The organism is Arthrobacter sp. cf158, from assembly GCF_900106835.1.
Taxonomy (GTDB): domain Bacteria; phylum Actinomycetota; class Actinomycetes; order Actinomycetales; family Micrococcaceae; genus Arthrobacter.
The window spans coordinates 380863-437365 of the sequence record NZ_FNNR01000004.1 but is presented as its reverse complement, the minus strand read 5'-3'; the positions used below and the strand labels follow the sequence as shown (position 1 = coordinate 437365).

General features: G+C 63.8%; 51 protein-coding genes and 1 riboswitch (2 of these 52 running past the window's edge). Of the genes, 26 read left to right on the top strand and 25 right to left on the bottom strand.

Annotated features, from left to right (window positions below; all coding sequences use genetic code 11):
- Together BLW08_RS10895 and BLW08_RS10890 are read left to right on the top strand one after the other, a co-directional pair.
- Nucleotides 1-898 carry the 3' portion of an alcohol dehydrogenase catalytic domain-containing protein gene (locus BLW08_RS10895; protein WP_090823381.1) on the top strand. 152 nt of this gene lie to the left of the window's left edge, so only the last 898 of its 1050 coding nucleotides appear in the window; its start codon lies beyond the left edge, outside the window; its stop codon occupies nucleotides 896-898.
- Complete coding sequence (locus BLW08_RS10890) at nucleotides 895-2523, top strand: FAD-binding protein (RefSeq protein WP_091325036.1); 1629 nt, start codon at nucleotides 895-897, stop codon at nucleotides 2521-2523. The genes BLW08_RS10895 and BLW08_RS10890 overlap by 4 nt, the downstream gene beginning before the upstream one ends.
- 344 nt (nucleotides 2524-2867) lie before the next feature.
- Here the strand turns inward: BLW08_RS10890 and BLW08_RS10885 are convergent, their stop codons facing one another.
- On the bottom strand, nucleotides 2868-3599 hold the full coding sequence (locus BLW08_RS10885; RefSeq protein ID WP_091325035.1) for a glutamine amidotransferase: 732 nt from the start codon (nucleotides 3597-3599) through the stop codon (nucleotides 2868-2870).
- 173 nt (nucleotides 3600-3772) lie between these two features.
- On the opposite strand from BLW08_RS10885, the gene BLW08_RS10880 reads away from it, so the two are divergent.
- Entirely contained in the window at nucleotides 3773-5002 is a 1230-nt protein-coding gene (locus BLW08_RS10880; RefSeq protein ID WP_091325084.1) for an MFS transporter, read from the top strand.
- A 175-nt stretch (nucleotides 5003-5177) separates the two neighbouring features.
- Nucleotides 5178-6518, top strand: coding sequence for an ammonium transporter (locus BLW08_RS10875; protein ID WP_091325034.1), 1341 nt, complete (start codon nucleotides 5178-5180; stop codon nucleotides 6516-6518).
- A gap of 166 nt (nucleotides 6519-6684) precedes the next feature.
- Here the strand turns inward: BLW08_RS10875 and BLW08_RS10870 are convergent, their stop codons facing one another.
- Together BLW08_RS10870 and BLW08_RS10865 are read right to left on the bottom strand one after the other, a co-directional pair.
- The gene (locus tag BLW08_RS10870; protein ID WP_091325033.1) at nucleotides 6685-7281 is read right to left on the bottom strand and encodes a DnaJ family domain-containing protein; all 597 of its coding nucleotides are present in this window, start codon (nucleotides 7279-7281) and stop codon (nucleotides 6685-6687) included.
- A 336-nt stretch (nucleotides 7282-7617) separates the two neighbouring features.
- Nucleotides 7618-9915 (bottom strand): SulP family inorganic anion transporter, encoded by a 2298-nt coding sequence (locus BLW08_RS10865; protein WP_090823370.1) that lies wholly within the window; start codon nucleotides 9913-9915, stop codon nucleotides 7618-7620.
- A 212-nt stretch (nucleotides 9916-10127) separates the two neighbouring features.
- On the opposite strand from BLW08_RS10865, the gene BLW08_RS10860 reads away from it, so the two are divergent.
- From BLW08_RS10860 to BLW08_RS10845, 4 genes are all read left to right on the top strand, one after another.
- Nucleotides 10128-11189 (top strand): glutathione S-transferase family protein, encoded by a 1062-nt coding sequence (locus BLW08_RS10860; protein WP_090823367.1) that lies wholly within the window; start codon nucleotides 10128-10130, stop codon nucleotides 11187-11189.
- Nucleotides 11190-11373: 184 nt separating this feature from the next.
- Entirely contained in the window at nucleotides 11374-12510 is a 1137-nt protein-coding gene (locus tag BLW08_RS10855; RefSeq protein WP_091325032.1) for an acyl-CoA/acyl-ACP dehydrogenase, read from the top strand.
- The gene (locus BLW08_RS10850; RefSeq protein WP_091325031.1) at nucleotides 12504-13862 is read left to right on the top strand and encodes a bifunctional PIG-L family deacetylase/class I SAM-dependent methyltransferase; all 1359 of its coding nucleotides are present in this window, start codon (nucleotides 12504-12506) and stop codon (nucleotides 13860-13862) included. The genes BLW08_RS10855 and BLW08_RS10850 overlap by 7 nt, the downstream gene beginning before the upstream one ends.
- A 2-nt stretch (nucleotides 13863-13864) precedes the next feature.
- Nucleotides 13865-14605, top strand: coding sequence for a glycosyltransferase family 2 protein (locus tag BLW08_RS10845; RefSeq protein ID WP_090823510.1), 741 nt, complete (start codon nucleotides 13865-13867; stop codon nucleotides 14603-14605).
- On the opposite strand, the gene BLW08_RS10840 is transcribed toward BLW08_RS10845, so the two are convergent.
- From BLW08_RS10840 to BLW08_RS10830, 3 genes are all read right to left on the bottom strand, one after another.
- Nucleotides 14602-15180: an adenylate kinase gene (locus BLW08_RS10840; RefSeq protein WP_091325030.1), complete on the bottom strand. Its 579-nt coding sequence runs from the start codon at nucleotides 15178-15180 to the stop codon at nucleotides 14602-14604. The two genes, BLW08_RS10845 and BLW08_RS10840, sit on opposite strands and share 4 nt — an antisense overlap.
- A 102-nt stretch (nucleotides 15181-15282) precedes the next feature.
- Nucleotides 15283-15780, bottom strand: coding sequence for an SRPBCC family protein (locus tag BLW08_RS10835; RefSeq protein WP_091325029.1), 498 nt, complete (start codon nucleotides 15778-15780; stop codon nucleotides 15283-15285).
- Nucleotides 15777-16142 carry an ArsR/SmtB family transcription factor gene (locus BLW08_RS10830; RefSeq protein ID WP_090823357.1) on the bottom strand — a complete coding sequence of 122 codons (366 nt, stop codon included), beginning with the start codon at nucleotides 16140-16142 and terminating at the stop codon, nucleotides 15777-15779. The genes BLW08_RS10835 and BLW08_RS10830 overlap by 4 nt, the downstream gene beginning before the upstream one ends.
- A gap of 147 nt (nucleotides 16143-16289) precedes the next feature.
- On the opposite strand from BLW08_RS10830, the gene BLW08_RS10825 reads away from it, so the two are divergent.
- On the top strand, nucleotides 16290-18947 hold the full coding sequence (locus BLW08_RS10825; RefSeq protein WP_091325083.1) for an exo-rhamnogalacturonan lyase family protein: 2658 nt from the start codon (nucleotides 16290-16292) through the stop codon (nucleotides 18945-18947).
- A 21-nt stretch (nucleotides 18948-18968) separates the two neighbouring features.
- Here BLW08_RS10825 and BLW08_RS10820 read toward each other — a convergent pair whose 3' ends face one another.
- Nucleotides 18969-19847, bottom strand: coding sequence for a MurR/RpiR family transcriptional regulator (locus tag BLW08_RS10820; RefSeq protein ID WP_091325028.1), 879 nt, complete (start codon nucleotides 19845-19847; stop codon nucleotides 18969-18971).
- A gap of 108 nt (nucleotides 19848-19955) precedes the next feature.
- Here BLW08_RS10820 and BLW08_RS10815 point away from each other — a divergent pair, with 108 nt between their 5' ends.
- Genes BLW08_RS10815 through BLW08_RS10805 form a run of 3 tightly spaced genes read left to right on the top strand, consistent with a single transcriptional unit; the run spans nucleotide 19956 to nucleotide 23099 of the window.
- Nucleotides 19956-21350 carry an MFS transporter gene (locus tag BLW08_RS10815; protein ID WP_091325027.1) on the top strand — a complete coding sequence of 465 codons (1395 nt, stop codon included), beginning with the start codon at nucleotides 19956-19958 and terminating at the stop codon, nucleotides 21348-21350.
- Between the two features lie 11 nt (nucleotides 21351-21361).
- Nucleotides 21362-21856 (top strand): GAF domain-containing protein, encoded by a 495-nt coding sequence (locus BLW08_RS10810; RefSeq protein ID WP_254779822.1) that lies wholly within the window; start codon nucleotides 21362-21364, stop codon nucleotides 21854-21856.
- Between the two features lies 1 nt (nucleotide 21857).
- The gene (locus BLW08_RS10805) at nucleotides 21858-23099 is read left to right on the top strand and encodes a metal-dependent hydrolase family protein (RefSeq protein ID WP_091325025.1); all 1242 of its coding nucleotides are present in this window, start codon (nucleotides 21858-21860) and stop codon (nucleotides 23097-23099) included.
- 124 nt (nucleotides 23100-23223) lie between these two features.
- Here BLW08_RS10805 and BLW08_RS10800 read toward each other — a convergent pair whose 3' ends face one another.
- From BLW08_RS10800 to BLW08_RS10775, 6 genes are all read right to left on the bottom strand, one after another.
- Complete coding sequence (locus BLW08_RS10800) at nucleotides 23224-24891, bottom strand: dipeptide ABC transporter ATP-binding protein (RefSeq protein WP_091325023.1); 1668 nt, start codon at nucleotides 24889-24891, stop codon at nucleotides 23224-23226.
- Entirely contained in the window at nucleotides 24888-25841 is a 954-nt protein-coding gene (locus BLW08_RS10795) for an ABC transporter permease (RefSeq protein WP_091325021.1), read from the bottom strand. The genes BLW08_RS10800 and BLW08_RS10795 overlap by 4 nt, the downstream gene beginning before the upstream one ends.
- 10 nt (nucleotides 25842-25851) lie before the next feature.
- Nucleotides 25852-26799 carry an ABC transporter permease gene (locus tag BLW08_RS10790; protein ID WP_091325020.1) on the bottom strand — a complete coding sequence of 316 codons (948 nt, stop codon included), beginning with the start codon at nucleotides 26797-26799 and terminating at the stop codon, nucleotides 25852-25854.
- Nucleotides 26800-26806: 7 nt separating this feature from the next.
- Nucleotides 26807-28444, bottom strand: a complete 1638-nt coding sequence (locus tag BLW08_RS10785) for an ABC transporter substrate-binding protein (RefSeq protein ID WP_091325019.1) — start codon at nucleotides 28442-28444, stop codon at nucleotides 26807-26809.
- Entirely contained in the window at nucleotides 28441-29856 is a 1416-nt protein-coding gene (locus tag BLW08_RS10780; protein WP_091325018.1) for an NtaA/DmoA family FMN-dependent monooxygenase, read from the bottom strand. Before BLW08_RS10780 ends, BLW08_RS10785 begins: the two co-directional genes overlap by 4 nt.
- 64 nt (nucleotides 29857-29920) lie before the next feature.
- Nucleotides 29921-31018, bottom strand: coding sequence for an LLM class flavin-dependent oxidoreductase (locus BLW08_RS10775; RefSeq protein WP_091325016.1), 1098 nt, complete (start codon nucleotides 31016-31018; stop codon nucleotides 29921-29923).
- Between the two features lie 36 nt (nucleotides 31019-31054).
- A riboswitch (SAM riboswitch) is annotated at nucleotides 31055-31164 on the bottom strand.
- A 222-nt stretch (nucleotides 31165-31386) separates the two neighbouring features.
- Between BLW08_RS10775 and BLW08_RS10770 the strand changes: the two genes are divergently transcribed.
- Both BLW08_RS10770 and BLW08_RS10765 read left to right on the top strand, forming a co-directional pair.
- On the top strand, nucleotides 31387-32526 hold the full coding sequence (locus BLW08_RS10770; protein ID WP_091325014.1) for an LLM class flavin-dependent oxidoreductase: 1140 nt from the start codon (nucleotides 31387-31389) through the stop codon (nucleotides 32524-32526).
- A gap of 41 nt (nucleotides 32527-32567) precedes the next feature.
- Complete coding sequence (locus BLW08_RS10765) at nucleotides 32568-33035, top strand: rhodanese-like domain-containing protein (RefSeq protein WP_091325013.1); 468 nt, start codon at nucleotides 32568-32570, stop codon at nucleotides 33033-33035.
- Here the strand turns inward: BLW08_RS10765 and BLW08_RS10760 are convergent.
- Nucleotides 32999-34534 carry an MFS transporter gene (locus BLW08_RS10760; protein WP_091325012.1) on the bottom strand — a complete coding sequence of 512 codons (1536 nt, stop codon included), beginning with the start codon at nucleotides 34532-34534 and terminating at the stop codon, nucleotides 32999-33001. The two genes, BLW08_RS10765 and BLW08_RS10760, sit on opposite strands and share 37 nt — an antisense overlap.
- Nucleotides 34535-34727: 193 nt before the next feature.
- Between BLW08_RS10760 and BLW08_RS10755 the strand changes: the two genes are divergently transcribed.
- Nucleotides 34728-36122 (top strand): PLP-dependent cysteine synthase family protein, encoded by a 1395-nt coding sequence (locus BLW08_RS10755; protein WP_091325011.1) that lies wholly within the window; start codon nucleotides 34728-34730, stop codon nucleotides 36120-36122.
- Nucleotides 36123-36339: 217 nt separating this feature from the next.
- Here BLW08_RS10755 and BLW08_RS10750 read toward each other — a convergent pair whose 3' ends face one another.
- From BLW08_RS10750 to BLW08_RS10740, 3 genes are read right to left on the bottom strand one after another with little or no spacing between them, the layout of a single operon-like run.
- Nucleotides 36340-37500: an LLM class flavin-dependent oxidoreductase gene (locus BLW08_RS10750; RefSeq protein ID WP_091325009.1), complete on the bottom strand. Its 1161-nt coding sequence runs from the start codon at nucleotides 37498-37500 to the stop codon at nucleotides 36340-36342.
- 17 nt (nucleotides 37501-37517) lie between these two features.
- Entirely contained in the window at nucleotides 37518-38177 is a 660-nt protein-coding gene (locus BLW08_RS10745; RefSeq protein ID WP_011776065.1) for a methionine ABC transporter permease, read from the bottom strand.
- 2 nt (nucleotides 38178-38179) lie between these two features.
- Nucleotides 38180-39283 carry a methionine ABC transporter ATP-binding protein gene (locus BLW08_RS10740; protein WP_091325007.1) on the bottom strand — a complete coding sequence of 368 codons (1104 nt, stop codon included), beginning with the start codon at nucleotides 39281-39283 and terminating at the stop codon, nucleotides 38180-38182.
- Nucleotides 39284-39504: 221 nt separating this feature from the next.
- On the opposite strand from BLW08_RS10740, the gene BLW08_RS10735 reads away from it, so the two are divergent.
- The 3 genes from BLW08_RS10735 (at nucleotide 39505) to BLW08_RS10725 (ending at nucleotide 42358) form a co-directional block, all read left to right on the top strand.
- On the top strand, nucleotides 39505-40389 hold the full coding sequence (locus BLW08_RS10735) for a MetQ/NlpA family ABC transporter substrate-binding protein (RefSeq protein WP_091325005.1): 885 nt from the start codon (nucleotides 39505-39507) through the stop codon (nucleotides 40387-40389).
- Between the two features lie 80 nt (nucleotides 40390-40469).
- The gene (locus tag BLW08_RS10730) at nucleotides 40470-41819 is read left to right on the top strand and encodes an LLM class flavin-dependent oxidoreductase (protein ID WP_091325003.1); all 1350 of its coding nucleotides are present in this window, start codon (nucleotides 40470-40472) and stop codon (nucleotides 41817-41819) included.
- On the top strand, nucleotides 41816-42358 hold the full coding sequence (locus BLW08_RS10725; protein WP_091325002.1) for a GNAT family N-acetyltransferase: 543 nt from the start codon (nucleotides 41816-41818) through the stop codon (nucleotides 42356-42358). Before BLW08_RS10730 ends, BLW08_RS10725 begins: the two co-directional genes overlap by 4 nt.
- Here the strand turns inward: BLW08_RS10725 and BLW08_RS10720 are convergent.
- Nucleotides 42328-43221, bottom strand: a complete 894-nt coding sequence (locus BLW08_RS10720; RefSeq protein ID WP_091324992.1) for a helix-turn-helix transcriptional regulator — start codon at nucleotides 43219-43221, stop codon at nucleotides 42328-42330. The genes BLW08_RS10725 and BLW08_RS10720 overlap by 31 nt on opposite strands.
- A 123-nt stretch (nucleotides 43222-43344) precedes the next feature.
- Between BLW08_RS10720 and BLW08_RS10715 the strand changes: the two genes are divergently transcribed.
- The 4 genes from BLW08_RS10715 to BLW08_RS10700 all read left to right on the top strand — a co-directional run bounded on the left by BLW08_RS10715 (nucleotide 43345) and on the right by BLW08_RS10700 (nucleotide 46087).
- Entirely contained in the window at nucleotides 43345-44175 is an 831-nt protein-coding gene (locus tag BLW08_RS10715) for an oxidoreductase (RefSeq protein WP_091324991.1), read from the top strand.
- Between the two features lie 180 nt (nucleotides 44176-44355).
- Entirely contained in the window at nucleotides 44356-44526 is a 171-nt protein-coding gene (locus tag BLW08_RS10710; protein ID WP_018778796.1) for a hypothetical protein, read from the top strand.
- Between the two features lie 243 nt (nucleotides 44527-44769).
- Nucleotides 44770-45900, top strand: coding sequence for a glycosyltransferase family 2 protein (locus tag BLW08_RS10705; protein ID WP_090823306.1), 1131 nt, complete (start codon nucleotides 44770-44772; stop codon nucleotides 45898-45900).
- A gap of 7 nt (nucleotides 45901-45907) precedes the next feature.
- The gene (locus tag BLW08_RS10700; RefSeq protein WP_090823304.1) at nucleotides 45908-46087 is read left to right on the top strand and encodes a hypothetical protein; all 180 of its coding nucleotides are present in this window, start codon (nucleotides 45908-45910) and stop codon (nucleotides 46085-46087) included.
- A gap of 127 nt (nucleotides 46088-46214) precedes the next feature.
- Here BLW08_RS10700 and BLW08_RS10695 read toward each other — a convergent pair whose 3' ends face one another.
- A complete protein-coding gene (locus BLW08_RS10695; protein WP_254779821.1) occupies nucleotides 46215-47492 on the bottom strand; it encodes a hypothetical protein in 1278 nt (425 codons plus the stop codon).
- A 334-nt stretch (nucleotides 47493-47826) separates the two neighbouring features.
- Here BLW08_RS10695 and BLW08_RS10690 point away from each other — a divergent pair, with 334 nt between their 5' ends.
- Entirely contained in the window at nucleotides 47827-48306 is a 480-nt protein-coding gene (locus BLW08_RS10690; protein WP_091324989.1) for an NUDIX hydrolase, read from the top strand.
- On the opposite strand, the gene BLW08_RS10685 is transcribed toward BLW08_RS10690, so the two are convergent.
- Nucleotides 48301-49080 carry an SDR family NAD(P)-dependent oxidoreductase gene (locus BLW08_RS10685; protein WP_090823300.1) on the bottom strand — a complete coding sequence of 260 codons (780 nt, stop codon included), beginning with the start codon at nucleotides 49078-49080 and terminating at the stop codon, nucleotides 48301-48303. The genes BLW08_RS10690 and BLW08_RS10685 overlap by 6 nt on opposite strands.
- A gap of 80 nt (nucleotides 49081-49160) precedes the next feature.
- Here BLW08_RS10685 and BLW08_RS10680 point away from each other — a divergent pair, with 80 nt between their 5' ends.
- Entirely contained in the window at nucleotides 49161-49760 is a 600-nt protein-coding gene (locus BLW08_RS10680) for a TetR family transcriptional regulator (protein WP_090823298.1), read from the top strand.
- On the opposite strand, the gene BLW08_RS10675 is transcribed toward BLW08_RS10680, so the two are convergent.
- Genes BLW08_RS10675 through BLW08_RS10665 form a run of 3 tightly spaced genes read right to left on the bottom strand, consistent with a single transcriptional unit; the run spans nucleotide 49757 to nucleotide 51216 of the window.
- Nucleotides 49757-50536 (bottom strand): alpha/beta fold hydrolase, encoded by a 780-nt coding sequence (locus tag BLW08_RS10675; RefSeq protein WP_091324987.1) that lies wholly within the window; start codon nucleotides 50534-50536, stop codon nucleotides 49757-49759. The two genes, BLW08_RS10680 and BLW08_RS10675, sit on opposite strands and share 4 nt — an antisense overlap.
- Nucleotides 50537-50590: 54 nt before the next feature.
- A complete protein-coding gene (locus BLW08_RS10670; RefSeq protein ID WP_090823294.1) occupies nucleotides 50591-50782 on the bottom strand; it encodes a helix-turn-helix transcriptional regulator in 192 nt (63 codons plus the stop codon).
- Complete coding sequence (locus BLW08_RS10665; RefSeq protein WP_091324985.1) at nucleotides 50779-51216, bottom strand: hypothetical protein; 438 nt, start codon at nucleotides 51214-51216, stop codon at nucleotides 50779-50781. Before BLW08_RS10665 ends, BLW08_RS10670 begins: the two co-directional genes overlap by 4 nt.
- A gap of 64 nt (nucleotides 51217-51280) precedes the next feature.
- On the opposite strand from BLW08_RS10665, the gene BLW08_RS10660 reads away from it, so the two are divergent.
- Nucleotides 51281-51853, top strand: a complete 573-nt coding sequence (locus BLW08_RS10660) for an MOSC domain-containing protein (protein WP_091324983.1) — start codon at nucleotides 51281-51283, stop codon at nucleotides 51851-51853.
- 115 nt (nucleotides 51854-51968) lie between these two features.
- Here the strand turns inward: BLW08_RS10660 and BLW08_RS10655 are convergent, their stop codons facing one another.
- Both BLW08_RS10655 and BLW08_RS10650 read right to left on the bottom strand, forming a co-directional pair.
- Entirely contained in the window at nucleotides 51969-53939 is a 1971-nt protein-coding gene (locus BLW08_RS10655) for an ABC transporter ATP-binding protein (RefSeq protein ID WP_091324981.1), read from the bottom strand.
- On the bottom strand, nucleotides 53936-55669 hold the full coding sequence (locus tag BLW08_RS10650; RefSeq protein ID WP_091324979.1) for an ABC transporter ATP-binding protein: 1734 nt from the start codon (nucleotides 55667-55669) through the stop codon (nucleotides 53936-53938). The genes BLW08_RS10655 and BLW08_RS10650 overlap by 4 nt, the downstream gene beginning before the upstream one ends.
- Nucleotides 55670-55817: 148 nt before the next feature.
- Between BLW08_RS10650 and BLW08_RS10645 the strand changes: the two genes are divergently transcribed.
- Nucleotides 55818-56503: the 5' portion of an alpha/beta fold hydrolase gene (locus BLW08_RS10645; protein ID WP_091325082.1), read on the top strand. 151 nt of this gene lie beyond the right edge of the window; only the first 686 of its 837 coding nucleotides appear in the window; it begins with the start codon at nucleotides 55818-55820; the stop codon falls past the right edge of the window.

Below are 56503 nucleotides of genomic sequence, written 5' to 3'. Positions count from 1 at the left end.
TTTGCCGCTCATCCAAGGGCATGAATTTTCCGGCATCGTGGAGGCACTCGCACCAGAGGATGCCCATCATTTCAGCGTCGGTTCCCGGGTGTCAGTCAATCCCATCATCTTTTGCGGCAAGTGCCGCCCGTGCCTGACGGGCCGCTATAACGTCTGCCAAAACGTGGGTTGCCTGGGATGCTACTCGGACGGGGCACTCACTGAACTGATCAGCGTCCCCCTGGACAAGCTCTGCCCGGTGCCGGACGAGCTTCCGCTGGACATCGCTGCCATGGGAGAACCCGCGTCCATCGCCATGCAGGCAGTCAACCGCGGACGGCCCCAGGCCGGGGAAACCGCGCTGGTGCTGGGCAGCGGTCCCATCGGTTTGTTAGCCACGCTGTATCTGGCAGAACTCGGAGTCACCGTGGTCTGCGCCGATACCGAGCAGCACCGCTTGGACCTCGCCGTCGAATTCGGCGCCACTGAGACCCTGCTGGTCACCCCTGGCACAGACTTCCCGGACACACATCAAGGACCTCGGTTGGCTGCACTCACCGATGGCTACGGGCCCCAGCTGGTCATCGAGGCCACAGGCGTTCCGTCCTCGTTGGAGAATGCCATCAGGCTGGTGGCCAGTGCGGGAAGGATCGTCCAAGTAGGCATTTCGCCCAGGCAGGCGAACGTTTCCATGAAGGACATCCCTTACAAGGAACTGGACATCATGGGCAGCCGCATGAGCCTGAACCTCATCCCGGACGGCCTCGCATTGCTGGCGCGCCACCCCGGGCAGGCCCGTGCCCTCATGACCCACCGTTTCGCCTTCGCGGATCTTCAGCAGGCCTTCCGTCTGATGCAAGGACGCACGGAGAAAATCGGCAAGATCCTCATCGGGATGCCGGCAGGAACCACCGCATGAGCACCCCTATCCTCACCGCACCCGAGCAACTCAACGCGAGCTACGACGTCGTGATCATGGGCAGTGGCGCAGCAGGGCTGGTTGCTGCCGTCCGCGCAGCTGATGCCGGACTCAGCGCCTTGGTTGTTGAGAAGGCGGCCCTGCTGGGTGGCACGACGGCGGCCGGCGGTGGCGTCATGTGGGCACCAAACAACCACCTCGCCCAGGCTGCGGGGTACCAGGACAGCCATGCCGACGCCGTCGCTTACCTCTCGGAGGCGGCCGGGCACGTGATGACCGCCGGGGAGATCGAATGGTACGTGTCCACAGCGCCGCGGGCCGTGGAGTTCCTCAACGTGAACACCAAGGTGTCCATGATTCCCATCGCGCGGCCGGACTACCACATGGAATGGAAGGGGGCCGCGAACGGTGGCAGGGGTCTGGACAATAGCGCGTTCGATCCGCGTGCATACCCCGGCCTCTCTGAGCTGATCCGGCCATCGTCCTATTTCCCGCTGCTCACCATGACCGAGCGCGATGAACTCAACGGTCGCGCTGCCGACCCATCGTTGCTGGAACGCCGGGCCTCCACAGGTATCCGGACCATGGGTGGTGCACTCGTCGGGAGCCTCCTCGCGAGCGCTGTGGACCGTGGCGTTCACATCGTTGCGGCCAGTCCTGTGGAGGAATTGTGGCGCACGGATGCTGGATGGCAGGTGACCCTCGGCGGAACCGCGGCCGGAGCGCACGTGGCCGCGACCGCCGTCGTGATTGCCTCCGGCGGCTTCGAATGGAACCCGCGGCTCCGCAAAGCTTTCCTCCCCCACCCTGTGACGCCCATCAGTGCACCGTCCAACGAAGGCGACGGCCTGGAACTCGGACTCACAGCCGGCGCGGCTGTGGAGGACATGTCCGCAGTGTGGGGTGTCCCCGTTATTTCGACGGCGGCCCATCAGTACGACGAGCGGCGGTCGGGCCGTATGGGGAACGTGGAGATGACGCTTCCTGGGTCCATCACAGTGAACAGCGACGGGCGCCGTTTTGTGAACGAGGCCCTCAACTATCACGATGCCAGCAGGGTCTTCGCGTCCATCAATCCACACACCGGCAGGCAGCAGAACAATCCTGCGTGGTTGGTGTTCGACGCGAAGTACCTCGGCAAGTACCCGGTGGCCGGTTCGACGCCGGGCTTGGCATCCGAGTGGATGGTGTCCGCGCCCACGTTGGAGCTGTTGGCCCAGGAAGTGGGCATCAATCCGGCCGGACTCGCTGGCACGGTTGCCCGGTTCAACGCCGACGCCGCAGTGGGCGTGGACACCGAGTTCGGCAGGGGTGCCACTCCGCAGGACTGCTTCTTGGGCGATGCCGGGAACACCCCCAACCCCTGCCTGGCGCCCCTGAGGGCGGCACCGTTCTACGCCGTTCCCATCCATGCCGGGGTGCTGGGCACGTCCGGCGGGCTGGCTACGGACTTCGACGGGCGCGTGCTGGACCATCGGCAACAGGTGATTCCGGGACTCTATGCGGCGGGCAACGTTTCAGCCGGGGTCTTCCGCAACAACTATCCCGGCGGCGGCGCAACCCTGGGCTCGGCGATCACGCGGGCTTTCGCGGTGGGCGAGGACCTGGCGGCCCGGCTCACGTAGCCGCTCTTCGGGGCACGAACGCCCGACGGCGACTTCCGCCGTCGGGCGTTCGCGTTGCCAGGCCCACTCTGCGTGCTACTTCGAACGCCGGGGGCGCAAAGCAGGCCCCACAACAAACCCACCCCACAATGCCAGGCCCACTCCGCGCCCCATTTCAAGCACCAGGCCCGCACACCAGGCCCCACAACAAACCCACCCCACAATGCCCGGCCCACTCCGCGCCCTAATTCAAGCGCCAGGCGCGCACACCAGGCCCCACAACAAACCCACCCCCACAATGCCCGGCCCACTCCGCGCCCTATTTCAAGCGCCAGGCGCGCAAAGCGGGCCCCACAACGAGGGGGCTAGCGGGCGTAGCGTTCCGTGAAGTTCCTGAGCACACGCATGGGCTCAGTCACTGATGATTGACGGGCGGTCTCGATGAGGTCGTCAGCTGTGTGCGGAGGGAAATAGCCGGCGTTCTTATAGATGTTGATGCGCGTGATGAGACCGTCGGCATCCAGTTCGGGGTGGAACTGTGTTGCGTACAGGTTCTCCTTGATCCGGAACATGTGAACCGGGCATGCCGCCGAACTCGCCAACAGCACCGCGTTCGGGGGCAATTGGCTGCATGCCTCTTTGTGTCCGACGAAGGCCTCGAACGTGGGCGGGACGCCCTGCAGCAACGGGTCGCGCTGCCCGTCCGAGGTCAACATGATGTCGGTTGCCCCCACGGGCTCACCAAAACGGCGGTCAATGACCGCTCCCTGATGCACGCCCAAGGTCCCGACGCCGTAGCAGGCGCCCAGGAACGGGAAGTCCTGAGCCACGATCCGGTCCAGCAGCCCTGAGAGTTCCGCCTCAACGCGGATCTGGTCTGCGCTCTTTTCCTCCACAGGATCGCTGGAGGTGTAGGGGCTGCCGCCGACGATCACGCCGGAGTAGTCGGACAGCTCAAGGGGCGGCAGACGCTCGGATTCCAGCCGCAAACGGACCAGCTCCTCCGGTTTCAGGCCGCAGTACCGGAGGTAGGCCTGATACTCGTCATCGGCTGCGGCGTCTTCGGCGCGGGTGGCCAGCAAGAGGAAGGGCTTCACAGGCCCAGTCTGCGCGAGGAATGGCTGGCGTACAAAGTGTGTTGCTAGCGGGAGGGGGTTTCTGGCAGAGACTCCCTCCCGCCGCCGTGGCCACTTAGCGTTGTATGAACCCCCCTTAAAACAGCACCCCAGCATGACCCATCCCTGAGGAGCAATCTTTGAAGCCGGACCCTTTGGTCGTCGGAACACCATCACCCGAGGCGACGCCTGCCCAAACGCAGCAACCGAAGAAGATCCCGTGGGGCGGGCTTCTTGTCCTGGCCGCCGCTGGCTTCACCGCCGTGACCACCGAGCTCCTACCCTCGGGGCTGCTCCCACAAATCAGCCGTGACCTCGGAGTTGAAGAGTCGGCGGTGGGTTCGCTGACGGCGGTCTACGCGGCCATCATCGTCTTCACCGCCCTGCCGTTGTCCCGCTTCCTGGCCGGACGGGTTCCCCGGAAGACGCTCCTGATCGCGACGGTGCTCGCCTTTGCCCTCAGTAACGTCCTGCTTGCCCTGAGCCCCACGTTGGGCTGGGCGATTGGGGCAAGGCTCCTTGGCGGAATTGCTCACGGCATGTTGTGGTCCAGCATGGCACCCTATGTGGCACACATTGTTCCCGCGCACTCCGTGGGCAAAGCCATGGCTGTGGTGTTCAGCGGCAACAGCATCGCGCTGGCCGTGGGAGCGCCCATTGGTACGTTGATGGGCTCCCTCATGACCTGGCGTGCATCGTTCCTGGTCCTTGCCGGTGTGGGTGCGCTGCTGGCTGTGTTGGCTTTCTGGCTGCTGCCCGGAGCGCACGACCATGCCAGCCAGAAGACTCCATCCCTGCGCGCAGCCATGAAGCTGCCTGGAGTGATCGCTGTGGCCATTGCCTGGCCGCTGTTGCTGCTGCTGGCCCACTTCACGCTGTTCACCTACGTAGCGCCGTTCCTGCTCGCGTCCGGGTTGCCGGAATCCGCCACCAGCATCTCCCTGTCGGTGGTGGGCATCGCCTCCTTGGTGGGCATCTGGATTGCGGGCATGACCGCGGATTCCCGTCCACGTGCGTCGGTGATTGCCGCCGTCGTACTCTTGACGCTTGCCTTTGCCCTGCTGCCCGCGCTGGGCGGCACGTGGGTGGGCGCGTTCGCGCTGATGACCCTGTGGGGAATCGCGTTCGGTGCCGTGGGGATCTACAACCAAGCGGCCATTCTCCGTGCCGGAGGTGAGCACAAGGATGCTGCCAATGGCCTCACGGTGGTCACCATCCAGCTGGGCATTGCTGTCGGAGCAGTGTACGGTGCCTTTGCCCTCACCACAGTCGGGGCACAACTGGTGCCGCTGGCGGCCGCAATCCCCACGGCGATCGCGCTGGTGATCATCATTGCCAGCAGGCGCGGCGGTTACCCTGCAGGACCCCGGGAGAAGCGCCGTTAACAATCCCGAAACACGCCAGTGACGTGATCTTCACGAACCAGGGATTTCTGTAACTTTCCTGCAACTTAGCTCTTCTGAGTCGGAAACATAGCTCACCGAATATTGATCGGGGGGCTAGCGAGGGCCGGACATATCCAGGCCCGTTTCGGACAGGCTTGATCAGAAGGGAACGCAGGTGGAGATCTCTGCGCAACACGTCTGGCTGATGTTGTCATCGGCAATGGTGCTATTCATGACCCCGGGCCTCGGCCTGTTCTACGGCGGCATGACCCGCGCCAAGGCTGCGCTCAACATGATCATGATGAGCTTCATCTCGGCGGGCATCGTCGGCGTCGTGTGGGTCCTGTGGGGCTACTCGATGACCACCGGCGACGGCTTCCTCGGCCTGTTCGGCAACCCCTTTGCCCACTTCGGCCTGCAGGATCTCATCGGTTCACCGGACCTGATCAAGGCAGGCTTCGCGGCAACGTTCGCCATCATCACCGTTGCCCTGATCAGCGGCGCAATCGCCGACCGCGCCAAGTTCGGCGCCTGGGCAGTGTTCGTTCCCATCTGGGTCACCGTTGTCTACTGCCCGCTGGCCTACATGGTCTGGGGCGGCGGGCTCATGAGTGCCGGTGGCGCGCTCACCGAGATCTTCGGACAGGTCATCGACTTTGCCGGTGGCGCTGTGGTTGAAGTCAGTTCCGGAACCGCCGCTTTTGTCCTCGCATTGATCGTGGGAAAGCGTCACGGATTCGCCAAGGACCCCAACCACCGTCCGCATAATGTCCCGTTCATCATGATCGGCGCGGCAATCCTGTGGTTCGGTTGGTTCGGTTTCAACGGTGGCGCCGCCACAACGGCTGAGCAGGCCGGCCTCATCTGGGTCAACACCCTGGTAACTCCCGCAGCGGCCATGCTCAGTTGGCTGGTGGTGGAGAAGGTCCGCCACGGACACCCCACCTCGCTGGGTGCAGCGTCCGGTGTGGTTGCCGGCCTGGTTGCCATCACTCCGTCCTGCGCCAACATCACCCCGCTCGCCGCACTGGGCCTGGGCCTGGTGGCCGGCGCTGCCTGCGCAGTGTTCGTGGACCTCAAGTACAAGTTCGGTTTCGACGATTCCCTGGATGTGGTGGGCGTGCACTTCGGCGCCGGCGTCATCGGCACGCTGTCCCTCGGCTTCATCGCGTTCCCCCAGGAGGGTGTTGCCGGTGGTCTTCTCTACGGTGGAGGCCCGCAACAGCTCATCGCACAGACCGTTGCCGTGCTGGTGACCATCGCATTGTCCGGCCTGGGCACCCTGGTCATTGGCCGTGCCATCCACAAGACCATCGGTTTCCGCGTCACTCACGAGCACGAAGTCACTGGTGTGGACCTCACCCAGCATGCGGAGTCGGCCTACGAGTTCGGACTCACCGCCCACGGGCACTTCCGGCAGCAGCAGGCGCACCTTTCCTCGCTGATCAGCAGGAAGCCTGCCCCTTCCACTCTCGAGGAAGCCCGGTCCAGCGCCAAGGAAGACAGCTTCGCCTGACATCACCCCAAAACTAGAGCAGCCGACGGTGGATCGATAGTCCCACCGTCGGCTGCTGTTGTGTTGCGGCCAAATTCTGCTGGATCATTCGCGCGCGCAGCAATTCCAACCCTCTGGATGGCGGGGTTTTCCGGTGACGAGGTGGCCGATGATCCAGCAGAATTTGTCATCCCGTGCCGTTCCAGATCCGCTGCCACCACGTCCGCTTGGCCACCGGTCCGGTTTCTGGCTCAGGTGGAGCCGCGGCGGACCTGCGATTGCGCCACCGTTCCAGCTCTGCGTCCACGTCACGAAGTTTGGTGATCACGGGTGGGCCGCCTTGTAATTGCCGACGCGCCTCGATCACGCGTTTGTTGAAGTCCTCAAGGATGTCCCTGACCTGTTTATCGGTGTATTGCTGGTCCAGCTTGGCATCGAGGTCGTCGTCTTCGATTCTGAGCAGGATGGCAGGTGGGCCGATGCCGCTGAGGCGTTCGCGCTGGATGAGGCCCTTGACCCACCAGTCGGGGTCGTAGTGTTCCCCCAGCCCGGGGATGGGTTTTCCGGCGTATTTGAGGTTGTCGAACTTGCCCTGGTTCATGGCATCGCGGATCAGGTATTCAACACGGGCGGCGTCGTCCACTTTGCGGCGCTTTTCCCGCTCTTCGGCGTCCGCGGCTTCAAGCTCAGCGTCTTCTTCCGCACTCCCGCCCCAAGACCGCACTGCCCGCAGTTCGGCACCGCGTTCAAGCCTGCGCCTGAAGGCGTTGTTCCCGGCATTCATGTTCCGCCACCTCCTCGCACCTCAGCACGCGCCTGCCGGACATCGTGGTTGTGAATCCGGGTATCCGCGCGTTGCTCCACGTGGGTCCCGGGCCTCCACCACCCACTTTAAGAATGAAACAGCCCCGACACGCCGTCAAAGAGGAGTGTCGGGGCTGTTGTCCCCCCCATAGTGGGTGGCGACCGCCCACAGTTGGTGGCGGCCCCCCATAGTGGGTGGCGGCGGCCCACAGTCGGTGGCGGCGGCCCACAGTCAGTGGCGGCCACCCACAGTCGGTGGCGGCCACCCACAGTCGGTGGCGGCGGCCCACAGTCGGTGGCGGCGGCCCGGGCGGGACTAGGAGCGAAGCGCCATGCTCGGATCCAAATGCTCGATGCCCTCCGGAGTCACCAGGACCACCCGTGCCGAGGCGATGTCGTAGAACAGACCGGTGGCCTGTACCCGACCGGAGGCAAGGGCCGGTCCCGTGACAGGGTGCTCTTCCAGCTTCCGGAGCTGCAGCGCAACATTCACCATGCTGAGCTGATCCAGGTTGCTGTATCCCTGGGCTTCAGCGGCCAAAGCCACAGGATGGCCTGCCAGCAAAGCGGAGTGGCTTGGCCGCGCATGCTCAAGCCAGGAATCGAAGCCGGCACCAAGGGCGGGTGCAGAACCTTGGGCGTCAGCAATCACGGCCTTCATCGCACCGCAGTTTGAGTGGCCACAGATCACGATCGAATCCACGGACAGTGCCTTGACCGCAAAGGACAGCGCAGAGTCGATCGACGCATCGCGGCCATCGCTGCACACCACATTGCCGATGTTCCTGAGGGTCAGGAGATCACCGGGGCCACTGCTGGTGATGAGGTTTGGGTTGACCCGGGAGTCGACGCAGGCCACGAACAGCGTGTCCGGGTTCTGGCTTTCGGTGAGGTCCTGTACCAGGGGGCGGACCTTGTCCGCGTGCCGGCGATGGTATTTGTCGATGCCCAGGAGGATCGAGCGCAGCGGCAACTGCCCGCCGTCGTCGTCCGCTGTTGGGCGGTCACTGGACGGTAACCAGGACGTGCGCGGCGGAAGCGGGAATTCGCGCGGGTCCTGTCGCTGCGGGGTGTTGTCCTCGGCATCCGTGAATGCGGTGGTTCCGTGTTCTTCCAGAACCACCGAGGCGCCGGTGTTGCGGTGCTGCTTCTGCCAGGCGACCAACGCTTCGCGGAAGGCATGGTCAAGGTAGTCGGCGTTGAGTTCCACCACAGCGTCCTGGCCTTCGGGAACGGAGTGGAGGACGCGGTTGAGCCGGGGCAGCGCGAAGAAGCTGCATGATCCGGCGATGGTGACGCGCCACGGGAGACCCGGGCCAGCGGGCGCATGCGCGTGGATCTGCGTCCGGAGCACACGCCACAGCACGCAGAGGGCCGCGAGCGCCAGGCCAATCATCACGCCTTCCAGCAGGTTCAGGACCACCACGCACACCAGGGTGACGCTGTAAACCAGGAGCTCGCCGGTGCGGAGGCTGGTGCGGATATCGGCAACCTTGATGAGCTTTGCCCCGATGACCAGCAGAAGGCCGGCCAGCACGGACAAGGGAATGAGCTGGATGAGCCCGGCGAACAGAGCGGAGAACACCAGCACCCAGACGCCGTGGAGGATGGCGGATGTTCGGCTGGCGGCACCCGCTTCAACGTTGGTGGCGCTGCGGACGATCACGCCGGTCACCGGCAGGCCACCGAGCATGCCGGATACCATGTTGGCCGAGCCCTGCCCCACCAGTTCACGGTTGAGGTTGGTGCGCGAGCTGCCGTGCATTTTGTCGACGGCGACCGCTGACAGGAGCGATTCGATGCTCGCGATGAGTGCCACCGTGATGACGGCCATGCCCGCTGCACGCCAGTTGCCATCGGGCAGGCTTGGCAGGGCGATTGCGTCGAAGATGGAGCCGCTGAAACTGATGCGCTCAACGCCCGGCGCCACTGCAACGGACACTGCCGTTACCGCGACGACGGCGGCCAGCGGTCCGGGGACTTTCCGCACCGCAGAAGGGAGGTACTTCCACGCCAGAAGAATCGCCACCACGGCCAGGCCCAACAGCGCCGAGTGCAGCTCGACGTTGGTAATGGCCGCTGGCAAGGCGGTCAGGTTTTCGACGGCGGACCCAGCAGCCTGGCCGCCGAGCAGCACGTGGATTTGCTGCAGGATGATGGTGATACCGATGCCCGCGAGCATCGCCTTGACCACCACAGGCGACACTGCCAGCGCGGCCCGGCCTATGCGGCTGACACCCATCAGTAATTGCACGACGCCGGCAGCGGCCGTGATGGCGCACGTTACCGCCCAGCCGAATTCGTCGACGAGACCGGCAACGACGACGGTCAGGCCGGCGGCGGGGCCACTCACCTGCAGTGGGGAGCCACCCAGGCTGCCTGCAACAATGCCGCCGACGGCTGCGGCGATGAGCCCGGCCATGACAGGGGCTCCGGAAGCAGCGGCGATGCCCAGGGAAAGGGGAAGTGCGACGAGGAAAACTACAAGGGAGGCGGGAAGGTCCGCCCCGAGGTTGCTGAGGAAGCTTGGCCTGGAGGTACCTTTTCCCGGGTTCTTACCCGGCGGGCTGTGCGAGTCGGTGGGAACGGTAGCGGAATCATTGGGTTGCGGCATGAGTGATCCTTGGGCTCGGGAATGCTGACCCTTCAAAGCTACGAAACTTGTCACCGTTAATGACAATAGGATGTGACAAGCATGACAAAAGCTGTGAAGATGCGCTTCATGTTGAGACCTACGGGAACTTTCATGGGGGTGGAGCGCGTTGGGGAACAGGCGCTCCGCCACAATGATCGCGGTCCGCAGGACCGGCAACATAGGCTGAACCCATGAACCAGGAAACCCGCACGGCCGGAGAGCACAGCACCCGGGGCGCCTACGTCACAGGCAGTGAATTCACCCGGGACACCAATTACATCGAGGACCGGATCACCCGCGACGGCACACCAGGACCGCAGGGCGAGCCCGGCTGGCCGGTGGAGGCCGGGCGTTACCGGCTGATCGCTGCCCGGGCATGTCCGTGGGCCAACCGGACCGTTATTGTCCGCAGGCTCCTTGGCCTGGAGGACGTCATCAGCCTGGGCCAGCCCGGTCCCACCCATGATGCACGGTCTTGGACTTTTGATCTGGATGCCGACGGCAAGGATCCCGTGCTGGGCATCGAACGGCTGCAGGAAGCCTTCTTCCGCCGGTTCCCGGACTACCCGCGCGGTATTACGGTTCCCGCAATCGTAGACGTCCCCAGCGGGGCAGTAGTGACCAACAATTTCCCCCAGATCACCCTGGATTTCTCTACAGAATGGACCGCATTCCACCGCCCCGGGGCACCGCAGTTGTACCCGGAACACCTGCGCGAGGAGATCGACCAGGTTAACAAGCGCGTCTTCACCGAGGTCAACAACGGCGTCTACCGGTGCGGTTTCGCCGGATCACAGGAAGCCTACGACGCCGCCTACACCCGGCTCTGGAACGCCTTGGACTGGCTTGAGGAACGGCTCAGCGGGCAGCGTTACCTGGTGGGCGACTCCATCACCGAAGCCGACGTCCGCCTCTTCACCACACTGGCACGCTTCGACGCGGTGTACCACGGACACTTCAAGTGCAACCGCAACAAGCTCAGCGAAATGCCGGAACTGTGGGGCTACGCGAGGGACTTGTTCCAGACGCCGGGCTTCGGGGACACCATCGATTTTGTGCAGATCAAACAGCACTACTACATGGTGCACGAGGATATTAACCCCACCCGGATTGTCCCCGCCGGCCCGGATTTGTCCGGCTGGTTGACCCCGCATGGGCGGGAATCACTGGGCGGCAGACCGTTTGGCGACGGCACTCCGCCGGGACCTGTGAAGGCCGGAGAGGAAGTACCTGCCGGGCACGGCGCTGCCTGAAAGAACCCGCCGCACCTCCCCCGGCACAACGGCCGCACGCTGCCTCACTGGCCGCAGGCCCCCGGCACAACAGCCGCACACCGCTTCAGCGAACAGCCAAAAGGTACGACGACGCCCCCTCCTGCCGTCGTCTGTTCACCATTGGTGCGCACACACTAAGGCTCCTTAGTTTAGGCTTGGCTTCATGAGCGACACCGCACCCCAGCCCGTCCGCATCTCTTCCGAACCCGTCCAACTGCAAGCGCTCGAGCCCGTCCTTGAAAGAGTGCGGGCAGCAGTAGGCGACGTGCCGGCACTGCTGGCCATCTCCGAGGACATCGGCCACACAGCCCCGCATCCTGGCGAGGGCAGTACCGGCAAGCTCTGGGAACTCCTGGCTTCCGTCACGGCCGTGGATGTGGCCGCGGGACGGGTGCTTGAACCACATCTGGACGCGGTGGCGATTCTCGCCCAATCGGGCACAGGGACGGACCCAGAAGGGGCTTGGGGAGTTTTCGCCGCGGAGGGCCCTGGGCTGAAACTTGAAGCCAAGCGGGACCACGCCGGCAATCACCTGCTCAACGGGTCCAAGCCGTGGTGTTCGCTCGCTTCACATTTGCAGGGTGCCGTGATCACGGCCCACGTGCCCGAGGACAACAGCAGGACCGCTTTCGCCGTCAACCTGAAAGACTCCGGGGTCTCCTGCGAAACTCCGCCATGGACAAGCCGGGGGCTGCGGGAAATCCCCAGCGGTACCGTTCACTTCGACCATGTTTCAGCGGCACCCGTTGGCGGCGCCGCCTGGTATTTTGAGCGCCCAGGCTTCGCATGGGGAGGCATGGGCGTGGCAGCATGCTGGCTGGGCGGAGCCGTGGCCGTGGCACGCGACTTCAGGGCCGCGCTGGCCAAAGCTGCAGAAAACGGCAGGGAACCGGACCAGATCGCCCTTGCTTCCCTCGGCGAGGTGGACAGGATCATCACGTCCGTCGCCGGATATCTCGCCCAAACAGCAGAACGGATCGACGCCGGGGAGCTGTCCGGCTCCAGCGCGAAAAGCTCCAGTGTGGACGGCTCCAGCCCGGACGGCTCCAGCCCGGACGGATCAGCGCCGGAGGGCTCCAGCGCCTGGAGCGAAGCCCTGCGCGTCCGCGGCACTGTTGCCGCCGCCGTCGAGCGCGTCCAAACGGTGGTAACCCGGAATCTGGGTCCCGGCCCCCTGGCTTTCAACGAGGTGTACGGAAAACGCATGGCTGACCTGTCGCTGTACATCCGGCAGCACCACGCCATGCGGGATGACGCCCAACTGGGTGCGCTGACTCTGAAGGGAGACCGGAGATGGTGACGTTCTCGCACACGGACACGGGTACGGCCGAGACGGCATGGGCCGCTTCCGACGTGGCCGCCCTTCCGGAGTTACCGCTGGACACGAGCGAGCTGCGTGCCATGACCTTTGTTGTGCTGGCCGCACACCCCGACGATGAGACCCTGGGGGCCGGCGGCTTCCTCGCCACGCTGAACTCGGCCGGAGCCACAGTGAAAGTGCTGCTGTGCACGGCAGGCGAGGCGTCGCACCCGGACTCGAAAACCACGACGCCGGAACAACTTGCCGCTGTGCGGCTCGAGGAGTTCCACTCGGCAGTGTCCGGGCTGGTTCCGGGCTCCACGTGGCGCTTCCTGGAACTGCCGGACGGGCAACTGGCGGCACATTCGGCGAGCATTGCTGACGCGGTGCGCGAGGCGGCGTCGGGGCAGCGGGCCGAGGACGTGGTGATCGTGGCCCCCTACCGTTCGGATGGCCACACGGATCACGATGCCCTTGGCACTGTCGCCGCGGAAGTCGCATCAGAAGGCGGCCATGGCCTGCTGGAATACCCCATTTGGTACTGGCTGTGGGCAGGACTGGAGGACAACACGTGGAAAGACTGGGTTCGTGTGCCCCTGAGCCAGGAAGTTCAGCAAGCCAAGGCGGCCGCCATGCGCGCGCACGCCTCCCAAACAGAGCCGTTGTCAGAGCATCCGGGCGACGAAACGTTGTTGTCGGAGACGTTCCTGCAGCACTTCGAAAGGCCTTGGGAAACGTTCGCCTGGCATCCTCCAAAGGCGGGCTCCAACACCTCAGCAGATGCCGGGCGGATTTTTGACGAGGTCCACTCCAGGGAAGAGGATCCTTGGAACTATGCCACCAGCTGGTACGAGCGACGCAAAAGGGCACTGACCCTGGCGGCCCTCCCTGACGAATCCTATGAGTCAGGGCTGGAACTGGGCTGTTCCATCGGCACGCTCAGCGAAGAACTCGCCCAGCGTTGCCGGCATTTCCTCGGAGTGGATGCCAGCACCGCGGCCCTGGTTCACGCGCAACGGCGGCTCGCGACGTTCCCGTCGGCAGAGGTACAACATCTGACGATGCCGCATGAGTGGCCCGATGGCACTTTCGACCTCGTGGTGTTGTCCGAGACGGGCTACTACCTTTCACCGGAAGAACTCACCGAACTCCTGGCACGGATTCAAACATCCACCCGTCCGGGAGGGACGCTGCTGCTGTGCCATTGGCGGCACCCGATCTCCGGCTGGACGCTCGATGCCGAGGCGGTCCACACCATGGCCCGCAGGCAACTCGCGTGGCCCACGCGTGGACTGTACCGGGAGAAGGACTTCATCCTGGAGGTCCTTGTTGCTCCGGACGAGGCACCATGACCATGCCGGATCCACGCACCATCATGAGCGTTGCGGTGGTGATGCCGGCCCACAATGAGGACCGGCACATCGGCTCGGCACTCGTGGCGCTGAAGACGGCCGCCGATGCCCTGCAGCAGGAGCACCCGGAAGTACCGGTTTCAGTTTCAGTAGTCCTGGACAGCTGCACGGACCGCTCGGCGGACATCACCGCCGCTTACGTCGCGGGTGACTCCCGGTTCGGGGCCGTCAATGTGGAACTGCGAAGCACGGGCGCCAGCCGCGACTTTGGCATTCGCGCCTCCCTGGACGGCCTGCCCGCAGAGGAGACCGCGAAGATCTGGCTGGCCACCACGGACTCCGATTCCACCGTGCCGGAGCAGTGGCTGGTGCGTCAGGTGGAGCTCGCCAACGCCGGAGCCGATGCCATCCTCGGATCCGTTGAGCCCGACCCCGGGGACGTGGAGCCTGCCATTCTGCGCAGGTGGCTTGAACTGCACCCGTTCGTCGAGGACCATCCCCACATTTATGGGGCAAACCTGGGCATCCGCGCCTCCGCCTATCTCGCTGTGGGTGGCTTTCCCACATTGCGGGCCCATGAGGACCACGTCCTGGTGGATCGGCTACGTAGCCACGGTTTCGCCGTCACTGCAACGGACACTACCCGCGTGGTGACCTCCGGGCGGCTGCAGGCCCGGGCACCGGAGGGATTCGCGGCATATCTCCGCGCCTTGGGCGCCGAACTTCCGGCAGCAACCGGCTAGGGCGCCAAGATTCTTTCGACGGCCGCAATCGCAGCCGCGGTGATCGCTTCCCTCTCGCCGGACCCCTCCACGGTCAGCAGGATCCCGCGCTGGGAGTAAGCCATCACCACGGGCTGTGTCTCGTCCCGATACAACTCCAACCTGCGCTGAATCACGGTCTCGTTGTCGTCACTCCTGCCTTGTTCCCGGGCTCGCCGGAGCATCCGGGCAACCAGTTCGTCATCCGAGGCAGTCAGCGCAAGGACAACTTCCAGGGGCTTTCCGCGAACCGCAAGCATCTCGTCCAAGGCGCCGATCTGGATCACCGTCCGGGGGTAGCCGTCCAACAGAAACCCGTCGGTGGCATCGGATTCTTCCATGCGCTGCTTCAGCATGTCCGTGGTGACGTGGTCCGGCACGAACTCACCGCGATCCATATACTCGCCTGCTTCCAGGCCGAGTTCCGTTTTGTCCCTCACATGGGCGCGGAACAGGTCACCCGTGGAGATGGCGGGGATGCCGAAATGCCTCGCGATGTGCTCGGCTTGGGTGCCCTTGCCGGAACCCGGAGGCCCCATGATGATCAATCGCGCCATGACACTGGTCCGTTTCGAGAGGCGGCCGGGACTTAAACCATACGCCGACGACGGCGGGAGGCACCCGCCGTCGTCGGCTTCTTTTTGCTTTTGGTTCAGTCGTCAGGCGTTGGCCGGCTCCGCAAGTACGGCGTCGATCTGCTCGATCGCCTCGCGCATCCCGTCTTCCATGCCCATGTCCGCCATCTTCTGCATCTGCTCCTCGGACTCAAAGCTGGAGGTCAGGGTCATCCGGGTGCGGTCACCAACAGGTTCGAGCTTCACGATGGCGTGGGTGATGCCCAGCTCGTCCACGGGCTCGCCGTGCTCGTCGGCGAAACCGTCGTCGAACTCCAAGTGGTCAGGGGCATTGATGATAGTGAATTTCCACCAACCGCGAGCCTTGGTCCCATCTGGGCCTGTCATGTAATAGGCGGCCTTGCCACCGGCGCTGAACTCGTGGGTCTCAAAAGTGGCGGGCCAGGTGGGTGGCCCCCACCAGCGTTCGAGCTGCCGGGGGTCTTCCCAGATCCTCCAGACGCGCTTCACGTCTGCGTCGAATTCAGCAACAATGGTGAAGCTCAGTGCCGCAACGTCCTTGTTTACGCTGACCACAGTCATGGCAGATCCCTTTCGTCGTCTTCAGCGAGTATGTCCGCGATCCGGCTGGCTCGTTGCCGCCAGATCATTTCGAAGTGGTCCAACAGATGCCGGGCTTTTTGCAATCCATCATGGTTTCCCCGCACGATCTGTTCCCTCCCACGCTTCTCCTTGGTCACCAGGGAGGCCCGTTCCAGGACCGCAACATGCTTCTGTACGGCCGCGAAACTCATGGTGTAGAGCGCAGCCAGCCCGGAGACCGAGTACTCCCCTGCCGTCACCCGGGCAACGATGTCCCTGCGGGTGGCGTCGGCCAACGCTTGGAACAGGCGGTCCAAGGCGACGTCTTTTTCGGGTGAGCGACTGAGCTGATCTACAACCATTTGGTTGTACGATACCGCCGGGCATGGTGGGTGTCAACGACTTTTCAGACCAGGGTTCGAGCACCCCTTGCGGGCCGCGGCACACGCGGGTAGGTTATTGAAACGTCTCAAGAAAGCGTTTTCCCAACTCCTTAGGTGGACTCGATCATGACTCAGCACGCCCCGATCAGGTGGATCGATGGCGAACCGCCCGCAGGACTCAGCGGCGGCACCACATGGGGGATGCCGTTCCAGCGCGGTACCGTTCCAGATGCAGCCGCCCTCAAAGTCCACGACGCCAGCGGCAGCACCGTCCCCGCCCAGACCTGGCCGCTCGCCACCTGGCCGGATGGCTCCCTCAAGTGGGCGGGCATTGCGTTGGGCGCTACGGATCAGCCTGCGTCGGCGTATACCGTCACGCCCCATGCAACGGAAACCCGCGACGCCGGCCCAGCATCCGCCGTCGAACACCCGGAAGTGACGGTCACCGAGACGGAGCAGTCCGTGACTGTCTCCACCGGATCCCTGGACATGGTCCTGCAGCGTTCGGGCGCAAACCTGTTCAGCAAGCTGACCCGCGATGGTTCCGTGGTGGCCAAGGACGCCCGGTTGGTCAGCCTGCTGCAGCGCGGCCAGACCGAGGGCGCCGGCAGCACCACCCGTGACGCGTTCACCAGCCGGATCTCCAGCGTCACCGTGGAACAGCGCGGCCCGGTTCGCGTGGTGGTCAGGGTGGAAGGGCGCCACCGGGCCGACGCCGGCCAGCGCGAATGGCTTCCCTTCACCGTCCGCTTCTATTTCTTCGCCGGCGCCCGCAGCGTGAGGATGATGCACTCGTTCATCTGGGATGGCGACGCTGAACAGGATTACCTGGCAGGGTTGGGCGTCCAATTCACCGTCCCACTGGCCAGCGGGTTGCATGATCGGCATGTCCGGATCGCAGGCGCGGACGGGGGCTTCCTGGTTGAGGCTGTTCGCGGGCTGACCGGATTGCGGCGCGACCCTGGCGATGCTGTTCGTGCGGCGCAGATCGCTGGCCGGCCCACGCCGCCGCTCGAGGAATGGAGCCCGCTGGTCTCCGAGCGCCTCCACCTCATCCCCAGCTGGAACGATTACACGCTCACTCAACTGACCGCAGACGGCTTTGAGCTGCGCAAACGAACCGCCCCGGGCCACGGCTGGGTAGGCATTTCCGGCGGCACCAGATCGGCCGGTTTCTGCTCAGTGAGTGATCTGGGAGGCGGGCTGGGCATTGGCATTCGGGATTTCTGGCAGTCACATCCCGGCCAGCTGGACATCCGCGGTGCAGCCACCTCGGAAGCGACAATGACGGCGTGGCTGTACTCCCCCGAAGCTCAGCCCATGGATCTCCGGTTCTACCACGACGGCCTGGGCCAGGACACGTTCGAGGACCAGCTTGAGGGTCTGGAAATCACGTATGAGGACTACGAACCGGGCTTCGGGAACCCCACCGGGATCGCGCGGACGCATGAGCTGACGCTGTTCGCCTACGAGGCCACTCCCAGCACGGAATCCCTCGCTGCGGACGCGAAAGCTGCGTCCACTCCCCCGCTGTTGCAACCCTCGCCGGAGTACCTGCACGCGGCCGGAATCTTCGGCGATTGGGCTCCGGTGGACCGAAGCACCCCCGCGCGGGCGGAGCTGGAAGACAAGCTGAACTTCCTGTTCCGCTTCTACCAAGGCCAAACGGAGCAGCGCCGCTGGTACGGGTTCTGGAACTACGGCGATGTGATGCACACCTACGACACCGACCGGCACGTGTGGCGCTACGACGTTGGCGGCTACGCGTGGGACAACTCCGAACTCTCGCCGGACCTCTGGCTGTGGTACATGTACCTGCGCAGCGGCCGCGCAGATGTGTTCCGCTATGCCGAGGCCATGACCCGCCACACCGGAGAGGTGGACGTCTACCATCTGGGCCCCTGGCGCGGCCTGGGTTCCCGACACAATGTGCAGCACTGGGGCTGCAGTGCAAAGCAATTGCGCATCAGCACCCCGGCCTACCGGCGGTTCTACTACTACCTCACGGCGGATGAGCGCACGGGCGATCTCCTCACCGAGCTGGTGGACAGCGACCAGAACTTCCTCGGACTGGACCCCGTCCGCAAAGTACGTCCCGACGCCGACACCTACCGTCCGGACCGGGGCGCCTTGGGTGTGGGGCTCGGTACTGACTGGGGTTCACTCGCTGCCACCTGGCTCACTGATTGGGAACGCACCGGCAACCCCCGCTCCCGCGATCGACTGCTGGGAACCATGGCAGACATCGGAGCACTGAAGTACGGGTTCCTCACCGGCGAGGCGCTTTACGACCTGGATAAGGGAAGGTTCGACGCCGGCAGGGAGGTCATCAGCGTCTCGCACCTGAGCGCCGTGTTCGGCTTGGTGGAAATCTGCAGCGAACTCATCAGCCTGGTGGACGACAAGGACTTCGAAGAAGCCTGGATGCAGTATTGCCGGCTGTTCCTGGCCACCCCGGCGGAACAGATCGCGGAGGTTGGGCAGCCGCTGGCGGGGATCTACCTCACCCAGGCGCACAGCAGGCTCACGGCCTACGCTGCCGCCCGGCTGGGTTCTCCGGAGCTTGCAGGTTTGGCGTGGGAAAGCTTCGCCGAAGGTGGCGAAAACCTGAACCACGCCGAGGCTTTCACTGTGAGGACCATCCTGCCGCCCTCTGTGCTCCAGCCGGTGGACGAGGCTCCCACAGTGTCCACCAACGACACTGCCCAGTTCGGCCTGGCCGTCATCCAAAACCTGGCCCTCATCGGCGGTGACTTGCCCACCCAGGAGGTGCCGGCGTCGTAATTTGCGTTGCCTCGTGACCCTCTAGGACGTCGAGCGCGGGTGCATGATCCGCATCTGGTCCCACGTCCGCTCCGAGGCAGCAATGTTTTGGTTGGAGCGTTCGCGGTCCAGGGAAGCAAGCTCGACGGCGATCGCCTGGACCGCGGCAACGGCACCCGTCAGGGACGGGAAGAAACCCGCGCCTTCTGTGGGCACCACAATCCTGTGATCAGCGTGCACTGCTACGGGCGAGCCGGCGCTGTCCGTGATGGACACAATGGGCGTGCCCAGGTTGTGGGCGATCTCCACGGCGCGCATGGTGCTGTCGTATACCCGCCAGAGACTGATGGCGATCACCAGGTCTTCTGCACCAAGCCGTGCAATGGCGTTGGTGAGGGCAGCGACGTCGGCATCAAGGAGCCGGACGTTGTATCCGGCGATGATGGCGTTGTGCTCCAGCGCCTTGCCGGGGATGGCGTAACTGCCTGCCGCGACGATGAAAGTCTGCCGTGCACCGGCAATCGCCGTCGCAATATTGTGGACGGCATCGGTGTCCAAAGTGCGCTCAAAATGGGCCAAATTGGCACGGTCAGTGGACACCGCTGCCTGCGCAGGACTGCTGATGTGGCCATTGTGCTCGGCCGCAACCTCCACTGCGCTCAAAGACGCCAGGAACCGTGAACGCAGCTCAAATTGGAAGTCGGCCCACCCCTTGAATCCCAGTGTTTGCGCGGTTCTGGTGACGGTGGAGGCGTTGGATGCGGCCACGGCAGCGATGTCGCTGACCGAGCCGTAGGACGCAAGCCGGGGCTGGGATCGGAGGATGCCAATCACCTGCATTTGGCGCGCCGCGAGCTTCCGTCCCTGGACACGGCTGTCCAGCCACTCAGTCAACGTTGACGAGTTGAAATCTTCTTCCACCTATTGACCTACCTCACACTTTGGCCTTAACTTCAATACATCGCATCTGCACAGACTTGTGCATATTCCTCAAAATGTACAACTTGGCCCACTTTGGCAGGAATCACCATGTCTCTCACAGCACGCCTGGATCGTCTGGCTCTCAGTCGACCACACTACAAGCTTCTCCTCATTGGAGGCCTCGGCTACTCGTTCGACGGTATGGACGGGGCAGTGGTCGCCTTCCTGCTCCCCCGTATCCAGGAACTGTGGGGCCTCAGCACCGCCAGCCTGGGATTGGTAGGCTCGGCGGCCCCGTTCGGCTTCTTCTTCGGCGCAATCCTGGCAGGGTGGATGGGCGACCGCTTCGGCCGAAAGAAGGTCATGCTGTGGGCTCTGGCCTTCTACTGCCTCATGTCGGTGGTCGCGGCCATGGCCCCCAACTTCGAAATCTTCCTGATTGCACGGATCTTTGCAGGATTGGGAGCAGGCGCTGAAAGCGTGATCATCGCACCGTTCCTGTCCGAGTTCATCCCCCCGAAGCGCCGCGGCTGGTTCATCGGAACCCTGGCAGGATTCTTCTCCTTTGGCTTCGTGGCTGCCGCACTGATCGGACGCTTCGTTGTCCCCATGAGCGCGGACGGCTGGCGTTGGGCGCAGGTCATCACCGCAGTTCCCATCCTCCTCCTGCTCTGGTGGCGCCGAAGCCTGCCCGAATCACCGCGCTACCTCATCAGCCGTGGCCGCATCGCGGAAGCCACGGAAGTGGTGGATCGATTTGAGCAGAGCGTCGTCAAAGCCACCGGAAAGCCCCTTGCACCCCTGCCGGCCGCCGAGGAAGAGATCACCAAGCACGAGCAAAAGATCAGCGTCTGGAATGCGCTGAAATTCATGTGGTCCAAGGCAATGCGCCGCCGGACAGCGGTGATCTGGCTGATCTGGTTCGTGATCACCTTCTCCTACTACGGCTTTTTCTCCTGGATCCCCACCCTTCTGGTGGGCCGTGGAATCACCATCACCAAGAGCTTCGAGTTCTCCATCCTGATCTACCTGGCGCAGATCCCCGGCTACTTCTCCGCCGCGTGGTTGTGTGACCGGATCGATCGCAAGAACACCATCGCGCTGTACCTCGCGGGATCGGCCATCAGCGCGTTCTGGCTGAGCCAATCCAACGATTCCGGCATGATCCTGCTGGCCGCCGCCACGTTGTCCTTCTTCCTCAACGGCACCTACGCCGGCGTCTACGCCTACACCCCGGAACTCTTCCCCACCTGGATGCGTGCCACGGGTGTTGGCCTGGCCAGCGCAGTGGGCCGCATCGGCAGCATCCTGGCACCGTCCATCATCGGCATCTTCGCCGCTTCCCTCGGCTTCGGCGGAGTGTTCACCATGACCACCGTGGTGCTGACCATCGGAGTCCTGGGTGTGGTGATCTTCGGGGCGTCCACGGCAGGCAAGTCCTTGGAGGACATCAACGCCCGTGCAGAGCACGATCCTGCAGCGGCAGGGACCACCAGCAAATGAGCGGAGACTTCATGAAAACCGACACGACGTTCCAAGCTGCGCTCGACGCTCTGCAGCAAGAGCCCGGCGTCATCCTCTTTACGGCACTGCAATGGATCCCGCAGCGCTCCAGCCTCAAGCGGCTTTTCACCAGTCACCCGGCCGAATATCCGGTGGGCGGCGAGAAAACGGTGGAGATCTCCCCAGGCTGGCTGGGCACGGTCATTGAGGACAAGAAACCGTTCCTTGCCCCGGACCTGAAAGCGCTCCGGGAAGTCTTTACAGACTCCGAACTCATCCAGCAGCTGGGCTGCGGGGCCGTCATCAACGTGCCGGTCCTCGACGCTCAAGGAAACGTTGTGGGCGTGCTGGCCCTCCTGGACGCAGAAGGCAAGTACACGCAGCAGAGTGTGGAAACCGCCGTCGGCGTCATTCAACAGAACCTCGCCGCCCTTGTTCAGGCCTTTGAAGCCCATCCCACCGAAGCACCCGAATCACCCGAAGCACCTGCGAAGGACACTGTTTAGTATGAGCACCACCCCACTTGTCATCCGCAACGCGAGCGTCCTGGACGTTGACGCGGGAACCTACGCGATCGCCGACGTCGTGAGCGTTGACGGGAAGATCAGCAGCGTCGGTCCGGACGTCGAAGCGCCTTCCGACGCACGGGTCATCGATGGCACCGGTAAGTTTGTCATCCCGGGCCTGATCGATGCCCACGTCCACGTGGTGGCGTCCAGCGCGGACTTCCGCTCGCTCACCTACACGCCGGCCTCCTATGTCTACGCCCAGACGGCCCGGATCATGGGCGAGATGCTGCGCCGTGGCTTCACCACTGTGCGCGACCTCTCCGGCGCCGACTTTGGCCTGGCCATGGCACAGGAAGAGGGGCTGCTGGAGGGTCCGAAGATCCACTTCTGCGGTCATGCCCTGAGCCAGACGGGCGGCCATGGAGACATGCGCCTGCCCGGCGAGGATCACGATCCCAATGGTCGCGGATGCTGTGGGATCGGGCGTGTAGCCGACGGCGTGGACGCGGTCCGCGCCGCTGCCCGCGACGAGATCCGCAAGGGCGCCCACCACATCAAGATCATGGCGTCCGGAGGTGTCTCCTCCCCCACCGACCGCATCGATTCCACCCAGTACTCCATGGAGGAAATGCGCGCAGCGGTGGAGGAGGCCCAAGCCGCCAATCGCTACGTTGCCGCCCACGCCTACACTGCCCGGGCCATCAACCGTGCTCTTGAAGCGGGTGTCCGCTCGATCGAACACGGTAACCTCCTGGACGACGAAAGCCTGAAGCTGTTCCTCGAAAAGGACGCCTTCCTGGTCCCCACGCTGGTTACGTATTGGGCGCTGAAGGAAGAGGGCAAGGAGTTCGGCCTCACCGCGGAAATGTGGGCCAAGGTGGATTCGGTGCTGACCAGTGGCCTCGAGGCGATCGCCCGCGCTCACCAAGCCGGCGTGAAAATGGCCTTCGGCTCGGACCTCTTGGGCGGCATGCACCGGCATCAGAATGAACAGTTCAGGCTGCTCGGCAAGGTCCAGCCGGCTATCGACGCCATCCGTTCAGCAACCACGACGGCGGCCCTGCTGCTTGAGCGCGAAGGTGAACTTGGCGTGATCGCACCCGGCGCTGACGCGGACCTCCTGATCCTTGGGGCTGACCCCGTGGCGGATATTTCTGTGCTGGCCGACATCTCCGAGCACCTGGAATACCTCATCCAGAACGGTCGGGTGATCTCCCAGGCCCAGCCGGGGGTGCAGTAGCGCACCCCTCCCTTCCGACGCTCTCTCACCTAACGCGCCATTTCCGCCGACGCTCTCTCACCTAACGCGCCATTTCCGCCAACGCACTCTCACCGGGTGAGAGAGCGTTGGGCGGAAGGGGCCGTTAGGTGAGAGAGCGTTGGGGTTGGCGGCCGGGGATGGCCGTGATCAGCTGCCGCGTGTAGTCCTCCACAGGGTTTTCGAGGACAGCGGTGGCCTCCCCGATTTCCACCAATTTCCCCGCCTGCATGACGGCCACGCGGTCCGAGATCTGCTGCACCACTGCGAGGTCATGCGAGATGAAGAGGTAGCTCAACGACTCCTGAACCTGCAGCTCAGCCAAGAGAGTCAGGATCTGCGCCTGTACGGAAACATCCAGGGCCGAGACCGCTTCGTCCAACACCACGAGCTCGGGCTTCAACGCCAAGGCACGGGCGATGGCAATACGTTGCCTCTGCCCACCCGAGAGTTCGGCCGGACGCCGGGTTCCGTAGTCCACGGGAAGGTGGACTTCCTCAAGCAACGCCTTCACCCGGCTCTTTCGTTCGGCCGGGGTGCCCTCCGCAAAGGCCCTGAGTGGCTCGGCGATGATGTCCTCCACAGAGAACCTCGGATCCAGCGATGCATAAGGGCTCTGGAACACCACTTGGAACCGGCGTCGGAGCTGGCGCAGCCGCTCGCCACGAACAGAGGCGAGGTCCACGCCGTCGAACGTCACTGAACCTGAGGTTGGCTTGTCCAACCGCAGCAGCAGGCGGGCAACCGTGCTTTTCCCGGAACCGGACTCCCCCACCAACGCCAGGGTCTCGCCTCGCCGGATGTCCAGCGAAACATCGTCGACGGCGGTCAGCGACCTTGCGCCCCCGGCTGTCCGGGGCAGGCTGAACACCTTGCGGAGCGACGTGGCCTCCACAAGAGGGGAAACGTGGACAGTGCCGCTGTCGGCCGTCGCGCTTGGGTTCTGGACCGAAACCGATGGCCGCAGTCTGCGCGGGCTGAGTCCCGGAGCCGCCGCAATGAGTTGCTGCGTGTAGCTGTGCTGCGGGTCGCCCAGCACGGCTGTCGCGGACCCTTCCTCCACAATTTCGCCGCCGCGCATCACGATGATGCGGTCGGCGCGGTCAGCTGCGACGCCGAGGTCGTGCGTGATCAGCAGGACGGATGTCCCCCGCTCGGTGGTCAGGGCCGCGATGTTGTCCAGGATCTGCCGCTGGACCGTCACATCAAGAGCACTGGTGGGCTCATCGGCGATGACCAGTTTCGGCTGGGCAGCGAGAGCTGTGGCTATGAGCACGCGTTGGCGCATGCCACCGGAGAACTGATGAGGAAACTGGCGCGCCCGGGAGGGAGCGTCGCGGATTCCGGATTCCTCCAGCAACCTGACGGCACTCTGGCGTGCAGCCTTCCTGGGCTGGAGCCGGTGGATGGTGAGCGCTTCCGCCACCTGTTCGCCCACCCGTTGGAGGGGATCCAGCGACGCCGTGGGGTCCTGCGGAATCAGCCCAATGTCCTTGCCGCGCACCCCCTGCCACTCCTTGCGCGTGAGCTGCGTCAGGTCCGTGCCGGCGAAGGTCACGCTGCCGGAGGAGACTCGTGCGTTGCCGGGGAGCAGGTTGATGATGGAGTGCGCCGTGGTGGTCTTGCCGGAGCCCGACTCCCCCACAATCGCCACCACCTCGCCGGCCCGGACCTCAAAGCTGACACCCGCCACCGCGTTGCGTGGCGATCCGTCCACCACATAGTCCACGCGGAGGTTCTCCACCTTCAACAGCGGTTCAGCATGGGAGCTCATGGCCGGTTCCTTTCAGAGTCCTGGAATGCATGCGAAATTCGGTTGGTGGACAGCACGACGGCGGCAATCACCACACCCGGCAACGTCACCAGCCACCACGCAGCCACCAGGTAATCGCGGCCTCCGGCCACGAGTGAACCCCATTCCGCAGAGGGCGGTGGTGCGCCGAACCCGAGGAAGCTCAGCGATGAAATCGACAGGACTGCCATACCGAACTCCAGCGCGGACAAGGCCAGAACCGGGCCCGCAGCGTTGGGGAGGACATGTCGGAGGAGGATGGAGTGCCACCGGACACCCGAGGACCGTGCGGCCTCAACGTACACAGCAGTGCTCACCCGAAGGGTTTCAGCACGCATGATCCGGGCGAAGTTGGCCACACTGGCAATGCCCACCGCGATGGCAATGTTGATGGTTCCAAAGCCGAGCACGGTGATGAGAGCCAAGGACAGCAGCAAGCTCGGAATGGCCAGCAGCACATCCATGACGCGCATGATGGCGTCATCCACCCACCCCCTGATGGAGCCAGCCAGCAAACCGAGCGCCGATCCCGCAACCAGGCCGACGGCGACAGCCACTGCCGTGGCAGCCAAGGAGGTTGCCGAACCGTGGACCACACGGGAGAAGAGATCACGGCCCAGGCTGTCTGTTCCGAACCAGTGTTCCGCGGACGGCGGTTTGAGCCGCGACGACGGAACACCCGTGTCCGGAGGCCACTGGGTAAAGGCCTGGGGAACCAACGCCCACAGGATCACCAACGCAAGGACCAGCACGGACAGCACTAAGCCGGGCTTGGCCAGGAACCTTCGGGCGCCGGCCCAGCGGGCACCCGCCCAAGTAACTGAAGCCTGGTCGGCGGCTGGCGGGACGGGAACTGACGCCTCGGGTGCGGCGGCCGAGTGCCCAGCCGCGGGGTCTACGGAGCGCGTCTCCCTCACAAGTTGCTGCGTCATGATGGCCCTCCTAGGCCTTGGCCCCGCGCGAAGTGTTGATGCGCGGGTCCACGAGCGGATAGATCAGGTCAACGATCAAGCTGGTGACCACAAAGATGGCGGCGGCCAGGACCACCAGGGTCTGAACTACGGGGATGTCCCGGCTGTTGACGGCCGTGACGGTGAGCCGCCCGATGCCTGCACGGGAGAACACTGTTTCACTCACCACTGCCCCAGCCAGCAGGTTTCCCACCAGGATGCCCAGCATGGTGAGTGTGGGAATGGCTGCGTTCCGGAGGGCATGGCCAAAGTTAATCAGCGCTTCGCTGGCTCCCTTGGCCCGGATCTGTTCGATGTACGGTTCGCCCAACGTCTGATGCAAACTACGCGTCAGCAGCTGGGCGATCACGGCTGAGGTGGGTATGGCCAGAGTCAGGGCTGGAAGCACAAGGCTCTGGCCGCCGTCGTTCCCTATCGCTGGGAACAAGCGCAGCCGGAACGAGAAGAACTGCAGCAACAACAGGCCGATCCAGAACGTGGGTACCGCGATTCCCAAAGGAGGGAGCGACGAGAACGCCTGGCGGATCCAGCGGTTGCGGCTGAAGGCCGCAACCACTGCCAGGGCGCTGCCCAGGAGCACCGCGAGCGCGAATCCCGCCACGGCCAACTTGATGGTCTCCGGCAGGACTTCCGCCACAGTCTGGGTTGCCGGGACACCATTCTTGATGGACAGCCCGAAGTCCAGCTGGAGCGCCTTGAACAGGGCAATAAAGTATTGCTCGTAAAGAGGCCTGTCCAATCCGTACTCCGCGCGAAGTTTCTCCACGAGAGCCGGGTCCACTGCGTTCTGCTCGTCCCCGCTGGCCATGATGCTCACGGCGTCGCCGGGCAACAAGTACAGGATCAGGAAGGACACTGTGTAGGCGGCCCAGAGGACGAACGCGCCTTGCAGCAACCGTTGGCCGATGTAGCGGATCATGGGATTCCTACTTGCTCAGCCAGGCGTCGTAGAAGTCCAGGCGGCTGGAAGCTTCGAACGTAAGGCCCTTGACTTTGTCGCTCGCGGAAATGGTAGTGGACAGCTCATACAGCGGGATGGAGTGGGCGTCCTTGATCAGGATTTCCTGTGCTTCGTCCACCAGCTTCTGGCGTGCATCCTTGTCTAACGCAGCGGCCTGCTCAGCCAGGACATCGTCCACCGGCAGCTTCTCGCGCAGGTTGTTTCCGCCACGGGCTGTGGTGGAGGCGAAGACGGTGCGCAGGACATCCGGATCACTGCGGGTCAGGTTGCCGTAGGAGAAGTCATAGGTCTTGTCAGCCTGGGCAGCCGTCACGTCCGCGATGGTGGTGAACTTCAGCTGCAGGTCCACGCCGATCACCTTGAGCTGCTGCTGCACGAGCTCCAGCACTTCCTTGGGTGACTGCCAGTAGGTGACCTTGAAGGACAGTTTCTCGCCGTTCTTCTCGCGGACCCCATCCGTGCCAACCTTCCAGCCGGCATCGTCCAGGAGCTTCTTGGCGCCATCGGGATCGTTCTTCAGCAGTTCGCTGTAGTCCTTGAAGTACGGAGTGGTGTGGGAGAGAACGCCCTTGGCCGGCTGGTCCGCTTCGGTGAGGAGGGTCTTGGTAATTTCCTCGCGGTTGATGGCTTTGGAGATGGCCTGGCGGACGGCGGTTTCCTTGAGCTTGGGGTTGGACTGGTTGGCGTACAGGTTGTAGACCACGCCCGGGTTGGCCCGGGTTTCGTTCCAGAAGCCGTTGCCGTTGAACAGGCTGATGTCAGCAGCGGAGATCGCCGCCGTCGCATCGATCTGGCCGGACTGCAGGCTGCCCGTGCGGTTCCCTGCCTCAGGAATGATCTTGAAGGTGACAGTGTCCAGGTAGGCCTCGCCCTTGTTGCTGTTGGTGGCGGCGGGCCACTTATAGCCCGCACGGCGTTCCAGGACTGCTTCCTTGTCCACGGTGTAGCTCTTCACGCTGAACGGCCCGGAGCCGGAGAACTTCCCGGCGCAACGGTCAGCTTCGGAAAGAGTTGCAGAGGCCGGGGACAACAGGCCGAGTGTGAACGTGGACGTTGCCTGGAGGAACTGCGCGTTCGGCTTGGAGAAGTCCACCACCACGGTCTGCGGGTCCTTCACGGTGATGGCACTGACGTCGCTCAGGTAGGTGGAGCCCAGGGTCGCTTTGGCACCGAGTGCCTTGATGGCCTCGAAATTGGTCTTCACCGAGGCAGCATCAATCGCGGTCCCGTCAGCGAACGTGGCACCGCTGCGGAGGGTAAACGTGAAGCTGGTGGCGTTCGTATTGGTTTCGAATTTCTCCGCCAGCCACGGAACGATCTCGCCCGACTTCGGATCCTGCGACGTCAACGAGGCCACCGTCTGGCGGGCAATCGCGATCGCATCGTTGTTGCCCACCTGCTGCGGGTCAATGCAGCCGCGGTCAACTGACACGGCGAAGTTCAGGTTGCCACCGGAAACCGGGGTGGCGTCGGCACTTTGCTGGGTGCCGGCGTCGGCCCCTCCAGCGCAAGCTGAGGCCAGGAGCGCAAAGGCTCCCAGGACGGACACGACGGCGGCGGGTTTCCGCAGCTTGCGCGCTGCGGTTGGGTTGGGGACGCTCATGCGACTTCTTCGCTTTCAGTGAGTTGGGTGCTGGTGAGTGATCCGCGGCGGGTCAGCGGGGCGCGGAGGCCGAGGTTTTCTCGGAGGTTGGTGCCTTCGTATTCGGTGCGGTACACGCCGCGGTCCTGGAGGCGGGGAACCAGTTCGTTGACAATGTCATCCAGCCCGCCGGGCACAATCCACGGGGTGATGTTGAAGCCATCAACTGCGCCGGTGTGGGCGTACTCCGCGAGTTTGTCCGCAATGGCGTCGTACGATCCCACCAGACCCCGGCCGTTGAGCCGGGAACGGGCAGCAACGAACTGGCGGATCGACTGTCCGTTTTCCTTGGCATCCGCGCGCCACTGGGCGGCGAGGTCCTTGGCGCTCTTCCCGTGGAAGGCGTTGCCGCGGGTGGGGTTGGTGACGTCCACCAGGGGGTCGATGTCCGGCAGCGGACCGTCGGGGTCGTATTCGGTGAGCGTGCGTCCCCAGAACTGTTCCAAGTAGGCGATGGCCGTTTCCGGACCCACTTGCAGCGAGCGGACCCACTGGTGCTTTTCCTCGGCCTCTGCCGCGGTGGCACCGAGGATGAACTCCTGGCCGGGGAAGATCTTCACATCATCTGCCGGGCGTCCGGCCTTGAGGGTGCGGGCCACGATGTCGTCGCGGAACTTCTTGGCGTCCTCCAGTTCCGGGTGTGCCGAGAAGATCACGTCGGCGTTCCGCACGGCGAAATCGCGGCCGTCCGGCGAGTCCCCGGCCTGGAACAGGACAGGGTGCTGCTGGCTGGAGCGCGGCAGTCTGCCGGTGATTTCGACGTCGAAACTCCTATCCTGGCGTTTGACCGTGGCGATGGCGTCCTCGCGGAGCCAGCGTGGATCATTCCGGGACCCGGCGATTGCGCCGTCAGCCCAGGAATCCCAAATGGCCTTGGCCGTCTGAACAAACGCCTCGGCCCGGACGTAACGGTCCTCGTGCTTGAGGAACCCGCCGCGCCTGAAGTTGGCACCGGTCCATGCGTTGTCCGTGGTGACGATGTTCCATGCCGCACGGCCGCCGGACAGCAGGTCCAGGCTGGCCAAGCGGTGGGCAAGGTCCGCGGGATCGTTGTACGTAGTGTTCTGCGTGGCAACCAACCCGATATTTGTGGTGATGGCTGCGAGCGCGGCGAGGGCGGTCTGCGCGTCGGGACGGCCCACAACATCCAGATCGTGGATCTTTCCGAGGTGTTCCCGGAGGCGGAGTCCTTCTCCGAGGAAGAAGGCGGAGAAGAGTCCCCGTTCAGCTGTCTGGGCCACCCGGCGGAATGACTCGAAGTCGGTTTGCGAGCCGCTCTGCGCGTCCTTCCACACGGTGGTGTGGTTGACGCCTTGGAAGAAGACGCCGAACTGGATCTGGCCGTTGCCTGCGATGCGGTGATGGTTGGTCATGGTTCTGCTCTCTGAATCTGGCTCTGTGAGTGGGCTCTTGGCGGCGGGCGTTGCTCAGCTGGCGTCAGGCGGCGGCGAAGCGGTTGGCGGGACGGGGAAGCCCGAAGGTTTCGCGGAGGGTGGCGCCCGGAAGGGGCGGCACCACCAACCCGCTTCGGTGCAGTTCGGGGAGCACCTTGTTAGCCAATTCGGGGAGGTCCACATCCAATACCGCTGGCTTGAGGCGGACGCCGTCGGCCGCTGCGAACAGCGTGGTGAGCAGTTCCACCAGCCCTTCGGCGCTGCCCACATAGCGGGCACCGCCCGTCCACTCTTCATACGAGTCCAGCTCGGCCAGACGGTCCTCCGCGGCCTGTCCACGGGAATCGAGGATGACGTCCAGTTCCACCAGGGTCCTCGGCGCACCGGCAGCGGCAGCTGCTTGGGCAGCTTGCGGGAGGGCGTCCGTGGTGTCTGCGGAGACCAGGGCAACATCAGCCTCGACGGCGGGGATCAGCTCAGCAGGCGCGAACACCACGAGCTGCCCTTGGAGTGGGCGCGGAATGATGGATGGGCCCTTGACGGAGAAGCGCTCACCGTCAAAGTCGGCATAGTGCAGCTTGTCCCGATCCACATACCGCCCCGTGGCAACGTCACGGATCACGGCGTCGTCTTCCCAGGAGTCCCAGAGCCGGCGGCTGGCTTGCACCACATCTGCGGCTTCGCTGGCTGCCTCCCCTTCTGGCAATGGCGTGCGCCCCACGGAACGGGCTTCCTTGGCCGTGTTGTCCGCGGTGACCAGCCAACCCGCCCTCCCCAAGGAGGAGTAGTCCAGGCTGGCCAACTGCGTGGCCACATGGAATGGCTCAGTGAAGATCGTTCCCGCCTCTGGCACAAGCCCAATGGAGCGGGTGATCGGGGCGGCGAAGGCCGCGCGCTGGATCGCGTCGATTCGGCCCGCAATCCCGGTGCTTCCAGGATCCACCACGCGGCTGTCCTTGAACGTTGCTACATGGAAGCCGGCGATGTCCGCTGCCTGGACGGTTTCACGGATCCGCTGGCCCCCCAACAGTGCCTGCGGATCATGGTGGGCCTTGCGCCAGGACGCGGGGTGGGCGCCATCGCCGTCGAGCTCCACTGCGATAACGCGGGAGCGGAATTCGGGTACAGGTGTGGAAGGCATGTTTCTCTCTTTCAGAGGCCGCACAGCGGCTGGGACGACATTCACTTGCCGCAGATGCGGCCTGGTCTGTTTCCGGAGCACCCCGCCACGTAATGCCTGAGGGTTGCCGCAGCACGAGCCGGTCCTTGGCGTGCTGACTCTTGACCTGAACTTGAATCTAGGAGGCTGTCCAAGGAATGTACAAACCGCTGGACTTGCGGCGTCAAGGCGGGAAATACCACGTCAAAGGGCTGCTGGAATCGTCATTTTCGGGCTTCTGACGGGTCGGTTGTGACGGCCCGTTTCGCCGGATTTCGCTGGATTTAGCCCGGTTGAGCGGGGTGACGGATCGGCTTTGGACCCTGCGCGTGGATCCGTAGTGTCGTCCCATGCCGAAGCCTCGAGTTACTCCCCTGTCCGTTCTTGACCTGAGCCCGGTGTCCGCCGGCCAGACTCCCGGCGATGCCCTGCGGAGCACCCTTGCCCTTGCCGCCGCTGCCGAGGCTTCCGGCTACTCGCGGTATTGGCTGGCCGAACACCACCTCAACACCGGCGTTGCCGGGTCAGCCCCGCACATTCTGGCCGGGTTGGTTGCCTCCGCCACCAAGACCATCAGGGTGGGGACCGCTGCCACTCTGTTGGGGAACTACCGGCCCCTCCAGATTGCGGAGAGCATCGGAACGCTCGCTGCGGTATTCCCGGACCGTGTGGACTTGGGCTTTGGCCGCTCCGGCCCGCCCAAGTCGCCCGGCGAACCGGCTCCCGGGGTGGTACCCGCTGACTCTTCCGGGCCCACCGATCGCATGGTGGATGGCTTGCTGATTCCTGCGCCGCGCCCCATCTTTGGCGCTGTGCTTCCCAGGAAGTTCCGGCTGCAGGGTGAACTGCTGGGCCGCTTCCCCGGCGACACGGACAACTTCGAGAACGACATCCAGGACATCATCGGATTTTTCACCGGCGAATACAGGACCAAACATGGTGAGCAAGTCACGGCTACACCCGCCCTCGGCCAGGCGCCGCAGTTCTGGGTCCACGGCTCAACAGCCGGACCCAGCGCCCGCTTGGCTGGCAAGTTGGGCCTCCCCTTCGGGGCGAACTATCACGTGGCACCGGCGGGCGTGCTGGATTCCATTGCCGAGTACAGGGCGCACTTCGTACCCTCCGCGGCCTTACGGGAACCGCATGTGATCGTCTCCGCGGACGTGTTGGTAGCTCCGGACGAACGCCAGGCCCAGCGCTTGGCCCGCGGCTACGGCCAGTGGGTTCACGGGATCCGCAGCGGCCAGGGTGCCATCCCGTACCCGTCACCGGAGGATGCGCTGGAGCTTTCCTTGGACGCCGAGGCCGAGGAGCTCATCAAGGATCGCCTGGACACCCGGTTCGTGGGCGACCCCCACCAGGTCAGCGAAGGACTCCGCACTTTGCAGCGGGCCACGGGCGCCCAGGAACTGCTCATCACCACCATTGCCCATGACCCCGCCGACCGGCAGAACTCTTACCAACTGCTGGCCGAGGTATGGGGGCTCTAGCTTTTCCGATTTTCCAACCACCACCTATCTAAGGGAGCACTATGTCCATCGAAACCACCGTCCACGAGAACGAAGTCCACGAATCAGTCCAGGACACCCAGCTGATCACCGCCGAGGAAGCCGCCAGGCTCATCGAAGAAGGCGCCCTGCTGATCGACGTCCGCAGCGAGGGCGGCCGCGCCAGCACGGGAGCCGTCCCCGGTGCCGTAGTGGTCAACCGCGAGCATGTGGAGGAGGACTTCAGCCCCGAATCCTCCCACCGTCTGGCTCAGGTCACCGGCACGGACCAGAAGATCGTGGTGTTCTGCGGTTCCGTGAACGGCTCACGCCCCGTCGCGCAGAAGCTCCAGGTCCTCGGCTACGCCAACGCTGTCCACGTGGACGGCGGCTTCCCGGCCCTCCGCGACGCCGGCGTCCCCACCACCGGGCCCACCGCACCGCCCGTCGAAGCGGCACCGCCCGCCGCAACGGCTCAGGCGTCCACCGAATCGGTGACTTCCGAGCGCTGAGTACCTGCCGCCGTCGGGCCTTCCGGCGTCAGCACCACCGCCGTCGTCGCGGCTTCCCTTCCGGAAGTCACGACGACGGCACTTGTCTTTGTGCGGTCCCGCGCCTCGCGCAACCAGTCGATTCCGCCAGCGAGCAAGGCGACACCCAGCAAGATGCAGCACATGACGATGCCTTGGCGGAAGGCATCCTTGGAGGCTTGGCCGGTGGCCGCGCCATGCGCTTGAAGGAACATTCCTGCTGCCGCGGCGGAGCAAAGCGCCGCAGTGAACCGCTGGCTGAGTTGGTAGAACCCCGCCGCCACTCCGGCGGCGCCCACGGGAGCATGGGCCAGGGTGAGTGTCTGGTTCGGCGCGACCACCAGGCCGGTTGACACACCTTGGAGAAGCCCGACGGCGGCCACCGCAAGAGCCGCTGTCCCGCCGTCGAGCCCCTGCACAAAAAGGTCCTTGGCAATCAGGCAAGCCAGACTGCCGAGAAGCGCGTACACGATCCCGGCCCGCCCATACCGGGCCACGAAACGCCAGCTGAAGCTGGACGCCAACAGCATGCCCGCTGCTTGCGGCGCGAGGATCGCCGCGGCAGCCAACGGAGCCGTCCCAGTCCCGGTCAGGAAATAAAACGCCGTCACAGCTGCCATTCCCGCGCCCACACCGAACTGGCAGAGCGCCACCACTGTGCCCAGTGCATAACCCTTGGATTTCGCCAGCGAGGCACTGAGCAACGGGGTTCGGCCACGCCGGTGATACAGGATCTCCCAGCCGGCGAAGGCAAGGAGCGCACCGGCGCCGACTGCCAGCGACGTCACCGCAATGGTGCCCGCGCCGTAGATGGTGGGAATGAGTGATGCCACCACCACTCCGCCCAACAGCAACGCGCCCATGATGTCGATGGACGGCTTGGCGTTTCCGGGGTGTTTGCCTGCCGGCCGCGGGAGGAGCCGGAAGGCAAGTGGCACCAGGATCAGCACCAAGGGAACGTTCGCCAGGAACAGGATCCGCCATCCAATCGCGGGGTCGCCCAGTGAGAGGACGAGTCCCCCGATCAGCGGTCCGCATACTGCGGCGGAACCACCGGCAGCGGCGTAGGCGCCCAAGGCCTTCGCGCGGTCGTGTCCCTTGTAGATGTCCTGCAGGAGGCCAAGAACCTGTGGGTTCAGGGTGCCCGCGCCGAGTCCTTGCAGGAGCCTGGCGATGATGACCAGCGACGGGTCGGTGGCCAGGCCACCCACCAGGCTGGATGCCCCGAAGACTGCGATACCACCGATAAAGAGCGTGCGCCGGCCCACGATGTCGCCCAGCCTGCCGGCAGGAACCAACGCGACGCCGAACGCCAGCGAGTAGCTCGCCAGGATCCACTGCACGGACCCGGAATCTGCGTGCAGGGAGACCGACATCGCAGGAACCGCCAGCACGAACATCGACTGGTCCAGCAGCGTGATGAATCCGGCGCCCAGGCAAAGCCAGAGGGCGGATCGTTTAGCGTGATGTCTGTGGCCCATGCTTGTGGACTCTAGGCGGATTGTCCCGGGGGCCGGGCATCGCGCGACACCCGGTTAAGGGGCGTTAATCCGGGTTACCGCCGGTGACTTGTTTATGACTCTTTGGTTCGTGTTCGACCACGCTGCAGTCACGGAGCGACGCCGCGGGAAACGCTTTTTTGTGGGGCGATGTCCGCGTCCTAGCGTGGGCCGCATGACCGTGTATGAATCAATTCTGGACGCAATCGGCGGCACTCCCCTGCTTCGGCTGAAGCGGCTGGGCGAAGGTGTCCGGCCCCGCATCTACGCGAAGCTCGAGTTCCAGAACATCGGCGGGAGCGTGAAGGACCGGGCCGCACTTTCCATGATCCGGGCCGCGGAACGGGCCGGTTTGTTGGAGCCTGGCGGAACAGTAGTGGAAGGGACCAGCGGTAACACCGGCATCGGGCTGAGTTTGGTGGCCGCGCAATTGGGGTATCGCTCGGTGATCTTCGCTCCGGCGGCCACGGCTGCTGAAAAGATCCGCCTCCTGCGCGCTTTCGGAGCCGAGGTCCACCTGGTGGCCGATTTTGTTCCGCGGTCCGATCCCGGCCATCTGGCCAACCAGGCCGCGGCCTTCGCGGCCTCTACTCCCGGTGCCTGGCTCGCGCTGCAGTACGACAACCCAGCCAACCCGCAAGCCCACCTGGAGAGCACCGGGCCTGAGATCTGGGCCGACACCGCGGGGTCGGTTACCCACTTTGTGGCCAGCGTCGGAACCGGCGGAACCATCAGCGGAACCGGCCGGTACTTGAAGCAGGCAAGCGACGGACGGGTGCAGGTCATCGCCGCTGACCCCGAGCATTCCCGCTACGGAGGGGGCAACGGTTCGCTCAAATACACAGAGGGCGCTGGCCACCCCCTGCACCCGGCGTCGACGGAGGACATCTGGCCCGAGGCGTTCGACACCGCGTTGGTGGACAAGTTCATCAGCGTCAGCGATCGCGATGCCATCTTCACCGCCCGCCGTGCCGCCCGCGAGGAAGGGCTCCTCATCGGCGCCACCGGCGGGACGGCCCTGGCGGCCGCATTGAACCTCGCCGAAACCTTGGATGAGGAACGCACCATCGTGGTGATCCTGCCGGACTCAGGCCGGAACTACCTGTCCACCTATTTCGACGACCACTGGCTCACCTCGCTCGGCTTCCTGGAACCCACGACGCCGGAAGGAACCGTCCGTTCGTTGCTCACCAGTGCGCCTGCCGGAGTGCAGCTTTTGGCGAGCGACCTGACAGCGGCGGAGGCCGTCGTCGAACTTCACTCCCGGGACCTGGCACCGGACGAACCCGTGTTTCTGGTCCTGGACCGGGGAGAGACCTTTGGCACCGTCCACCCGCGCGAGGTGGTGGGAGTGGTAACCCTGCGTTCGTTGGAATCCGTTGATCCTGCCTCGCTGGCAGTTGCGGCGGGTATTCCTTACCGGACGGTGGCCGCGGGCCTGCCGGTTGGGGAAAGGACATCACAGTCCGCGGGCCGAGGGTTGTCGGAAACAGCTGACGGAAGGCACGGGGCCGGGCTGGGCGTCGTCGCGGTCCTGGTGGACGGCCGAATCGCCGCCACCATCCCGTAACCCTCTCTCACCAAACACCCCCAAAACCCAAACCCTCTCTCACCAAACACCCCCCAAAACCCAAACCCTCTCTCACCAAACACCCCCCAAAACCCAAACCCTCTCTCACCAAACGACCAAAGGGTCGGGTTGAGATGCCGGGGTGAGAGAGCGTCACCCAGAAACACACCAAAGGTGAGAGAGCATCACCCAAAAACACACCAAAGGTGAGAGAGCGTCAGGAAGCGGCGGCCAACACTCGCGCCCGGGCAGCGGCTTGGCCTGCCCGGAGCTCCCCGGCGGTGCGGCCCTGCTCCCGGCGCGCCACTTCCTGCTTCAACTGCGGGATGACGTACCGGCCAAACTCGAGGGCGTCCGGGACGAAGTCGTAACCGCGGAGGCCGAAGATCTCGAATCCAAGCTCGTGGTAGTCCAGGATCGCCTGGGTGACGGTGTCGTAGCTGCCCACCAACGCCGTCGCGCTTCCGCCTCCGCCACCCGCCGCTTTGGCGAGGGCCGTCCAGAGGGCGCGGTCGTGGAGGTCGCCGCGTTCCGCAGCTGCGAGCAATCGCTGGGTGCCGGCAGCTTCTGGCTTCTGGTTGTAGTGGCGCACAGGGTCAATCACCTCGCCGGCGGATCGGCGCGCCTCGAATGTCCCAAGAATGGCGTGCGCTTTCTCCCACGCCAGCTCATCGGTTGCCGCGACGATCGGCCGGAAGGCGATCTGCCAGCGCAACGGTTCAACCCTGCCCAAAGCAGCGGCCCGCGCAAGGATCTGCTCTTGTTGCGAAGCTGCGTCGGCCAACGGCTCGCCGAAGAGGGCATAGATGTCAGCTTCAGCGGCGCCCACAGACCACGCGGCCTCGGAGGAACCGCCAAAGGAAATGCCCGGCCTCTTCCCGGCAAAGGGCCCCAGACCAGAGGCAAAGTCCTCAAAGCGATAGTGCTCACTGTCCCAACTGAACGAATCCCCGGACCACGCCCTCCGCACAATCTGCATGTACTCCTGCGTCCGGCCGTACCGCGCATCCTTGGCAAGGAAATCGCCCTCGCGGGCCTGGTCCGCTTGGCTTCCACCGGTGATGAAGTGCACGGTCAGCCGGCCTTCGGCGATGTGGTCCAGCGTCAGGAAGGAGCGGGCGGCGAACGTCGGGTGTGAAACGTTGGGCCGATGCGCCAAGCGCAGCTGGATTCGCTCCGTGTTCGCAGCGACCCATGCCGCATGGACTGAGGGGTCCTGCGTGGTGGAGTTGTACGCAAAAAGTACGTGGTCCCAGTTGTTGTCCTCGTGGATCCTGGCGATGCGGGCCGCGTATTGAGGGTCGAAGAAGGGCGTGGTGGCAGGCGACGTCTCGGTGGAGTCGTTGCCGGCACCCATGCCGAGGAATTCGATAGGCATGTTGTGGCTCCTGAAAGTTAGCGGCGAAGGATGCGCTGGGCCAGGAAGTTACCCAGCAACTGCGCGGCCTGGACCATGACGATGATGATCAGGACGGTCACCAGGGTGACTTCCCAGTTGAACTGCTGGTAGCCGTACATGATGGCGAAATTGCCCAGCCCACCACCGCCGATGTACCCGGCCATGGCAGACATGTCCACAATCGCGATGATCATGAACGTGTAGCCCAGGATGAGTGGCGCGAGCGACTCGGGAATCACCACGGACCACAGGATGTGCAGCCGGCTGTCACCCATGGCCCGGGCGGCCTCAACCACGCCGGGATCGGACGCCACCAGGTTCTGCTCCACCACCCGGCCAATCACCACACCGGCCATGAGCGCCATGGGCAGGATCGCCGCCGTCGTGCCAATAGTGGTGCCCATGATGATCAAGGTCAGCGGCGCAATGGCCGTGATGAAGATGATGAACGGGATGGGCCGGATGATGTTCACCAGGAAGTTCAGGAACGAGAACACGGCTTTATTGGCAAACAGGTTTCCGGGCCTGGTGGCGTAGAGGGTGACGCCCAGCGCCAGTCCGGCGATGCCGCTGAGCAGGACGGTGATGACCACCATGTAGATGGTCTGTTGGAAGGATTCGCCCAGGACGGGCAGGAGGGTTGTCCAGTCGGTCATGGCTATTCTCCGGCGTTCGCGGGGACGGGAAGGTGCGGAACGGCACTATCGGCGGAGGCCGCCGTCGGCAATTGGCGTTCGACGGCGGTGATGTCGCCCAGGTCAGCGAGCGCGGCGTCAATCGCGGCGTCGCTGCCTGTGAGCTCGTAGGTGAGTGTGCCCAGAATCTTGTTCTGGATCTCGGTGACGCCCCCGAACACCACACTGGAGCCCACGCCGTGGCGCTCGAACGTGGCCGCAACCAGTGGTGTGGGCGATGCCTCGGAGATGCCGATGGAGACAAGCTGGCCCGGGTGTGCCGCGGCGAGGCGGCTGACGGTGTCCGATTCCGGTGTGCCGTGCACGGCGGTTGAGACGAAGCGTTGGGTGGAGGCGCTCTGGGGATCGGCGAACACGGAGTAGGTGGGTCCGGCTTCCACTACCCGGCCGGATTCCATCATCACCACGGTGTCGCAGATTTCCCGGACAACGTGCATCTCGTGGGTGATCACCACAACGGTGGTGCCGAGTTCCTTATTAATGCGCCGGAGCAAGCGGAGGACGTCGCGGGTGGTTTCGGGGTCCAAGGCGCTGGTTGCTTCGTCAGCGAGCAGGATGTCCGGGGCGTTTGCCAGAGCACGGGCAATGCCCACGCGTTGCTGCTGTCCGCCGGAGAGCCGGCGGGGGTAGGAGCCGGCCTTGTCCGCGATGCCCACAAACTCCAGGAGTTCGTCCACGCGCGGCTTGATCTTCTCTTTGGGCCACCCGGCCACCTTCAACGGATACGCGACGTTTCCGAACACAGTGCGGGACTTCAGCAGATTGAATTGTTGGAAGATCATGCCGATGCCTGAGCGGACTTTGCGCAACTGGCCTTCGGGGAGCGAGGAGATGTCCTGGCCCTTGACGAAAACCTGGCCCTCGCTGGGACGTTCCAGTCCGTTCAGCAGGCGGACCAGCGTGGATTTTCCGGCACCGGAATATCCCACGATGCCCACCACCGTGCCCTCTTCAATGTCCAAGGTGACGTCGTCAACGGCACGCACTGGTTCGGTGCGTTGGCTGCGCTTGCTTCCTTGGACCGGGAACAGCTTGCTGACTCCGCGCAGGGAAACGATCGCGCTCACCGGAGCCTCCTTCGGGGTTGTTTGAATGCCCATTCCAGCAGCGCGTCTGCCGCCCAATCGAACCCAATGACCCCCTGTGACCTGCGGTTTCGTTCCTTGACGGTGCGCGTCGGAGTGTTGCGAAGGCGTTCGATTCCCACCATGGCAACTGCCTAGCGTGAGGCAGGGGGAACACCCCGCACCTTCCATTCGCATCAATACCCTTTGTACGGAGAAGCATCATGAAGAACCGCTTGTTAGTTGCCGCCGTCGGCCTGATCGCCGCCCTATCGCTCTCGGCATGCGGGGGTGCTTCGAGTGGTTCGTCAACCTCCGCGAACACCAAGGTGGTCATCGGTGTGGACGACGGCGCTGAGGAGCACTGGACGCTGCTGAAGAACAAGCTGAAGGACCAGGGCATCGATCTTGAGGTGAAGAACTTCACCGATGGCGCGCAGATCAACACGGCAACCCAGCAGGGACAGGTGGACATCAACCTGTTCCAGCACCTGAAGTACCTGTCCCAGTTCAACGTCAACAGCAACGGCACTCTGGTTCCGGTGGGCGCCACGGCCGTTTACCCGCTGGCGCTGTACTCGGAGAAGTTCAAGTCCGTGGAGGAGCTGCCCGCCGACGCTGAGGTTGCCATCCCCAACAACCCCACCAACCAGGCGCGTGCACTGTTGAACCTGCAGACCGCCGGCTTGCTGCAGCTCAAGGATGGCGGCAACTCGCTGTCCACCCCGGCTGAGATCACCTCGAGCAAGATCAAGGTTGTGCCGGTGGACAGCAACCAGACGGTGAACGCACTCAAGGGCACCACTGATGCCGCCGTCGTGAACAACACGCAGGCCCAGAAGGGCGGCTTGGGTGACGAGAAGATCATCTTCAAGGAAGACCTGAACTCGGAGTCCCTGGCGCCGTACATCAACGGCTTCGTAGTGAAGGCAGACCGCAAGGACGATCCCACGTGGAAGAAGATCGTGGCCGCCTATCACACCCCTGAGGTGGAAGCCTCGGTGACCAAGCTCAACGACGGCAACCTGCAGTTCAAGGCTGACTGGACCGCTGCCAAGCTGCAGGAAGTGCTTACCGCCGAAGAGGCAGCCATCAAGAAGTCCAAGTAGCACTTGTGGGGCGGCGGTCCTGCGCCACAGAGCACCGCTGCCCCACACTCCCCCCGGAAAAACAGCACCGAAACAGGCCCATGAACCAGACACTCATCCGTGAACGCCAGCAGATCCACTTCTTCGCCTACCTCGTGGGCACCGGCATCCACCTGGCTTCATGGCGCCACGAGACAGCGTTCCCTCAGGCGAGCATCGACTTCGCCCACCAGGTACAGCTCGCCAAAACTGCCGAAGAAGCCAAGTTCGATGCGATCTTCCTGGGCGACTCCCTCGCGATCGATGAGACGTCCAATCCGGGCATTCTTAACAGATTTGACCCCATCGGCCTCGTCACGGCCCTTGGAGCAGTCACCAGCAACATCGGCCTCATCGCCACGTCCTCCACGTCCTATGACGAGCCCTTCAACTTCGCCCGCGCGGCCCTCACTGCGGACCACATCAGCGGCGGCCGTGTTGGCTGGAACATCGTGACCACGCGGGACCTCACCAACAGCACGGCCGGCAACTTCAGTGCCGATGAGCACTTCGACCACAGCCTCCGCTACCGCCGCGCTGAAGAGTTTGTGGAGGTCACCCAAGGGCTCTGGAATTCTTGGGACGCGGACGCTTTCCTCTACAACAAAGCGCAAGGACGATTCTTTGACCGGCGCAAACTCAGCCGGCTGGACTACCAGGGCGAATTCTTCAGGGTCGCCGGGCCGCTGAACATCGGTCCCTCCCCGCAGCACTCCCCTTTGCTGGCCCAGGCAGGAACATCCGTCCCGGGCCAGAAGCTGGGGGCCCGCTTCGCCAACGCCCTTTTCGCGAGCCACCCCGACATTCCGCAGGCTCGGCAGTACCGGGAGTCCGTCCGGGCTCAGGCGAAGGCGTTCGGCCGGAATCCCGACGAAATCTACGTCTACCAGGCCATCTCGCCCGTGGTCGCGGACACCCGGGACGAAGCTTTGGAACGCATCCGGGAGTTGGACAGCCTCATCACCGATCAGCAGGTGCTGGATTTCCTGCAGGAATACTTCGCAGGCCAGCTGGATTTCACCGGGCTCGGTGCTGACGCCACAGTGGCCCAGTCCGGCATTCCCACCATCACGCAGCCCAGGACGGACTTCCGCTCCGCCGGGGAACAGATCCACGGACGCGAGGACGAGGTCACGCTTAAGGACCTCTACTCCATCCTCACGGGCGACAAACGGAACCACGACTTCATCGGAACGCCCCGCCATGTGGCTGACTCTTTGGCCCGCTGGCACGCCGAGGGCGCCGCGGACGGCTTCAACCTCATGTTCTCCCTCCTCCCCCAGGATCTGGAGCGCTTCGCCACCGGCGTCATCCCCCTGCTCCAGGAACGCGGCCTTGCGCGAACTGAGTACGCGGGCACCACCCTGAGATCGCACCTCGGACTCGATCCGCAGCCGAAAGGACAATCATGACCACCACACCAACCGTTGCCACCGGCACCCACGTGATTCGCCACGCCCGCCCCGAAGAGTACGACGCCGTGGGGCGGCTGACGTACGAAGGGTTCGGTCATCATCTTCCCGGCGCCCGTCAGCCCGACGAACAGCGTCTCGAACTCTTGCTGGACGCCGCGGCACGGGCACGCGAAGGCGTGCTGCTGGTTGCCGAAGACGTGGAAACCGGACGTTTGGTGGGCACCGCAAGCCTCCTGCCCTTTGGCTCACACCTCAGCCGGCAGGCACAACACGGCGAAGTGGAACTGAGGCTGCTGGCCGTGCTCCCGGAAGCGCGCCGCACGGGTCTTGGCCAGAAACTCCTCGACGAGTCCGCCCGTCTGGCTGCGGCCCAAGGTGCCGAGCGCGTGGTGCTGGACACCGCCGTCGACAATGAGACCTCGCAGCGCCTCTACCGCCGCTTGGGCTACGTCCGCCGGCCCGAACGCGAGAAGGAACGCCCTGCGCCGAAGGTGCAGCTGGTGGTCTACACGCTGGACTTGCCGTCGGCCGCCTGAGGCGCTGACGCTGGATCGCCGTCGCTCGCGGACCAACTCGCCAGCAACTTGAGTGACTCCTCCGCCGCCGAGCCGGGCTCTGTGCTGTAAACAATCAAGGACAGCCCGGGATCAGCCGGAAGGTCCATGGCTTCGAAAGACAATTCGAGATCCCCCACCACGGGGTGATGGATACGTTTGAGGCCTGTCCGGTGGTAGCGGACATTGTGTGCTGCCCACCGCGTCCGGAATTCTTCGCTGCGCATGGACAGTTCGCCCACCAGGTCCGTCAGGGCGCGGTCGTAGGGATTGCGGCCGGCTTCCGTGCGCAGGACTGCCACCAGGTCATTCGCTGCGCCCTCCCAGTCGATGAAGAACGCGCGGGCCTTCGGGCTGAGAAACACAAAACGCGCCACGTTCACCGGACGTCCGGGATCCGCAAACAGCTCGGAGTACAGCGCATGCCCCAGTTTGTTGGCCGCCAAGATGTCGCGACGCCCGTTGCGCACATACGCCGGGACATCGGTCATGGCATCCAGAATCCGCTGGACAGTGGGCCGGACCTGCTGCTCGACGGGCTTCCGGCGCGGGGCCTTGGGTGAGCCGGCAGCCCGGGCGAGGTCGAACAGGTGGGCATGCTCGGCGTCGTCAAGTTGCAAGGCCTGCGACAACGACTCCAGGACACCCTCGGACACCCCACTGAGATTCCCGCGTTCCAGCCGGATGTAATAGTCAATGCTCATGCCGCTCAACAGCGCTACCTCTTCGCGCCGCAGCCCCGGGACACGACGATTCCCGCCATACGCCGGCAACCCCGCTTGGTCGGGGCTGATCCGTGCCCTGCGCGTCGACAGGAATTCACGGATCTCACTTCGGTTGTCCATGCACCCAAGCGTAGGTCGCCGCCCGCCGAACAGGGAGGCACTGGGAGTACCCGGAAGACCATGCACTCCCGCGGCCCCGGGAGTAGCGTTCCAATGGAATGGACCACCCATGAAAGGAACATCATGACTACCTGGCTCATCACAGGCTGCTCCACCGGACTTGGCCGCGCACTGGCGCAGGCCGTTCTCGCACGTGGCGATAACGCCGTCATCACCGCCCGCGACGCCTCAACTCTCCAGGAGCTCACCGCACAATTCCCGACGACGGCACTCGCCGTTGCGCTCGACGTCACCAAGCAGTCGCAGGTTGACGCAGCGGTACAGCAGGCCCAGGAACGCTTCGGCTCCGTAGACGTCCTGGTCAACAACGCGGGTTATGGTTACCGCGCGGCGATTGAAGAGGGCGACGACGCCGACGTCCGCACGCTGTTCGACACCAACGTCTTTGGTCCCGTCGCCATGATTAAAGCCGTCCTTCCGGGGATGCGTTCGCAGCGATCAGGCGCAATCGTGAACATCTCCTCCATCGGCGCCCGCATCTCGCCTCCCGGTTCCGGCTACTACTCCGCTACCAAGGCCGCGCTGGAGGGACTGTCCGGTTCCCTGCACAAGGAACTAAAGCCACTGGGCATCTCCGTGACCGTGGTGGAGCCAGGCGGTTTCCGGACCGACTTCGCGGGACGTTCGCTCACCCAGTCAGCCGAGGCGATCGCCGATTACGCCGATACCGCAGGCAAGCGCCGCAAGGAGCTCGACACCATCCACGGCACTCAACAGGGCGATCCGGACAAGGCAGCGGCCGCGATCATGACCGCCGTCGAAGCACCGGAAACTCCCGGTTTCCTGCTGCTTGGCGAAGACGCAGCCAAGGCTTTCGACGCCGTGGAAGAAGCCCAACGGGCCGAGGTGAACCGTTGGCGGGAGCTCAGCGTCAGCACGGGTTACACGGAGTAATGAGGAACGTGTAATCGGTCACACTTGGCCGGATTCGCTTGTCAATCGCAGTGGGCAGCATGAACCATGAATGAGGGAATTCGTTTCCCATACAAGCTGAATCAGCAATCCTCACCGACGAGGATGCGGCCCCTGCGAAGAAGCTTGGGGCTGATAACGGCCTGAGTGAAAGTACTGACAATGACGACACATACTGACTCCATCACGCTGAAAATCTGGGACAAGTCGGCCATCGACCACACCATCGATGCCGCCATCCAGTCCCTCTCACACCGCGCTGCCGCAGAAAACTGCGGAATCGCTGTGACCCTCAGCGGACCGAAAACCTTCACGGTCAGCCTGAGCCGCTAAGCAGCTCAAACTCAACGCAAGAGGACGACGCCGGTACTTACCGGCGTCGTCCTCTTGCGTTTAAGGCGCATCCGCAGGTTGCGTGTATTAGGTACCAGTTGCCCTCGAGCCCGAAACGTGACGCCTAAAGGGAAGTCCTGAGCAAACCTTGAGTTTTCCTTGACGCTTTGCCTGCGCATTTCTTGCGTTGGCGTTGGAACTCTTAGTGAGTCAACGCTTCAACGCTCGAACGGAGGGATCACAATGCTCACGGAAACCACAGTCCACACGGACGCACCGGACACGGCTGCCGCACCCCGCGGATCCCACCGTGCCGCCGGCGGAGTTGTCACGGTTCTGGTGCCGGCACACAACGAGTCCGCGGGCATCACAGAGACGCTGGTCTCCCTGAACAACCAGACCCGTCGTCCGGACCGCATCATTGTGGTGGCTGACAACTGCACCGACGACACCGAGGCCCTCGCGCTTGCCCAGGGCGCAGAGGTCATCCGGACTGTTGGTAACAAGGACAAGAAGGCCGGCGCCCTCAACTTCGCCCTCAGCGAGCTCCTTCCTGATGCCGACCCCGAGGACTTGGTCCTGGTTCAGGATGCTGACTCGCAACTCGCGTTGGACTTCATCGAGAACGCCACCAAGAACCTGCTGACCGACGAATTGCTCGGTGCTGTTGGTGGAGTGTTCAGCGGCGGTCCGGGCGGCGGCTTCGTAGGTCACTTGCAGCGCAACGAGTACGCCCGCTACGCCCGCGACGTCAAGCGCCTCCACGGCAAATGCTTGGTGGTGACCGGAACGGCCGCGCTCTTCCGGGTCAAGACGCTGCGGGACGTGGTCGCAGCCCGCTTGGAAGGCACCCTTCCTCCGGGCAACGGCAAGGGTGGTGTCTACGACACCTCAGTCCTGACCGAGGACAACGAGCTCTCCTTCGCTCTACTGACTCTCGGGTACCGCATTGCTTCACCCTCAAACTGCACGCTTGTCACCGAGGTCATGCCCACGTGGCGTGAACTGTGGGCCCAACGGCTCCGCTGGAAGCGCGGCGCCGTGGAGAACTGCGTGCAGTACGGATGGACCAAAATCACCAGGCCGTACTGGGGACGCCAGTTTCTCTCCATGATCGGTGTCCTGGTGACCCTGGCCTACTTCGGTTCCATCATCTTCGCCTTGACCACCGGAATGGGGCTGAACCTCCAGCCATTCTGGATCGCAGTCACCGCCATCTTCGTCCTGGAACGCATCGTCACACTGCGGTTCCGGGGCTGGAGGTACATGCTGCTGGCCGCAACCATGTACGAAACCGTCATCGATATCTTCCTGCAGGCCGTTCACGCCAAGGCCTACCTGGATGCAGCACTCAACCGCAAGAAAGTTTGGTAAACGACTCATGTACAACAACCCAGTAGCTCCCCTTACCGGAGTCACCGCAGCCGGGATGGGCTCAGGCACACTCGCCGCAACCGGCGCCGGAGACCTGTTCTGGTTCGCACTGGCAGCATTCGCCATGCTGGCCTTGGGCCTCGCCATCAAGAGGATCGTCCCGGTCCGCGCAGAGAAGAAGGCCTAGCCGCTTCTTCCCCATAAGCCCAACCAGCCCGCAGGTGTATCGCTAATTCCCCCCAGCGCGATACAACTGCGGGCTGGTTGTTTCCATGGCCACGAGGCCGCACGGACCGGCCACAGAAAAACACTGCTTAGGCTACGGGCGCCGTGCTCGCCGAGGTTTTAGCCACTGTGGTGTAACCGGCCTTGGTGCCGGTGACCTTCACGCTCATGGTGTCCGCTTGGTCGGCACTCACCAGCACGTAGGACTTGGCGGTGGCTCCCGCAATTGCGACTCCAGACCGGTACCACTGGTAGGTCAGGGTGGTTCCGGACGTCCAGGTGCCCACGTTGGCGGTCAATGTGGAGCCTACAGTCAGGGTTCCAGTAATGGTGGGAACGGGCGCCACCAGAGTGCCCGCCACAATAGTGGCTGTTGGTGCCGACTCCTTGGTGGTTGTTGCGTATCCGGCCTTGGTTCCTGTCACCCTGACAGTCAGCTTGGTGCCTTGATCGGCGGCGGCAAGAACGCGGGTGGAACCGGTAGCTCCGGAGATCGCCACACCATTCCTGTACCACTGGTAGCCCAAGGCAGTTCCGGCGGTCCACGTTCCCGGATTGGCCGTCAGGGTTGATCCAACGGCAGCTGTTCCGGACACCGTAGGAGTCGGAGCGGTCAACGGGATGCCTGGGACAAACGAGAAATCACGAATCGTGACGGTTTCAGGAGCAACGTGTGCCGCATCTCCGCCGCCACCACCGGTGACCCAAAGGTTGAAGTGGATCTGTTCATTGGCCGGCAGCGGCACCGTGGATCCTTGCAGAACGGTCTTCTTCAGCAGTGTTCCGCCGTAGCCCTCTCCGGCGAAGGTTTCAAAGGTCAGCTTGCCCGGCTCCCAGACCATCCTGTGGGTGAGGATCGGGGCGTTGGTGACATCGAACGTCACGGTGTTGTTGCCCTGGCCAGGGGGCAAGGTGGCATCGAACCAATAGCCATGCCCTTGAGTCACCGGCCAGTTTTCACCGTACGCGGCGCCGCCGCCCCAAGCCGACGCTTCGCAGAGATCGATCTCCGTGTAGCCCGGTTCGGCTGCGGGGTCATACGTGAAGAGGCAGCCCCACACCACTTCCTTCTGAAGGGCGCTGACGTCCTTCTCCACCGTGGTGCTGTACGTGCCGTAGCCGAAACCTTCACGCGTGGACTGGAACTCTGCACCCTTGGGAGAGGAACCCGTTGGGTTGCTGATGGAGAGCTTGACGTACCCGTTGGCGTCAGGGTTGCTCACATTGTTGGCGTCCCAACTGGCGTTGTACATGGGTGCCCCACCCCAAAAGCGCTTTTGCCAGTTGAACCCCTTCCAGGCGAAGCTGCCCACAGGCCCGGGATCCTCAGCCATCGGAGTGGTATCCGCGGCTCTTGACGGGCTCATGCCCGTGAACATCGATAAACCTACCGCCATAATGACGGCCAAACCCATTACTTTTCTTCCCCCATATGGAAGGAGCCTCACTGAAAGTGCCATAGCTGTGTCCTCCTGCTGATGCGCCCAGAAACGCCTCCGGCAATTGCCGGGGGCCGCCGTGACGTTCCACCCCCTGAGGAACGTGCAACTCCTCGATTATCGACGAGTACGTGATCCGCCGGAAGATAAATGAACCAGCAAGATTGGCTTTTCAACATCAATTGGATAACGGCACTTCAGCAAGGAGTAACCTTGACCTGTCCGCCCGCTCCACGCGCAGCATCGCTTTCCGGAGGCCATCATCACCATTCGCAGCGCAGGCATACTCCTTTACCGGCAAGCATCAGGCGGGCAAGTGGAGTTGTGGATCGCGCACATGGGCGGGCCCTTCTGGGCAAGGAAAGACCAGCATGCCTGGTCCATTCCCAAGGGTGAATTCCCTGAGGACGAAGAAGCGTTGGCTGCGGCGAAACGCGAATTCACCGAAGAAATCGGGACACCACCCCCGCCGGCTGACTATGAATTACTGGGCGTTTTCAAACAACCCTCAGGCAAACTCATCACCGCATTCGCCGCCGAAGCCAAAGACTTTCAGCCCGCCAGGATTGTCAGCAACACCTTTCCCATGGAATGGCCCAAAGGCTCAGGGACCATCAAGGATTTCCCGGAAATCGACGACGCCCGCTGGTTCGACGAAGCCACGGCCCGGACCAAGCTCGTCAAGGGGCAACTGCCCATCGTGGACGCGCTGGTCCGGCACCTTGACGAGATAGCCCTATAAAGCCGACCAGCCGCCGTCGGACGCCAGGATGGCGCCATTGACGTTGGTGCCGTCGTCACTGAGCAGGAAGGTGATGGAGGCCGCCAACTGCGCTGCAGTGGCGGGCGTGGGAACAGTCGCCTGCATGAGAGGCCCCAAGCGTTCGGCAGCGAGCTGCGATCCCCAATTCGCCACAATGTTGGTGATGGTTGGGCCGGGAGCCACAGCATTGAAGCGCAGACCCTTGGGCCCGTACATCACGGCCGAGTTCTTGGTAAGCCCCACCACCGCATGTTTGGAAGCGGTGTAGGCGGCTCCGGCTGCGGAACCACGCAGGCCTGCCTCCGACGCTACGTTCACCACCGATCCTGTTCCGGCTTCCAGCATGGGCGGCACCACTGCACGGGTCAGGCGCATGAGGGACGTGACGTTGATGCGGAAGACACGCTCCCACAGTTCGTCATCAACCTCGTGGATGGGAGCGAAGTTGTCCATAATGCCCGCAACGTTGGCCAACCCGTCCACGCGAGCCCCTGCCGCGGCGAGGACCGAAGCGACGGTTTCCTCAGTGGAAATATCACCTGCGACTGGCACCAGGTCCAGGCCGCCATTCTCCTCAACCAGGGCATCCAGACGCTCCTTGCTGATATCCGCTGCAATGACCTTGCCGCCTTCCCTGGCGATCCTCAACGCGGTGGCCTGGCCGATACCTGAGGCCGCGCCCGTGACGATGATGGTCTTGCCCGCAAAGCGGCCCGACGTGATGGTCTCCTGCCATGAAGCTTCGCTGCCCATGATGTCCTTCCGATGTTTACGGGGTGATTCACCCATCTTATGACACTCTGTGTCATTATGTAAGAGTGAATACTGGAGGGATGACTTCGGAAGATGCCAAGCCCCCGCGCGCAAGCGGTCGCCCCGCCACCATCGACCCCGACGCCGTCGCCAGACTCGCCTTGGACCTGTTCGCTGGGCACGGGTATGAAAACACCTCCATGGAAGACATCGCCCGCGCCGCCGGTATCGGCCGCAAGAGCCTCTACCGCTACTTCACCAGCAAGGCGGACCTCGTCTGGGGCGGCACCGAACCCGTGGTCGAGGCGTCAGCACTCGCCTTCGGCTCGTTCCACAGGCGTGGCAAGCCCGACGGCGATGTGCTGGCGGTGCTCCGAGAGGCTGCGGCTGCTGGAGTCGCTGTCATTCCGGATCTGTCCGTGACCCGCGGACGGCTCCGGTTGATCGCCGAGCATGCTGAACTGACCAGCCGGAGCTACGAGTCCCTGGCACCACAGCGCGAAAGGACCTTGGCCTTCCTTGTGGAGAGCGGCCTTTCCACCCCGGCGGCACGCTATTTGAGCGCCGCGTACCTTGCCACAACCTTCGAAGCATGGATGCAATGGGCCGCCGGATCAGATCCCGATCCGGTCCCTTATTTAGAGGCCGCACTCGAGGTTTTGAGGGTTCCCTCTGGTTAGCGGGCTTTCCGGGTGATGAACTGCCGGATCCACTCGACTGTCTCCGGATGGTCCAGATGCAAACCGTGCCCCGCGCCGGGTACGCGCACCAGCACTGAGCGAGGGATGTGCTGACGAAGGAGCAGGGCATTTGGCAACGGAGTGAGCTTGTCTTCCGTGCCGTGAAGTATCAGCGTGGGCGCTTGAACGGAGCCCAATTCGCTCCAGGCGTCATGGTCGCGACTGGCTTTGAAGTGACGTGCTTTCGCCCACGCTGAGGCCCGGGAATTGAAGAACGTGTTCGTCGCTTCGGGATTGGCGCGGACCCATGCGGGGTCGAAGAAGAGTTCTTCCAGACGTGACATATCACCGCTGACCAGGGCCTCCATGGCAGCTTTATCCGGCTGGGCGCTGGCATCCGGCCACCTGCCACCACTCGTCGCTGCGAGGATCAGCGTACGGACTTTTTGCGGGTAATCGATGGCCAACCATTGGCCAATACGCCCGCCCATCGAGTGGCCGTACACGTGTGCTAAATCCGCATCGGCCGCGTTGAGTACCGTGGCAGCATCTTCGGCCAGCAGTCTGGTGGTGTAGCGCTCAGCGGTACCCTTGGCACTCCGCCCTATCCCCCGGTGATCGAAGCGGATCACGCGGTAATACCGGGACAGCAGCTCCGCCGTCGGGCCCCAACCGTCCATGGCGGTTGCCTGCCCGGCGATCAACAGCAACGGGTCACCGTCGCCGGACTCGCTCCAGGCAAGTTCGGCGCCATCCGGAGCCTCCGCAAAGTTCACCGTGCCACAGTATCCGGGCGACACTCAAAGTGCTGCGGCGCAGGACACAGTGCGTCAATCTGCGGTAAAGATGTCCTCGATGGCGCAGTCGAAGGTCCGGGCGATGAGGAATGCCAGCGGTAGCGAAGGATCAAACTTTTCCCGTTCGATGGAGATGACCGTCTGCCGGGAGACGCCCAGCGCAGCAGCCAGGTCAGCCTGCGTCCATTGGCGCCCGGCCCGGCGCTCGGCGATGTTGTTCTTCACTTCAGCGCACGGTGCCGGATGGCCAGGTAGCGGAGCCCGGCATCCAGCGCGCTCAGCCCGACGAGCCCCAACAGAACCGGGAGCGCATCCACGCCGATCCGGCCTACAGCCAGCACCGCGGCAACCACAATGGTGGCCACCAGCACGTCAAGAAACGCTCCGGCCCCGGCCTGGCGCATCCATTGCAACTCGACGCTCTGCTCCCCATGCGGATCGCGGGTGACAGTGTGGCGTGAAACGAAAACCCTGGCCCCTAGCGACATCGCGGGATAGGCAGCACAGAGGGCTCCAATCCCCGCTGCGAGCCAGAAGTCGCCCGGGTTTGACACCCCCACCAACAAGGAGACGGCGATGGTCAGGATGGCGCCGAGGATGACCGCGAGGACGTAGTGATGTACCGGCGCACGCCTTGATGTAAAGGAAGCTTTACTCATCTTTGAAGTAAAGCACCCTTTACATCCTAAGGCAATGCTCGCGGTGGAGGGTTAGCGTTGAGGGATGACCGCTGAGTACAGGTACGACGTCGAGGTGCTGCACCTTTTGGTGTCGCCGGCCCACGCCTACTTTGGCCGCGCAAGGGAAGGCGCCGCTGACGTGCCCACTACTGACGCCGACCAGGCCGAACTGGTCACAGGCAAAGGGATTGTTGGCGACAGGTTCTTCGGCAAGGCCGCACACATGGATGCAGCCGTGACGGTCTTCGCCGTGGAAGCTCTCGAAGCCATCGCCGCCGAACTCGGGGCTGGGCCCTTCGATCCACTCCTGACCCGTCGAAATGTGGTTCTGCGCGGAGTCGAGCTGGCTCCGCTGCTTGGCCATGAGTTCACGCTGGAGTCCGGCGGAGACACGGTGCGGCTCAAGGCCGGCCGCCCCGCACACCCATGTGCCTGGATGGACGAAATGCTGGCTCCCGGCGCCCACAAAGCGATGCGCGGGCGCGGGGGCGTGCGTTGCCAGGTGATCTCCGGCGGTCTGCTGCATCGGGGGCATGCGGTGCTGGTAAGCCCTATGCCAATGGATCCCGCCAAGGCCGGGGAGGCGAAGGTTCTGCGGCCGTCGCGGTTGCCGTAATCCGGAACGGAAGTAGCCCTTCTTTGGGTGGAAGTTAGCCGAACTCAACCACATCGGGTGGCAGACGGGCCTTCCCTCATCCCAAGCTGGGCCACGGGCACCGCAAACAGTAACCTCACACCTCAGCCACCGGCGCCGCGAACTGTGCCTCGTACAGCCGGGCGTACGCCCCACCGGCGGCCAGCAGCTCCGAGTGGGTCCCCTGCTCCACGATCTGCCCGGCCTCCATCACCAGGATGAGGTCCGCGTCGCGGATGGTGGAGAGCCTGTGGGCGATCACAAAGCTGGTGCGGTCCGAGCGCAGGGCATTCATGGCTTTCTGCACCAATACTTCGGTTCGGGTATCCACTGAACTGGTGGCCTCGTCCAAGATCAACACCGATGGCCGGCACAAGAAGGCCCGGGCGATGGTCAACAGCTGCTTTTCGCCAGCGGAAACGTTGCCGCCTTCGTCGTCCAGCAGGGTGTCGTAACCCTCTGGCAGCGAGCGAACAAAACGGTCCACGTAGGTTGCCTGGGCCGCTTCCAAAATTTCCTCTTCGGAAGCAGCAGGCCGTCCATAGGCAATGTTGTCGCGGATCGTCCCTCCGAACAGCCAGGTGTCCTGGAGGACCATCCCCATCCGCGAGCGCAGCTCGTGCCGCGGGATCGAGGCGACGTCCACGCCGTCGAGCGTTATCCGCCCGGCGTCCAGCTCGTAGAAGCGCATCATCAGGTTCACCAGAGTGGTTTTGCCGGCACCTGTAGGCCCAACGATGGCGATGCTCTGCCCCGGCTCGGCGACCAAGCTGAGGTTTGTGATCAGCGGCTTGTCGGGAGAATACGCGAAGGACACGTTCTCGAACACCAAACGCCCCCGCGAAGGACCGGACTGCGGAACTGGGGCGGGCTCAGCGGACTCTTCTTCCTCATCCAGCAGATCGAACACCCGCTCTGCCGATGCGACGCCGGATTGCAGCATGTTCGCCATGGACCCAAGTTGGGCCAGCGGCATGGTGAACTGACGCGAGTACTGGATGAAGGCTTGAACGTCGCCCAACTGCATGGAACCGGAGGCCACCTGCAGGCCACCCACCACGGCGATTCCCACGTACACCAGGTTCCCGATGAACGTCATTGCCGGCATGATCAGGCCACTCACGAACTGCGCACCGAAGCTCGCCTGATACAGCTCGCCGTTCTTCGCCCGAAATTTCTCCTGAACCTCGTTCTGCCGCCCGAACACCTTCACCAAAGCGTGCCCGGTGTACGTTTCCTCGATCTGCCCGTTGAGTTCGCCGGTGTTCTTCCACTGCGCCACAAAGAGCTTCTGCGAGCGCTTGGCAATCAGCAGCGTAGTTCCCAGGGTCAGCGGGATGGTGACCAGTGCAATCAAGGCCAGGAGCGGAGAGAGCAGGAACATCATCACCAGCACGCCCAGCACTGTCAGCAGGGACGAGACCACCTGGCTGATGGATTGCTGGAGACTTTGGGAGATGTTGTCTACGTCGTTGGTCACCCGGCTCAGCAGTTCACCGCGCTGGATGGAGTCGAAGTAGCGCAACGGCAGCCGGTGGATTTTCGCTTCGATCCTTTGGCGGAGCCGGTAGACGGTCCGCTGCACGACGCCGTTGAGCACGTACGCCTGCATCCAGCCAAATGCTGAGGCCAGGACATACAGCGCCAGCGCCCACAGCAGCACCGAAGACAGTGCAGCAAAGTCGATTCCGACGCCGGGTGTCAGGGTCATGGCGCCCAGCATGTCTGCCTTGCTGTCATCACCTGAGGCGCGGAGTCCTGCGATGACGTCAGCTTTGGAAACCCCGGCTGGCAGCTGTTTGGACACGACGCCGGCGAAGATCAGGTTGGTGCCTTCGCCCAGCAGCCTCGGCCCAATCACGGACAAGGCCACACTGACCACGGCAAAGACCAACACCAGAATCAACCAAGAACGTTCAGGCCGCAACGTACCCAACAACCTGCGCGCTGAGGCCCCAAAGTTGGACGCTTTCTCGGCGGGGATGTTCATACCGGCGAACGGTCCTCCGCGGCCAGGTCCCATGGCTGGCCGCTGCGGTCCGCGGGGACCGGCTGATACGGCGCTCATGCTGCCTCCTCCGCCGCGAGTTGGGACGACACTATTTCCCTGTACGTTTCGGAAGACTCCAACAGCTGATCGTGTGTTCCCTGCCCAACGATCCTGCCGTCGTCGAGCACTAATATCTGGTCGGCGTCGGCGATGCTGGAGACCCGCTGGGCGATGATCACCAGGGTGGCACCGTTGGTGTGGCGTTTGAGGGCCTGCCGGAGGCGTGCGTCGGTGGCGGTGTCCAGGGAAGAGAAGGAGTCGTCAAAGATGTAGAGCTCCGGCTGCTTTACCAGGGCCCGGGCAATCGCGAGCCTCTGCCGCTGGCCGCCGGAAACGTTGGTGCCGCCTTGTGAAATGACCGCATCCAGGCCACCCTCCATCTCTTCCACAAAATCCCGGGCCTGGGCAACGGACAGCGCCTGCCACAGTTCGTCCTCGGTGGCGTCCGGCTTGCCATACTGAAGACTGCTGCGGACCGTACCGGAGAACAGGTACGGCCGCTGCGGTACCAGGCCGATGTGTCCCCACAACAGGTCAGGATGCAGTTCCCGGACGTCCACGCCGTCCATTCGCACAGAGCCGCTGGTGGCGTCGAACAACCGTGGCATGAGGTTTACCAGCGTGGTTTTTCCGGCGCCGGTGCTGCCGATGATAGCGGTGGTCTGGCCGGCCAACGCCGTGAAAGTGACCCCGCTGAGGACTGGCTGCTCTGCACCCGGGTAGGCGAAACCAACGCCGCGCATCTCCAATTCGCCGCGCCGGATACCGCCGGCGACAGGGTTCGACGGCGGCTGGACACTTGAGTTGGTTTCCAGAACCTCGCCGATCCGGTCGGCAGAAACGGACGCGCGCGGGATCATCACGGCCATGAACGTCGCCATCATGACGGACATGAGGATCTGCATCAGGTAGCTCAGGAAGGCGATCAAGGTTCCAACCTGCATGGAACCGTCCTCGATCCTGAAAGATCCGAACCAGATCACCGCCACGCTGGAAACGTTCATCACCAACATGACCACCGGGAACATGAGCGCCATCAACCGGCCGGCCCTCAGCGCAACGTCAGTGACGTCGTCGTTGGCTTTGCCAAACCGGGTGGCCTCCATGTCTTCCCGCACAAACGCACGCACCACGCGGATACCGGTGAGCTGCTCGCGGAGAACCCGGTTCACGGCGTCAATCCGGACCTGCATCTTCCGGAACAGCGGCACCATGCGCGTCACGATCAGTCCCACCGCCACCAGCAACACCGGAACACAGACCGCGATGAGCCATGACAGCTGAGCGTCCTGCCGCACGGCCATGATCACTCCGCCGATGCTCAGCATGGGCGCTGCGACCATCAGCGTGCAGGACATGAGGACCAGCTGCTGTACCTGCTGCACATCGTTGGTGGACCGGGTGATCAGCGATGGCGCCCCGAACTTGGTGACCTCCTGCTCGGAGAACTCCCCTACCCGGCTGAAAATGGCGTCACGGACATCGCGGCCCATCCCCATGGCGGCCTTGGCACCGAAGTACACGGCAACCACGGCGCACGCGATCTGCAGCAGCGTGATCAGCAGCATGAGTCCACCCATGCGCAGGATGTAGTCGGTGTCCCCGGTGGCAACGCCCTGATCGATGATGTCGGCGTTCAGTGTGGGCAAGTACAGCGACGCAATGGACTGCGCCAATTGGAAAACGACGACGGCGATCAGCAACCGCTGATGCGGCCGCAGGAACCGGACAAGAACCTTCCACAGCATGGGAACTCCAAGCAGACGCCGTATAAACCGAAGGCCAGTTTACGTCTGGTTGCTGCGGGCAACTAGAGGTAATAGTCCTGTCCTGCCGTCGGCCCCGGACAGTAGGCTGGAAACGTTCGTATTGAATCGCCTCGAAGGGAACTGGGTTTTGGCTTACATCACCGTAGGAAACGAAAACAGCACTGAAATCGAGCTTTACTACGAAGACCACGGAACCGGCCAGGCAGTTGTCCTCATCCACGGTTATCCGTTGGACGGATCATCCTGGGAGAAGCAGACCGCAGCCCTCCTGGACGCCGGCTACCGCGTCATTACCTACGATCGCCGCGGTTTTGGAAAGTCGAGCCAACCCACCCAGGGCTATGACTACGACACCTTCGCTGCGGATCTGAAGACCGTCCTGGACACCCTGGACGTGAACGATGCTGTCCTGGTGGGTTTCTCCATGGGCACCGGTGAGGTTGCACGCTATATCAGCACCTACGGTTCGGCCCGCGTGGCCAAGGCTGTATTCCTGGGATCGCTGGAACCTTATCTGTTGAAGACCGATGACAACCCGGACGGCGTCCCGCAGGACGTCTTCGACGGGCTCGCCGCCGCCGTCACAGCAGACCGCTACGCGTTCTTCACCGACTTCTTCAAGAACTTCTACAACAGCGACACCTTCCTGGGCACTGATCGCCTGAGCCAGGAATCCGTGGACGCCAGCTGGAACCTCGCCAGCAAGTCGGGGGCATTCGCATCGGTTGCCGCCCAGCCAACCTGGCTCACGGACTTCCGCGCCGATATCCCCAAGATCGATGTTCCGGCCTTGATCGTGCACGGCACGGCGGA

Bases quoted from the DNA above. Each gene is read 5' to 3' on its own strand.
- BLW08_RS10890 (WP_091325036.1), top strand. From the start codon at position 895: ATGAGCACCCCTATCCTCACCGCACCCGAGCAACTCAACGCGAGCTAC.
- BLW08_RS10870 (WP_091325033.1), bottom strand. From the start codon at position 7,281: ATGAATGCCGGGAACAACGCCTTCAGGCGCAGGCTTGAACGCGGTGCC.
- BLW08_RS10865 (WP_090823370.1), bottom strand. From the start codon at position 9,915: ATGCCGCAACCCAATGATTCCGCTACCGTTCCCACCGACTCGCACAGC.
- BLW08_RS10860 (WP_090823367.1), top strand. From the start codon at position 10,128: ATGAACCAGGAAACCCGCACGGCCGGAGAGCACAGCACCCGGGGCGCC.
- BLW08_RS10855 (WP_091325032.1), top strand. From the start codon at position 11,374: ATGAGCGACACCGCACCCCAGCCCGTCCGCATCTCTTCCGAACCCGTC.
- BLW08_RS10850 (WP_091325031.1), top strand. From the start codon at position 12,504: ATGGTGACGTTCTCGCACACGGACACGGGTACGGCCGAGACGGCATGG.
- BLW08_RS10845 (WP_090823510.1), top strand. From the start codon at position 13,865: ATGCCGGATCCACGCACCATCATGAGCGTTGCGGTGGTGATGCCGGCC.
- BLW08_RS10840 (WP_091325030.1), bottom strand. From the start codon at position 15,180: ATGGCGCGATTGATCATCATGGGGCCTCCGGGTTCCGGCAAGGGCACC.
- BLW08_RS10835 (WP_091325029.1), bottom strand. From the start codon at position 15,780: ATGACTGTGGTCAGCGTAAACAAGGACGTTGCGGCACTGAGCTTCACC.
- BLW08_RS10830 (WP_090823357.1), bottom strand. From the start codon at position 16,142: ATGGTTGTAGATCAGCTCAGTCGCTCACCCGAAAAAGACGTCGCCTTG.
- BLW08_RS10825 (WP_091325083.1), top strand. From the start codon at position 16,290: ATGACTCAGCACGCCCCGATCAGGTGGATCGATGGCGAACCGCCCGCA.
- BLW08_RS10815 (WP_091325027.1), top strand. From the start codon at position 19,956: ATGTCTCTCACAGCACGCCTGGATCGTCTGGCTCTCAGTCGACCACAC.
- BLW08_RS10810 (WP_254779822.1), top strand. From the start codon at position 21,362: ATGAAAACCGACACGACGTTCCAAGCTGCGCTCGACGCTCTGCAGCAA.
- BLW08_RS10805 (WP_091325025.1), top strand. From the start codon at position 21,858: ATGAGCACCACCCCACTTGTCATCCGCAACGCGAGCGTCCTGGACGTT.
- BLW08_RS10800 (WP_091325023.1), bottom strand. From the start codon at position 24,891: ATGAGCTCCCATGCTGAACCGCTGTTGAAGGTGGAGAACCTCCGCGTG.
- BLW08_RS10795 (WP_091325021.1), bottom strand. From the start codon at position 25,841: ATGACGCAGCAACTTGTGAGGGAGACGCGCTCCGTAGACCCCGCGGCT.
- BLW08_RS10790 (WP_091325020.1), bottom strand. From the start codon at position 26,799: ATGATCCGCTACATCGGCCAACGGTTGCTGCAAGGCGCGTTCGTCCTC.
- BLW08_RS10785 (WP_091325019.1), bottom strand. From the start codon at position 28,444: ATGAGCGTCCCCAACCCAACCGCAGCGCGCAAGCTGCGGAAACCCGCC.
- BLW08_RS10780 (WP_091325018.1), bottom strand. From the start codon at position 29,856: ATGACCAACCATCACCGCATCGCAGGCAACGGCCAGATCCAGTTCGGC.
- BLW08_RS10775 (WP_091325016.1), bottom strand. From the start codon at position 31,018: ATGCCTTCCACACCTGTACCCGAATTCCGCTCCCGCGTTATCGCAGTG.
- BLW08_RS10770 (WP_091325014.1), top strand. From the start codon at position 31,387: ATGCCGAAGCCTCGAGTTACTCCCCTGTCCGTTCTTGACCTGAGCCCG.
- BLW08_RS10765 (WP_091325013.1), top strand. From the start codon at position 32,568: ATGTCCATCGAAACCACCGTCCACGAGAACGAAGTCCACGAATCAGTC.
- BLW08_RS10760 (WP_091325012.1), bottom strand. From the start codon at position 34,534: ATGGGCCACAGACATCACGCTAAACGATCCGCCCTCTGGCTTTGCCTG.
- BLW08_RS10755 (WP_091325011.1), top strand. From the start codon at position 34,728: ATGACCGTGTATGAATCAATTCTGGACGCAATCGGCGGCACTCCCCTG.
- BLW08_RS10750 (WP_091325009.1), bottom strand. From the start codon at position 37,500: ATGCCTATCGAATTCCTCGGCATGGGTGCCGGCAACGACTCCACCGAG.
- BLW08_RS10745 (WP_011776065.1), bottom strand. From the start codon at position 38,177: ATGACCGACTGGACAACCCTCCTGCCCGTCCTGGGCGAATCCTTCCAA.
- BLW08_RS10735 (WP_091325005.1), top strand. From the start codon at position 39,505: ATGAAGAACCGCTTGTTAGTTGCCGCCGTCGGCCTGATCGCCGCCCTA.
- BLW08_RS10730 (WP_091325003.1), top strand. From the start codon at position 40,470: ATGAACCAGACACTCATCCGTGAACGCCAGCAGATCCACTTCTTCGCC.
- BLW08_RS10725 (WP_091325002.1), top strand. From the start codon at position 41,816: ATGACCACCACACCAACCGTTGCCACCGGCACCCACGTGATTCGCCAC.
- BLW08_RS10720 (WP_091324992.1), bottom strand. From the start codon at position 43,221: ATGGACAACCGAAGTGAGATCCGTGAATTCCTGTCGACGCGCAGGGCA.
- BLW08_RS10715 (WP_091324991.1), top strand. From the start codon at position 43,345: ATGACTACCTGGCTCATCACAGGCTGCTCCACCGGACTTGGCCGCGCA.
- BLW08_RS10710 (WP_018778796.1), top strand. From the start codon at position 44,356: ATGACGACACATACTGACTCCATCACGCTGAAAATCTGGGACAAGTCG.
- BLW08_RS10705 (WP_090823306.1), top strand. From the start codon at position 44,770: ATGCTCACGGAAACCACAGTCCACACGGACGCACCGGACACGGCTGCC.
- BLW08_RS10700 (WP_090823304.1), top strand. From the start codon at position 45,908: ATGTACAACAACCCAGTAGCTCCCCTTACCGGAGTCACCGCAGCCGGG.
- BLW08_RS10695 (WP_254779821.1), bottom strand. From the start codon at position 47,492: ATGAGCCCGTCAAGAGCCGCGGATACCACTCCGATGGCTGAGGATCCC.
- BLW08_RS10685 (WP_090823300.1), bottom strand. From the start codon at position 49,080: ATGGGCAGCGAAGCTTCATGGCAGGAGACCATCACGTCGGGCCGCTTT.
- BLW08_RS10680 (WP_090823298.1), top strand. From the start codon at position 49,161: ATGACTTCGGAAGATGCCAAGCCCCCGCGCGCAAGCGGTCGCCCCGCC.
- BLW08_RS10665 (WP_091324985.1), bottom strand. From the start codon at position 51,216: ATGAGTAAAGCTTCCTTTACATCAAGGCGTGCGCCGGTACATCACTAC.
- BLW08_RS10660 (WP_091324983.1), top strand. From the start codon at position 51,281: ATGACCGCTGAGTACAGGTACGACGTCGAGGTGCTGCACCTTTTGGTG.
- BLW08_RS10655 (WP_091324981.1), bottom strand. From the start codon at position 53,939: ATGAGCGCCGTATCAGCCGGTCCCCGCGGACCGCAGCGGCCAGCCATG.
- BLW08_RS10650 (WP_091324979.1), bottom strand. From the start codon at position 55,669: ATGCTGTGGAAGGTTCTTGTCCGGTTCCTGCGGCCGCATCAGCGGTTG.